Annotated in this window: 43 protein-coding genes, 1 tRNA gene and 2 pseudogenes (2 of these 46 running past the window's edge); 16 read left to right on the top strand and 30 right to left on the bottom strand. The window is 55.3% G+C overall.

Annotated elements, in window-relative coordinates; translation table 11 throughout:
* From B9Z50_RS12560 to B9Z50_RS12540, 5 genes are all read right to left on the bottom strand, one after another.
* Positions 1 to 1601 carry the 5' end (the start) of an SNF2-related protein gene (locus B9Z50_RS12560; RefSeq protein ID WP_108364851.1) on the bottom strand. It extends 2275 nt beyond the left edge of the window, so the window shows 1601 of its 3876 coding nt (coding positions 1-1601); its start codon is at positions 1599 to 1601; its stop codon lies off the left edge, out of view.
* Positions 1601 to 3340, bottom strand: a complete 1740-nt coding sequence (locus B9Z50_RS12555; protein WP_108364849.1) for an EH signature domain-containing protein — start codon at positions 3338 to 3340, stop codon at positions 1601 to 1603. The genes B9Z50_RS12560 and B9Z50_RS12555 overlap by 1 nt, the downstream gene beginning before the upstream one ends.
* A complete protein-coding gene (locus B9Z50_RS12550; RefSeq protein ID WP_108364847.1) occupies positions 3334 to 4041 on the bottom strand; it encodes an OmpA family protein in 708 nt (235 codons plus the stop codon). Before B9Z50_RS12550 ends, B9Z50_RS12555 begins: the two co-directional genes overlap by 7 nt.
* Position 4042: 1 nt before the next feature.
* Positions 4043 to 6046, bottom strand: coding sequence for an anti-phage ZorAB system protein ZorA (gene zorA / locus B9Z50_RS12545; RefSeq protein ID WP_108364845.1), 2004 nt, complete (start codon positions 6044 to 6046; stop codon positions 4043 to 4045).
* Positions 6047 to 6153: 107 nt separating this feature from the next.
* Positions 6154 to 7548 (bottom strand): DUF2130 domain-containing protein, encoded by a 1395-nt coding sequence (locus tag B9Z50_RS12540; RefSeq protein WP_108364843.1) that lies wholly within the window; start codon positions 7546 to 7548, stop codon positions 6154 to 6156.
* A gap of 237 nt (positions 7549 to 7785) precedes the next feature.
* Between B9Z50_RS12540 and B9Z50_RS12535 the strand changes: the two genes are divergently transcribed.
* Positions 7786 to 8004 (top strand): hypothetical protein, encoded by a 219-nt coding sequence (locus B9Z50_RS12535; RefSeq protein ID WP_108364841.1) that lies wholly within the window; start codon positions 7786 to 7788, stop codon positions 8002 to 8004.
* A 47-nt stretch (positions 8005 to 8051) separates the two neighbouring features.
* A complete protein-coding gene (locus B9Z50_RS12530; protein WP_108364839.1) occupies positions 8052 to 9014 on the top strand; it encodes a YafY family protein in 963 nt (320 codons plus the stop codon).
* A gap of 1 nt (position 9015) precedes the next feature.
* On the opposite strand, the gene B9Z50_RS12525 is transcribed toward B9Z50_RS12530, so the two are convergent.
* Together B9Z50_RS12525 and B9Z50_RS12520 are read right to left on the bottom strand one after the other, a co-directional pair.
* Positions 9016 to 9264, bottom strand: a complete 249-nt coding sequence (locus B9Z50_RS12525) for a hypothetical protein (RefSeq protein ID WP_146183210.1) — start codon at positions 9262 to 9264, stop codon at positions 9016 to 9018.
* An 11-nt stretch (positions 9265 to 9275) separates the two neighbouring features.
* Positions 9276 to 9800: a macro domain-containing protein gene (locus B9Z50_RS12520; RefSeq protein WP_108364835.1), complete on the bottom strand. Its 525-nt coding sequence runs from the start codon at positions 9798 to 9800 to the stop codon at positions 9276 to 9278.
* Positions 9801 to 9849: 49 nt separating this feature from the next.
* Between B9Z50_RS12520 and B9Z50_RS12515 the strand changes: the two genes are divergently transcribed.
* On the top strand, positions 9850 to 11538 hold the full coding sequence (locus tag B9Z50_RS12515) for an NERD domain-containing protein/DEAD/DEAH box helicase (protein WP_108364833.1): 1689 nt from the start codon (positions 9850 to 9852) through the stop codon (positions 11536 to 11538).
* A gap of 59 nt (positions 11539 to 11597) precedes the next feature.
* On the opposite strand, the gene B9Z50_RS17480 is transcribed toward B9Z50_RS12515, so the two are convergent.
* The 9 genes and pseudogenes from B9Z50_RS17480 to B9Z50_RS12475 all read right to left on the bottom strand — a co-directional run bounded on the left by B9Z50_RS17480 (position 11598) and on the right by B9Z50_RS12475 (position 22929).
* Complete coding sequence (locus B9Z50_RS17480; protein WP_146183209.1) at positions 11598 to 11960, bottom strand: hypothetical protein; 363 nt, start codon at positions 11958 to 11960, stop codon at positions 11598 to 11600.
* Between the two features lie 90 nt (positions 11961 to 12050).
* Positions 12051 to 13106, bottom strand: a complete 1056-nt coding sequence (locus tag B9Z50_RS12510; protein ID WP_146183208.1) for a DUF2779 domain-containing protein — start codon at positions 13104 to 13106, stop codon at positions 12051 to 12053.
* Between the two features lie 32 nt (positions 13107 to 13138).
* Positions 13139 to 13879 (bottom strand): annotated as a pseudogene (locus B9Z50_RS12505) (IS256 family transposase); the annotation flags it as partial.
* Positions 13880 to 14004: 125 nt separating this feature from the next.
* On the bottom strand, positions 14005 to 17115 hold the full coding sequence (locus B9Z50_RS12500) for a type I restriction endonuclease subunit R (protein WP_108364829.1): 3111 nt from the start codon (positions 17113 to 17115) through the stop codon (positions 14005 to 14007).
* Entirely contained in the window at positions 17112 to 18413 is a 1302-nt protein-coding gene (locus B9Z50_RS12495; protein ID WP_108364827.1) for a restriction endonuclease subunit S, read from the bottom strand. The genes B9Z50_RS12500 and B9Z50_RS12495 overlap by 4 nt, the downstream gene beginning before the upstream one ends.
* Positions 18403 to 19974, bottom strand: a complete 1572-nt coding sequence (locus B9Z50_RS12490) for a class I SAM-dependent DNA methyltransferase (RefSeq protein WP_108364825.1) — start codon at positions 19972 to 19974, stop codon at positions 18403 to 18405. Before B9Z50_RS12490 ends, B9Z50_RS12495 begins: the two co-directional genes overlap by 11 nt.
* Positions 19975 to 20011: 37 nt before the next feature.
* Positions 20012 to 21805 (bottom strand): N-6 DNA methylase, encoded by a 1794-nt coding sequence (locus B9Z50_RS12485; protein WP_108364823.1) that lies wholly within the window; start codon positions 21803 to 21805, stop codon positions 20012 to 20014.
* 8 nt (positions 21806 to 21813) lie between these two features.
* A complete protein-coding gene (locus tag B9Z50_RS17475) occupies positions 21814 to 22125 on the bottom strand; it encodes a hypothetical protein (RefSeq protein WP_146183207.1) in 312 nt (103 codons plus the stop codon).
* 219 nt (positions 22126 to 22344) lie between these two features.
* A complete protein-coding gene (locus B9Z50_RS12475) occupies positions 22345 to 22929 on the bottom strand; it encodes a SprT-like domain-containing protein (RefSeq protein ID WP_108364819.1) in 585 nt (194 codons plus the stop codon).
* A gap of 294 nt (positions 22930 to 23223) precedes the next feature.
* On the opposite strand from B9Z50_RS12475, the gene B9Z50_RS17470 reads away from it, so the two are divergent.
* The 3 genes from B9Z50_RS17470 to B9Z50_RS12465 all read left to right on the top strand — a co-directional run bounded on the left by B9Z50_RS17470 (position 23224) and on the right by B9Z50_RS12465 (position 34158).
* A complete protein-coding gene (locus tag B9Z50_RS17470) occupies positions 23224 to 23838 on the top strand; it encodes a hypothetical protein (RefSeq protein WP_146183206.1) in 615 nt (204 codons plus the stop codon).
* Between the two features lie 124 nt (positions 23839 to 23962).
* Positions 23963 to 31519, top strand: a complete 7557-nt coding sequence (locus B9Z50_RS12470; protein ID WP_108364817.1) for a sacsin N-terminal ATP-binding-like domain-containing protein — start codon at positions 23963 to 23965, stop codon at positions 31517 to 31519.
* Positions 31516 to 34158 (top strand): DEAD/DEAH box helicase, encoded by a 2643-nt coding sequence (locus tag B9Z50_RS12465; protein ID WP_199221734.1) that lies wholly within the window; start codon positions 31516 to 31518, stop codon positions 34156 to 34158. Before B9Z50_RS12470 ends, B9Z50_RS12465 begins: the two co-directional genes overlap by 4 nt.
* Before the next feature lie 109 nt (positions 34159 to 34267).
* Here B9Z50_RS12465 and B9Z50_RS12460 read toward each other — a convergent pair whose 3' ends face one another.
* Entirely contained in the window at positions 34268 to 34882 is a 615-nt protein-coding gene (locus B9Z50_RS12460; RefSeq protein WP_158270681.1) for a VRR-NUC domain-containing protein, read from the bottom strand.
* Positions 34883 to 34890: 8 nt separating this feature from the next.
* Positions 34891 to 36201 carry an ADP-ribosylglycohydrolase family protein gene (locus tag B9Z50_RS12455; protein WP_158270680.1) on the bottom strand — a complete coding sequence of 437 codons (1311 nt, stop codon included), beginning with the start codon at positions 36199 to 36201 and terminating at the stop codon, positions 34891 to 34893.
* 581 nt (positions 36202 to 36782) lie between these two features.
* On the opposite strand from B9Z50_RS12455, the gene B9Z50_RS12450 reads away from it, so the two are divergent.
* On the top strand, positions 36783 to 38102 hold the full coding sequence (locus tag B9Z50_RS12450) for a VWA domain-containing protein (RefSeq protein ID WP_108364809.1): 1320 nt from the start codon (positions 36783 to 36785) through the stop codon (positions 38100 to 38102).
* A gap of 39 nt (positions 38103 to 38141) precedes the next feature.
* Here B9Z50_RS12450 and B9Z50_RS12445 read toward each other — a convergent pair whose 3' ends face one another.
* Positions 38142 to 38633, bottom strand: coding sequence for a thermonuclease family protein (locus tag B9Z50_RS12445; RefSeq protein WP_108364807.1), 492 nt, complete (start codon positions 38631 to 38633; stop codon positions 38142 to 38144).
* Between the two features lie 296 nt (positions 38634 to 38929).
* Between B9Z50_RS12445 and B9Z50_RS12440 the strand changes: the two genes are divergently transcribed.
* The 7 genes and pseudogenes from B9Z50_RS12440 to B9Z50_RS18170 form a co-directional block, all read left to right on the top strand.
* Positions 38930 to 40210 carry a S1C family serine protease gene (locus B9Z50_RS12440; protein ID WP_158270679.1) on the top strand — a complete coding sequence of 427 codons (1281 nt, stop codon included), beginning with the start codon at positions 38930 to 38932 and terminating at the stop codon, positions 40208 to 40210.
* Positions 40207 to 40815: a hypothetical protein gene (locus B9Z50_RS12435; protein WP_108364803.1), complete on the top strand. Its 609-nt coding sequence runs from the start codon at positions 40207 to 40209 to the stop codon at positions 40813 to 40815. The genes B9Z50_RS12440 and B9Z50_RS12435 overlap by 4 nt, the downstream gene beginning before the upstream one ends.
* 260 nt (positions 40816 to 41075) lie before the next feature.
* On the top strand, positions 41076 to 41894 hold the full coding sequence (locus B9Z50_RS12430) for a metallophosphoesterase (protein WP_108364801.1): 819 nt from the start codon (positions 41076 to 41078) through the stop codon (positions 41892 to 41894).
* A 43-nt stretch (positions 41895 to 41937) separates the two neighbouring features.
* Entirely contained in the window at positions 41938 to 42729 is a 792-nt protein-coding gene (locus B9Z50_RS12425) for an ADP-ribosylglycohydrolase family protein (protein ID WP_108364799.1), read from the top strand.
* Positions 42726 to 43142: a DUF3293 domain-containing protein gene (locus B9Z50_RS12420; protein WP_158270678.1), complete on the top strand. Its 417-nt coding sequence runs from the start codon at positions 42726 to 42728 to the stop codon at positions 43140 to 43142. Before B9Z50_RS12425 ends, B9Z50_RS12420 begins: the two co-directional genes overlap by 4 nt.
* Positions 43143 to 43375: 233 nt before the next feature.
* On the top strand, positions 43376 to 43774 hold the full coding sequence (locus B9Z50_RS12415) for a helix-turn-helix domain-containing protein (protein WP_158270677.1): 399 nt from the start codon (positions 43376 to 43378) through the stop codon (positions 43772 to 43774).
* Positions 43761 to 45008: pseudogene (locus B9Z50_RS18170) on the top strand (VIT domain-containing protein); the annotation flags it as partial. The gene B9Z50_RS12415 and the pseudogene B9Z50_RS18170, both read left to right, overlap by 14 nt.
* A 1933-nt stretch (positions 45009 to 46941) precedes the next feature.
* Here the strand turns inward: B9Z50_RS18170 and B9Z50_RS12405 are convergent.
* The 11 genes from B9Z50_RS12405 to uvrB form a co-directional block, all read right to left on the bottom strand.
* A tRNA-Val gene (locus tag B9Z50_RS12405) sits at positions 46942 to 47016 on the bottom strand.
* 109 nt (positions 47017 to 47125) lie between these two features.
* Complete coding sequence (gene dnaQ, locus B9Z50_RS12400) at positions 47126 to 47836, bottom strand: DNA polymerase III subunit epsilon (RefSeq protein ID WP_108364791.1); 711 nt, start codon at positions 47834 to 47836, stop codon at positions 47126 to 47128.
* Between the two features lie 16 nt (positions 47837 to 47852).
* Complete coding sequence (gene fdx, locus B9Z50_RS12395) at positions 47853 to 48191, bottom strand: ISC system 2Fe-2S type ferredoxin (RefSeq protein WP_108364789.1); 339 nt, start codon at positions 48189 to 48191, stop codon at positions 47853 to 47855.
* Between the two features lie 30 nt (positions 48192 to 48221).
* The gene (gene hscA / locus B9Z50_RS12390) at positions 48222 to 50087 is read right to left on the bottom strand and encodes a Fe-S protein assembly chaperone HscA (RefSeq protein WP_108364787.1); all 1866 of its coding nucleotides are present in this window, start codon (positions 50085 to 50087) and stop codon (positions 48222 to 48224) included.
* 16 nt (positions 50088 to 50103) lie between these two features.
* The gene (gene hscB / locus B9Z50_RS12385; protein WP_199221740.1) at positions 50104 to 50619 is read right to left on the bottom strand and encodes a Fe-S protein assembly co-chaperone HscB; all 516 of its coding nucleotides are present in this window, start codon (positions 50617 to 50619) and stop codon (positions 50104 to 50106) included.
* Complete coding sequence (locus B9Z50_RS12380; RefSeq protein WP_108364783.1) at positions 50619 to 51125, bottom strand: hypothetical protein; 507 nt, start codon at positions 51123 to 51125, stop codon at positions 50619 to 50621. Before B9Z50_RS12380 ends, hscB begins: the two co-directional genes overlap by 1 nt.
* Positions 51088 to 51411 (bottom strand): iron-sulfur cluster assembly protein IscA, encoded by a 324-nt coding sequence (gene iscA / locus B9Z50_RS12375; RefSeq protein ID WP_019425275.1) that lies wholly within the window; start codon positions 51409 to 51411, stop codon positions 51088 to 51090. Before iscA ends, B9Z50_RS12380 begins: the two co-directional genes overlap by 38 nt.
* A gap of 1 nt (position 51412) precedes the next feature.
* Positions 51413 to 51799, bottom strand: a complete 387-nt coding sequence (gene iscU, locus B9Z50_RS12370) for a Fe-S cluster assembly scaffold IscU (RefSeq protein ID WP_062405706.1) — start codon at positions 51797 to 51799, stop codon at positions 51413 to 51415.
* Positions 51800 to 51831: 32 nt separating this feature from the next.
* Entirely contained in the window at positions 51832 to 53049 is a 1218-nt protein-coding gene (locus B9Z50_RS12365; protein ID WP_108364781.1) for an IscS subfamily cysteine desulfurase, read from the bottom strand.
* 19 nt (positions 53050 to 53068) lie between these two features.
* Positions 53069 to 53605, bottom strand: coding sequence for a Fe-S cluster assembly transcriptional regulator IscR (gene iscR / locus B9Z50_RS12360; RefSeq protein ID WP_108364779.1), 537 nt, complete (start codon positions 53603 to 53605; stop codon positions 53069 to 53071).
* Positions 53606 to 53744: 139 nt separating this feature from the next.
* Positions 53745 to 55871 (bottom strand): excinuclease ABC subunit UvrB, encoded by a 2127-nt coding sequence (gene uvrB, locus B9Z50_RS12355; RefSeq protein WP_233249851.1) that lies wholly within the window; start codon positions 55869 to 55871, stop codon positions 53745 to 53747.
* Positions 55872 to 55991: 120 nt separating this feature from the next.
* Between uvrB and B9Z50_RS12350 the strand changes: the two genes are divergently transcribed.
* Together B9Z50_RS12350 and B9Z50_RS12345 are read left to right on the top strand one after the other, a co-directional pair.
* The gene (locus tag B9Z50_RS12350) at positions 55992 to 57188 is read left to right on the top strand and encodes an amino acid aminotransferase (RefSeq protein ID WP_108364777.1); all 1197 of its coding nucleotides are present in this window, start codon (positions 55992 to 55994) and stop codon (positions 57186 to 57188) included.
* Positions 57189 to 57346: 158 nt separating this feature from the next.
* Positions 57347 to 57671 carry the 5' portion of a polyhydroxyalkanoate depolymerase gene (locus tag B9Z50_RS12345; RefSeq protein ID WP_108364775.1) on the top strand. 1349 nt of this gene lie beyond the right edge of the window, so 325 of the gene's 1674 nt are visible here — the first part of the coding sequence; the start codon lies at positions 57347 to 57349; the stop codon falls past the right edge of the window.

Below are 57671 nucleotides of genomic sequence, written 5' to 3'. Positions count from 1 at the left end.
CCTGTCGAAACGGGAGTGGGCAAAGTAATGTTTACAACTTCTGGCTGGTTAGCAGCCTCAGCCTCTTGCACTTGCTTTTCGAAGTCCATCACCCATTGTTTGGTAAGTGGGATTAAGACCTGTTCTTCAACGCCTTGAAGGGTAACGCGAACCATCGGAGTGAGATCATCGGGTATCCACCCTTTGTCTTCCTGTCCTTCTGGTGGCGAAGGCTTCTGGAAGACTGGCACATAGATCGCCTTGGCCATGCCGATTCCCTCAATCCGATCGCTGTATCCAGACATCTCATAAACTTCTTCAAGAGAAATTCGCTCTGCGGGTTGCACTCGCCAAACGTGCAGAAACTGTCTCGCCTGCTCAAGTTGCAGTGAGGATTCAGCATCTATAGTCAGGTCGAACTCCTCCCAACCAAACCACTCCCTGTCCTCAAGTAACGCGTTTTCAAGCTTCCCAATAAATTGATCAAATGCGTCGGGAGTCTGAAAATTCTGGACAGTTGTCCTTGCTGTACCTTCACCAAAATGCTCTGTTACACAAAGTTCCACCAAATTGATATGGCCATTGATGATTCTGGGATTGATACTGAAATAAGCTGCTGTAGCGCCAGCTTCCGAACGGTCAGCGGCAAACTCCTTCTCGCTTATCACTTCATGAGCTGACTCGCCCAAAAATGACCAAGGATTGCGCAATAACTTTTCCGCACGAGAACCTGCCACCTTACGACCGGGCATCTCGCGCTTGATAACTTCAAGGACCTTCCTAACGGGCTCTGAAATCACAACTCGAACCCTCCCTCCACCGCGGGTCATGTCGTAGTGTGGTTGCACTGAATTGAACCCATCAAAAGCTGTGAGCCACTCAGCTGGAGCTCTGTCAAATGTGGGAGTCACGGTTATGACACGACCAAATGTTGTGTCCTCCTTCACAGTTGGCAAACGCAAAGTACTTGGAGTCAAAACCAAAGTAGTTTCAAGGTACGGAGTCGTATACAACGCTCCAGCTTTGTCTGCTACTTCCCTTATAACGCCCCAGGCCAATTCGTTTTCATGCTGTCTACGCAGCGCATCTGGTCGATTTTTGAATTGAGAAATACGATGCACAGTTTCCCATGAAGCTGGTGACAGCAGCACTGACAACCCGCCTACAACGGCAAGACCGCCCACTTGATTTGAAACAGCTATTTGCCGAGTTCCATCGATCCAACCATCTAGATGCAATTCGAAATCAGGATCAGAAAGCGCACCAGTGCAACTTATTATTGGGCGTATCCCTGATAGTGGCGGCAAGTTCCACATTTGAAGGGCACCACTGTGATCAGGGTCTTCAAGAAGCGCGTAAACAGCATCCCATTGGACAACGAAACCTCGAGAATTGAAATGACTTATGCCCTCTTGCTCAAGTTGAACTAGGTATGCGGCCAAAACACAATCCGATGGGCTGATATTTTTGCTATGAACCTCATCAAGAAAGTCAGAACTACTGATAACGTCAGCACTTTCGGAAAGGTCAAACCGTAGACCCTCAACGTTGAAGGAACGTGTTATCTGAGAAACATTAGCTTCACCGCCAGTTGAACGCCGAAAAAGTTCAAAAAATGACATTAATCGCCTCTGTAATACCAAGCATCTTTGGTTATGGACCACCAAAAGCCGAGCTTTGCTAGTTCTCCAGAAAGAAATTGACTCTGGTTTGCATCTTCTACCCAAAGGCGACCGCCTACCCGACCTCGCTCATCCCTGATTTTTGCTCCTTTGAAACCTTCAACGAGATGATGGAGCTTGGCCATTGAGAACTTAGTTGTGTCTCCCACCTTTTGGTTCAAAGTTGGTGCCCGGTGATTTTCAACTGGAGTTTCGCGGTTCGATAAATTAGCTTTAGTAGCAGATGTGGCCCCGCTACCTAAGGTGGATCTACCCGTTGACTTAACGTCAGGATAAATCCCTAATTGCTTCAGTTGATAGGTGGCTGTTTCCTCCCATCCTGGTGGATGCAAGATTCGAACTCCCTCTCCTGATGAAAAACCGTATTTCAAATCATCCGTTCCACCGTTGTAGTATTTTGAATTTCGGTCGAATTTCAATTTTTTGATTTGGTAAACGTATGCAGCGTTCGAGGTAACGCTGAACTCAACGGCTATGAAATCACCAATTTGCATCATGAAGGCATCTGATTTTTTGTTCGCTAGCAGCTCAGCATAGTCGCCGCGCTCCCGAGCGATAAGCTCCTTCACTGCCTTGTTTGAGTACTGCAATGCCATCGTCTCAGAGCCAAAAACAAGGCGCGTCCATGTAATCTGTTGCAAGTATTTCGACCAAAACGCAAGGCGACCGGCGTCAGAGCTGTTCCTGGCTGCCAAGATGTCAAAGAAGTCCTTAAGAGCTCGCTCGGTCACCCAAGTCATAACCATTTTCCATACCCCGTCAGGCACCCGATTCCAAGCAGGTGCCATTCCCAAAGTTTTCAGTTTGGGGTTACGCCAGATTTCTTTGTGAACAACGAACTCCCTAAGCTCTTCATGTGGCTTGGTGTTAACGCAATCGTGATAACGAATAAGCACTGCCTCAATGGCCTCATCTCTGAAAGCTGGTTTTTCCCGAATGAGTTCAATCAAACGAGGAATTGAACTTTGAAACTCCAAGTCACCGAGCTTAGTAGCACTGCGAACTGCGCTGAGGACCAACTGGTGCCAAAACCAACTGGATTGAGGAATGCCTAGATCTGTCTTAAGTCTATCTACCTGCGATGTATCGCCATTCAAATATTGAGAAGCGTATTTATCTACCGGATTTTTAGTGAGAATCTCGGGATCTCCTCTCAAGACAGTCATCCAATCTGGGATGACCCCATCACCAGACTGATGACTCATTTGAAGCCAAGTTCGTTCTAGAAATCCCCTTAGCTGAGCCCACCCGTTAGTGGCACTTGTATTAGCCTCTAACGGATCGAATGAAAAATACGAGGTGAGCAATCCATGCCAAGTTAACCGCCATAGGTCACCGGTTTTAACTTCAGCCTCATACTTTTCTAAAAGACTTTTAAACTTTGAACTGGCAAGCACAAGTTCATTTGCCGCACCTGTAATAGGTTCGGCCAGAACAGACGCTATCAAGTCTCGCTTCCAATCGTCTAACTCAACTCCCCTCAAGAACTCGCGAGCAGCAGCATAAGCATCATCTCTGTTTGGCTTGGCCTTTGCGTAGCCCTGAAATGTACGCTCGGCCTCTTTTGCTGACTTTTCGACTACAGCAGGTTGTCCAAGAAAATCCGAATGCAATCCAAACGAATCAATGCAGGCATTTAGTTCATTTTGAAGCCTATTCAGACGGGCCTTTGTCAACATGCCCCATACTCCTTACGAGTCCCATTCGACAAGTTTTCGGGCTTTTTGTCATCAAGTCCCCAAAAATCAATTTTCAATTCCACTCGCCTACTTGCCGCTTTATCCTGGCGAACAGAATTGAATGAGTAGCCGCCCACCAAGAAAAGGTCTTGAATCTGGTCAAGCTGAGCATTTGAAAGCGGACGCTCATCAGCAGCGGGCTTTGCAAACAACGCACAAACCACGCTTTGGCTTCGGTCAAGGCTCAATCCCAAGTTGTAGAGGTATGTGCCGTCTTGATCCGTAAAACCTTCAACGACAACCCGCCTCATCCACTTTTCCCCTTCAGGGGTCGCCTTGGCGTTAAGCAGAACAGGAATGTAGTCACGTAAGAACTTTGCTGCGTCGGGTTGTATTTCGTACTTCCCACTCTCAAAACGGACAATTTCACCTAGGTTGATCTGATAAGTGGATTCATTGACTTCAACTTTTTTTTCCGAAGATGCTTTCTTAATTTTTTCCATCACATTTCTGATGGCACCTTCCCTGAGTATCTTGGCCTCTTCTTCGGCTGTAACGTTTTTGGTCACAGCCACCAACGTCACCGCCATAACGACCAGAAACAATGTCATAAGAGCTGACATAAGGTCTGAAAAGGAAATCCAGAACGGGCTCTCACCATCAAGCTTTCCTTTTCTCTTCAAAATAATGCGTGCAAGCATTTCAAACCTTTTTCATGCGGTGCACAGCACTTGCAAATTCCTGCACTACACCGTTGAGGTGGCCGGTACCAGCCGAAAGATGCCTATCAGTCTCTGTAATCGTCTTCTTAAGCACTTGCACAAGCTCATCGCCAAACCTCTTGAAAGCCACTGCCAAGGCTTCGTTCACTGAATCCAAATGCTGTCGACTTTCAGCTTCTGCCTTCAAGAGTGAATCAGCACTAGCCCTTATGTTGGCAATGAGCTCAGTTGATACCCCAGCCTCCTTCTTTGCAGACTCTATCAATCCCATTAGCGCCGCAACTTGCTGGTCAACAGTTCGGCGAGTGGAGTCGTATTGATCAAATCCTTTTTGCACAGCCGAAGCAGCAGCTTGTAGGCTGTTTGCAGAGGTATTGAGCTTGTCCGCAACTCCTGTTGAAGCTTTAAAAACTTCTGTAACTGAATTTCCAGCGGTTTCAAACCTTTTTGCAGCGGCTCCCATGGTCAGTGCGCCTTGATTCATCCCATCTATGGCGCGAGTAGAAACCTGGCTGAAAGCATCTATGTTCTGCTGGGTTTTGTTAACTTGTTCGGAAATAGAGGTAAGCAAGTTGTCAACCTGCGTAGTGAGACCGCCTACAAGCTTTCCGGTCTCATCCGACAATTTTTCGTTGCGTCCAGATTCTTCCGCAGCTGCATCTTTGCGCAACTTCTCCAAGTTCTGCATACCAAGCGAGACGTCTCCCAGCACTTTCATGATGGCGTCGTCCATTGTCTGCTTAGACTTGTTTTGTTCTTCAGTAATGAGCTTTCGGAAGTCTTGAACAAACTGACGCATTTGGTCAGTTAGCAACTGCTGATTCTCGGCGGCCTGCTTCATAGCATCTTCCAACTTGCCACTAAATTGATTAGATGCATGCTCGTTGGTTGCCTTAATGTCAGTTAGAAGTGACTGCAGCGATGTTTGCACCGATGTCATAACGTCCATTGATCGCTGCATTTGCTCATTTATTCCGCGCATCTGCCCACCAAATGTGTCCTCAAGCTTCGCCATGAAACCTGTCAATAATGTTTCAAGCATCCCCTCAACTTGCTGGCCGTTACCTTTTGCATTGGCTTCCATTGCATCGCCAAACTTCTTCATTGGCTCTGCAATTCCAGTGGCAATACCCTGTCCGATACGGTCCCCGAGCGCCACCGTCGCCGCTTCGTGAGCGGCAATTTGCCGGTCCACGAGGTTTGTCATCATCTTATTGAGGTCTTCAACAAGGGCATCTTTTAACTGCGAGGTATTTGCCTCATTTCGCTCTGAGGCCTTGACCAACCTAGAGAGGTACTCTTCACCGGCACCGGTAGCGTAAAGGCTATCGATTATTTGTGTCAGTGTCTCTACCATGCTGTAGAAATAAGCCAAGGTGAGCCTACTGATGAACACTACGGCCATCGCACAACCAATTGCAACACCAGATGCAACGAAGGCGTGCTTCACGCCCTCCATCAGTGGCCCCAGACCAGAAACAGCTGTTGCCGCTGTTGCTGGGTTGAAGCTTCCAAGCCCCTCGAGCAAGCCAGCGAAAGTGCCAATAATTCCCAAACCCGTCAACACCCCTGGCAAATGACGAGTAAATTCATCCAAGAGACGGCCATCCACCAGTACTTCCCTTGTGAACATCGTCTCAGCAGGCACTGTTGCGCGAAGCTCACGGAGCTCAACCCCACCTGAAGAAGCTTTTTTAAGTTCGTGCAACGTGTCGGAATACTCTTCCCAGAGGTGCTTTATAGGATCACCAAGGAATACTGAGCCAGCTTCATCTTTGCTAACTGGCTGGCCAGAAGCTTTGATTCGCTTCAAGCCGTTTATAGCTCCGTTCAACTGTTTCCAAACCTTGATACCTTGGATGACATATCCCAAAATGAACAAGGCACTTAATACGAATACCGTAAGAAAAACAGCAAGAGTAAATCCGTGAAGATTTCCTAGTGAGGGGTTAATTGCCCCTAGTACCTGACCAATCCAATTCATGCGGGTATTCCCTATGTTTATCTGGCTTTTAGCCCATTAATGGTATTCGAATTGTGATGAGAACGGCTTCTACCAGTCGGTCGACAAAAGGGCAAGTTGTACAGCGCTCACTCACCTGTATTGAGTTCAGCAAACTTTTGCGCCATTGTGGGGTTGCCTCGAGTCAATTTCTTGATGGTCACGTCCTGAGCCTTGTCGTTGGCCAGCCGCAAATTCTTGTCGGTACCGATCAAGGCTTCCTTGGTCTTTTGCAAATGGTCAATCGACTTGTCGATCTCATCAATGGCCGTCTGAAATTTCTTGGAAGCCAGTTCGTAGTTTTTACCGAAGGCGGCCTTGAAGGTGTCCAGCTCGTTTTCGAAATTGGTGATGTCGATGTTCTGGCTCTTGACCAGGGCCAATTCAGACTTGTACTGCAAGGAGTTCATGGCCGCGTTGCGCAGCAATGAAATGATGGGCAAGAAAAACTGGGGGCGCACCACGTACATCTTAGGGTAGCGATGGAAGACGTCCACGATGCCTGTGTTGTAGAGCTCGCTGTCTGGCTCCAAGAGCGTCACCAGAACGGCGTACTCGCATCCCTTTTCGTTGCGGTCTTTGTCCAGCTCTTTGAGAAAGTCCTCGTTCTTGGTCTTGGTCGCCGTCGTGTCGCTCTCGTTTTTCATCTCGAACATGATCGAGACAATTTCAGTGCCGGCGCTGTCGGATTCCCGAAAAATGTAATCGCCCTTGCTGCCTGAGCGCGCGTCGTTATCTTTCTCGAAATGCGCTCGTGGGAACGCCATGGCACGCACGCGGTTGAATTCCGTTTCGCAGTGCTGCTCCAAGGTCTCACCAATCATCTTTGTGGACAAGCGGGCCTTGAGGTCACGCAGGCGCTCGATCGTGTCCTCGCGGTCCTTGATCTGGGTCTCGTACTTGTCTTTGAGGGCTTTTTTGGCAAGTTCCATCTCCAATTCGGCACGCTCAAGCCCCCCTTTGAACTGGTCACGCTCTTTTTCGACAGCACTGACCGCTTCTGTGATGGCAAGCCTTTTGGCGGTCTCAATGGCATCGAGTTGGGCTTTCAGGGCTTGGATCTCGGTGTCCTTGGCGCCAGCTGCTTTTTGCAGCTCATTGAGCGACTTGGCCTTGGCCAGTTGAACGGCCGCCTCTTGGTCATGCTTGGCTTGCTCCAGTTGGTTGGCCAAAGTGTCGCGCTCTTTTTGAACTTGGCTCAAGGCCTCATTGACCGCCAGCTGCTTGGCGATCGCACCAGCATCCAGTTTAGCTTTGAGCTCTTGAATTTCAGCGTCTTTGGCTGCCGCCTTTTTTTGCGATTCGCTGGAAGCTTTGGCCGTGGCCAGTTCAACAGCAGATTGCTTGTCTTTTTCGGCCAAAGCGAGTCGGTCATGCAGGGCCTGGTCAAACTCACTGTCCCGAACCTGTTTGAGGATGTCCGCATACCCGGACTCGTCAATCTTGAAAGCTTTGCCGCAATGTGGGCAATTGATTTCCTGCATTTTTTAACTCCAATACATCGGATCGCGCTCAACAATTTGGCAAATCCATCTTGAACCGATGGATGCTCAAACAGTTGCTCATGGTTCACTATAAACCGCGCTGGATCGGCCCTGATTCAAACAAGACGGACATTGCAACAAGGAGGAAAAGCCCGAAACGAGTTTGCACCTTTGATCAGGCTCATCAGGTGAGCCTGATATCTGCTGAGGCTTTGTACAGTATCAAGAGCTCCCACCATGAGCCAGTGGCTCATCATCATTGGGCTCATGCACCTGATTCTCATTGCTTGCCTCCTGACCCCACCCATCGATCTGAAAATGCCGAGCCTTTCAGCGCGGCAGCTGGATGCCGCCGTCTTGGTCATGCGCAGCGACTATGGACTGGCCCTTGTAATACACAAAAGAAACCGCTTCGAAAAGCTCGCCATGGCGATCGCAAGGGCGCAAAACAACTGATGCGCATGTTCCCCGTTATCCTTTCAACAATCTATCAAGGTTGATCCATGTCTGAAATCGATCGTCTTTACCGGTACAAAAACTTGCTCAGCAGTCGGCGCGCCATGGGACGGGCTGAACTGCTGCATGAATTGGAGGTGTCTCCCGCCACCTTCAAACGCGATCTGGCCAAGCTGCGTGATCGGCTCAACACACCCATCGTCTTCGACCGAGATCTGGGGGGTTACCGACTGGAAAAGTCAGATTCGACCGAGCTGCCAGGTATTTGGTTCACGCAAGACGAAATCCTGGCGCTGATGACCATCCAAAGCATGATCGAGCAACTGGAGCCCAGCATTTTGGGTCCCAAGCTCAAACCTGTTCGCAAACGTCTTGACGACATGCTCAACTCACAAGGGCTCGATACAAATCAACTTACTCAGAGGGTTCGGGCCGTGCATGCTGGCAAACGCAACCTCGCCCTCGCATCGTTCGAAACCGTTGCCAAAGCCACTTTTGAGCGCAAGCAAGTTCGCGTCCAGCACCACAACCGCCAATCAGGGCAGTCGGTTGATCGGGAAATTTCACCCCAGCAACTGATCCACTACCGAGACAACTGGTACGTGGATGCTTGGTGTCACTTGCGCGGAGGGTTGCGGAGTTTTTCTATCGATGCCATTACCCAGGCAACGCTGTTGCCCAAGGCGGCCAAAGAGGTCGATCTCATCACCATGCGAATGGAACTCGATGGCGGCTACGGCATCTTTGGTGGCAGGCCCAAAAACTGGGCTGTGCTGGAGTTTTCCCCCGGCAGAGCACAGTGGGTTAAACATGAGTCCTGGCATCCGCAGCAAGTCGGTACCTTGCATGCGGATGGACGGTACACACTCAAAGTGCCTTACTCTGATGAACGAGAGCTGCTGGGTGACATTTTGCGTTTTGGCGCTGAAGTGACCGTACTGGCCCCTTCATCCTTACAACAACAGCTCAGCAGCGAATTGGCCAAAGCGTTGAAGCTTTACCAGGTTTGACTCACCATTCATCATCCAAGCTAGAACGAGAACCCGCGAAAGTGGTCACGGCCATACAAGCATGACCGCTACTGGCATGAGGGTCCGCATCCAAAAGGGTCATCACCGAACCGTCTGAGCCCGTGATCAGCTGACCCTCTAGCCTGTAAACAGTACCATCAGACCGAAGGAATGTTGAATCGTCGATCTTGTTGATGTCTTCGCCCCTGTCTGTGGTGGCCAGCGAATCGAAAATATTCCAGAATTTCATAGCCGCCCCCATCATTGAACTGTGCTGGTCTGAACTTCAGCATTCGCGGACTCGAACAGCTGGACCATGTCTACATCGGTCAGGCAAATACGCGCTGTTTGCAGAAATGGTGCCAACTCGTCTGCACGACGGAGAGCTTGGCAAATGATTCGAGCCGCCAGCAAAGGAGGGAACTTGAACATACCCGTACCGATGGCAGGCAATGCCAAACTACGGATGTCGTTGTCATTGGCCAAGCGGAGCATCGACTCCAAAGCCATCTGCAGGTATTTTTCTGGCTCATCGTTGTTGACGTAGTGGGCCGAACGCACATGGATGATCCATGGGTTGGCCAATTTGAATCCCGGCGTCATCAGTCCAGCCCCCAAGGCCAAGGGCGCAAAGGGCTTGCAATACTCCTCCAGCTTAGGGCCAGCGGCCATATGAATGGCACCTGCCACGCCCGAGCCCAAACGCAAGTTGGCATTGGCGCTGTTGACCACCGCCTCCATGTCGGGTTGCTTGACGATGTTGCCGACGACGATTTCGATCTTCATGGGTGACTCCTTTGGATGAGTGAATCTTGAACTGAGAGAGGCTCAAGGCATGAGCCATGTTGGCAAGGTGTTATTGGCACACTTTGGCGTGCCAAAATCCCTCATGGCCCGCATTCACCCCAGCTTCCCACTGCACGCCCCAGCCACCCTGGGTGCTTACCGCGAACGCGACATCCTCAGGCTGTTAGAGCAGGGTCTGGACAACCGCTTTGATGTTTTCCACAACCTGCCCTGGTCAAGCATGCAAGGCGAGCAGCAAAGCTTTGGCGAATACGACTTTGTGATCGTCTCGCCGGGCGGACAACTTCTGATTTTGGAAATCAAGTCAGGAGACGTGACCGAAAGCGACGATGGCCTGACCAAGCAATATGGGCGCCAGGGGCCCAAGGACATTGGTCACCAAATGCGCCGCATGCATTCGAGCTTGTTGCAACGCATCGACAACGGCGAACTGCCCCAAGTCCATGTGGGCGCCATGTTGGTTTTGCCAGATTACAAAACCCATGGCGCAGGCGTGGGCTACCCGCCAGAGCGCATGGTCGATGCCAGCCAGATAGACCAACTATGCCAACGGATCAGCGCCAGCTTTCCTGCCCATTCCCTGCCAGAAGACCAACGCCAGCGAGTGCTGGACTTTTTGGCCAATCGCTTTGAAGTGCAGCCCGACGTGGCGACCCATATTGGGCAAGTGCAGCAAGCCACCACGCAACTGGCCAGCGGCTTGGCCACTTGGGTGCCTCGCATCACTCACGCAGAGCAGCTTTATCAAATCGAAGCCACTGCCGGTTCTGGAAAAACGCAACTGGCCTTGGCATTGCTCGCTCAAGCAGCCGCTCAAGGCCGCAAAGCCCGCTATGTGTGCTTTAACCGCCCGCTGGCTGATCACTTGGCCCGTTTGGCACCGACCCGCTGCGAAGTCACGACATTCCACCAACTTTGCCGCGACCACGCCGAAAACCAAGGTCTCAGTTTGGACTTTGCAGACGCAAAGGTGTTCGAGCGCATCACCCAAAAATACCTGGAAGATGCCATCACCCTTCCTGCCCGCCTGGACCTGCTGATCCTGGACGAATCACAAGACCTGAACCCGGCCTGGGTTGATGCCCTCTCGCAAGCCTTGCTGCCAGACGGTCAGCTGTATGTGATGGGCGACAGTCAACAACAACTTTACGAGCGCGAACCCTTTTCATTGAGCAGCGCTGTGCAGGTGCGCTGCATGGACAACTTCCGCAGCCCTCAGCGTGTGGTGCACATGATCAACAAACTCGGGCTGACACCGGAGCCCGTGCTGGCCCGCAGTGCACACGCTGGCGAAGTGCCGCATTTTCATATTTGGGAAGCTGGGCAAAGCAGCGCACAGGGCAAACTCAACGAATGCTTAGCCAAGTTATGGCAAAGCGGCTACACACCAGAACAAGTCGCCGTCATCAGCTACCGAGGTGTGCAGCAGTCTGAAGTTCTTCGCCAAGACCGATTGGGCGGGCAGGCCACTCGGCGCTTCACGGGCCAATATGACAGCGCAGGCAATTCGCAGTGGAGCGAAGGCCCGGTGCTGGCCGAAAGCCTTTACCGCTTCAAAGGCCAAAGCGCCCCTGCCGTGGTGCTGTGCGAAGTCGATTTTGAAACCCTGACCGAGCGTGACAAACGCAAACTCTTCGTCGGCCTCACGCGTGCGCAAATGCGGGTGGATGTAGTGCTCAGCGAACGAGCGGCAAGGGCCTTGATTACCCTAATTTGAAACCCATCAAAAAATTTTCGAGTCCTCGATCAAACGCTTTAAACAAAGTAATTGCGAATTTATTTCTTAGCCACTCTTTTTCTTACGCGTGGTGTTGAGGGAGAAATAAACCCAGCAAAGTGTTTTTCATAGTTTCTTAATGCATGGATCACGCTATCCAAAAAGTCTACTGTGGAATCCCCAGATACTTTGACAGATTCTTGTGGGCCTATGAGTGAGCCAGAATAGCCTTTGGTATTATTTTTGGCACCTGCTATCTCAGAGCCTTGATTTTTATCGTAAACAATTACTTGACTAAATTCTTCGTAGCCCTTGTAGGGAAATTCAGAACTTATTTCAAACATCCAAAACCTTTTACCTTTATAGAGAACTTTATGACCTTTGAGGTCAGGGTAAATGTATGTCGATTTTGAAGTTTTCATAGTGAGTCAAAGATTTGGGTATGGCCATTTTTATTCAAACAGTTGATCGTAAGGGCTAAAAAAACAGCTTGCAAAGCACGCCTTCACAACTCATTGCCGGATCTCCTCCTGCCACCCCTGCACCACCATCACCATCGCTAGGGTGTCCAACTCAAAGTAGCGCAGCAGGGCTTGCTTGATTTTTTCCCTTTGCACGTCCTGAAGGTCTTCGAACTGGAGCCGTGAATAGGCCGTTGCTGCGGCACCACCTTCTGCGATGACCAGTTCATCTGGGTCTTGGCCAACTGACAGAGATTCACCCAGCATCTCTGCGCCCAAGTCCCGCAGGATTTCATAGGGGTCATCGACGCTTTTGCCGTGTTCGTCGGTGGGCAGCCATGAGAAATTTTTGTAATTCAAGCTGGGCATTCCACCCTCTGCGCCGTAAATCGGCTGGGCATAGTGCTGCCGCAGCCAGGCATTGCTGGCGAGCATGGCGGGCAGGACCTTCTTGATGGAGACATTGCCCTTGGTGGCCACATGGAAGTAAGCGGCCTTAGCCAACTCGCACAGGTCCACCATGGCGCGCTCGCCCGACTTGGTCAGCGACGCCAAAAACAAGCGTAGATGGTCCGCATCGGCTGGTGGATTCAAGCTTTCATCAAGCTGCACCATGATCCGGTTCAGGATGGTGTTTTCATGGTGGCTCCACATGAACACCGTGCCAGTGTCCCCCTCAAACTCGGCCTTGAGGGCACGGGAAAATTCGAAATTTGGAAACACCCCAGGTTCGGCCAGCAAGAATTGGCCCTTGTGCTCAACGCGCCCGTCTTCGTGCATCACATGGTGGGAATACTGAAAGGCCACCTGCTCATAAGGGCGCATGCCTTGATGAAACGGAATGGCCACCGCACTGGTCTCGAAGTCGATGAAATGGTACGGAAAGCGCCAAGACGCCATTTCTCTGCGCATGTGCGCCTCGGCCAGCCAGTACCCTCCCCGATCTTCTTCTGAGGGTATACCTTTGACTTGCATCCATTGACGCTCACTGACTGACAAGGTTTCTCCCCCGTCTTTGACGTTGATGTCCCCTGACTGCACAGCAGACAGTCGTATCCGCCCTTGAGAGATCAGGTCGTCTTTCTTCCGGAAATTCCAAAGATCCAACACCGTGCCTTGGGCGAAATCCTGGGCAGTTACACCACCTCAATCGCCTCAGGAAACCCCTTCAAGCCATCCACGCAGGCGATGAAGATATCGGCCACGCCCCGGTTCTTGAGCTCCGTGACCACCTGCAGCCAGAACTTGGCCCCTTCGGTTTGGGCGATCCACAGGCCCAGGATTTCCTTCTCGCCCGCCATGTTGATGCCCAGTGCCAGATAGACAGCCTTGGCTCGCACCACCCCCGAATCCCGTGTTTTGACATGGATGCAGTCCAGATAAACGATCGGGTACAGCGCCTCCAGTGGCCTGCCCTGCCAGGCCTTGGCCTCGTCCATCACAGCATCGGTGACCGAGGAGATCAGGCTGGGGGAGACCTCTGTGCCGTACATCTCCTGCAGGTGCCCTTGAATCTCCCGAACCGTCATACCCCGGGCGTACAGGGACAGGATCTTGTCGTCAAAGCCAGTCCAGCGAGTCTGGTGCTTGGGCACGATCTGGGGCTCAAAGCTGGCATGGCGGTCACGTGGGACGTCGATGGGCAGCTCGCCAAAGTCGCCTTTGAGAGTCTTTTTGCTTTTGCCGTTGCGGGCATTGCCAGAGGCGTTGGCCACGCTGGCGTTCTTGGTGTGGCCCAGGTGCTCGGTCATCTCGGCCTCCAAGGCACGCTCGACCAGGCGCTTGGTCAACTGCTTGAGCAGGCCGTTCTCTCCGATGAGGTCTTCAGGCTTTTTGTAGCCAGCGAGCAGCTGGTCGATCAATTCGTTGCTTACGGTCATGGTTCATCTTTCTGGATGTTCGGCAGTTTCCTGCCATTTGACCGTTTACACAAAATTTAGGACATCCTCCTTTTGCTAGGTTGATTTTTTCGAATGTTGTGTATGTGTTCATGTCATGATCCTTTTCACTGAGTCCAGTCCTCACCCAAACTCTGCGCCTGCTCCAAGACCAACTGCACGGCGGCGTCTTCCAAATCGGGTGGGTATTTGTATTTGCGCAAAATCCGCTTGACCATCAAACGCAGCTGCGCCCGCACGCTTTCGCGTTCTGACCAATCGGTTTTGAGGTTGGCCCGCAAACTGGTGGTCAGTTCCTGGGCGATCTTTTTCAGGATTTCGTCCTGCAGCAACCGCACGGCCGACTCGTTGTTGGCCAGCGCGTCGTAAAACTTCACCTCGTCGTCGTGCAGGCCCAGCTGCTCGCCCCGGTTGGCGGCTTCGCGGAACTTCTTGGCCATGGCGATCAGCTCTTCCATGACCTGCGCGGTTTCGATGCTGCGGTTTTGGTAGCGGAGGATCACGTCGGCCAGCATGTCGCTGAACTTGCGGTCTTGCACCACGTTGCTGGCAAAGCGGCTCTTGATCTCGCCCTGCAGCAGCCGCTCCAAAAGCTCCACCGCCAGGTTCTTCTCGGGCAGGTTTTGCACCTGCGCCAAAAACGCCTCGTCCAGCAAACCTATGTTGGGCTTGTCCAGGCCCACCGACTGAAAGATGTCCACCACCTCGCCCGACACCACGGCCGAATTGATGATCTGGCGAATGGCCAGGTCACGCTCTTCGTTGCTCTTTCGCTGCGCACTGGCGTCGCGCTTGGTCAGGATCACCTTGACCGCCTGCATGAAGGCGACTTCGTCGCGGTGCGCCTTGGCCTCGGGCAAGGTACAACACAGGCTGAACGCGTGGCTCATGGCCAGCGCGTGGTCGGCAAAACGTTTCTTGCCGTCGCGCTCTTTGTCTGACTTGATGCCCAGCACATGGTTGGCCGCACCTGCCAGCACCCGGTGCCCGCCCGTCAAAAAGTCCGAATAGTCGAAGCCGTGCAGCATGGACTGCAGCACGTCGAGCTTTTCCAGCATCACGGCCAGCGCCTCGCGGGCATCCACCGTGGGCTTGCCTCGGCCCTTGCTGGCGGTGTACTCCTTCATGGCGGCTTTGAGGTCTTCGCCAATGCCGATGTAGTCGACCACCAAGCCGCCTTGTTTGTCTTTGAAAACGCGGTTAACCCGTGCAATGGCCTGCATCAGGTTATGGCCCTTCATGGGCTTGTCCACATACAGGGTGTGCACGCACGGCGCATCAAAACCCGTGAGCCACATGTCGCGCACGATCACCAGCTTGAGCGGGTCTTGCGGGTCTTTGAAACGCTTTTCCAAACGCTTTTTGACCAGGCCGCTGTGGATGTGTGGGCGCAGCAAAGGCTTGTCACTCGCACTGCCTGTCATCACGATCTTGATCGCGCCCTGCTCCGGGTCGTCGTGGTGCCAGTCGGGGCGAAGCTTGACGATCTCGTTGTAGAGGTGCGCACAAATTTCGCGGCTCATGGCCACCACCATGGCTTTGCCGTCTTGCGCGTTGTTGCGCTCTTCAAAGTGCGCTATCAGGTCGGCCGCCACGCTGGCAATCCGCGGCTCGGCCCCTACGACTTTTTCCAAAGCGGCCCACTGGCTCTTGAGCTTGGCCTGTGTGCCCTCTTCCTCGTCCTCGGCCAGCTCGTCCACCTCGGCGTCCAGGTGCGTGATGTCGGCCTCGTTCAGGCTCAGCTTGGCCAGGCGGCTCTCGTAATAAATGGCCACAGTCGCGCCGTCTTCTTGCGCCTGCTGCATGTCGTAGACATGGATGTAGTCGCCAAACACGGCCCGCGTGTCGCGGTCGGTGCTGCTCACGGGCGTGCCGGTGAAGGCCACAAAGGTGGCATTAGGCAGCGCATCGCGCAGGTGTTGGGCGTAGCCGACTTGGTACGTTTCGTGGCCCGGTTTGCCTTTGAGCTTGGCCTCAAACCCATACTGCGTGCGGTGCGCCTCGTCGACGATCACGACAATGTTGCGCCGTTGGCTGAGCATCGGAAATATGTCTTCATCCTCGCCCGGCATGAACTTCTGAATGGTGGCGAAGATGATGCCGCCCGAAGGCCGGTTGGCCAGTAGCTCGCGCAGCTCCTGGCGCGTGCGGGCTTGCTGGGGTTGCTCGCGCAGCAAATCCTGGCTCAGGCTGAACACTCCCATCAGCTGGCCGTCCAGGTCGTTACGGTCGGTGATGACCACGATGGTCGGGTTTTCCAGCCGAGGCTCTTGCATCACGCGGGCGGCAAAGCAGGTCATGGTGATGCTCTTGCCGCTGCCCTGCGTGTGCCACACCACGCCGCCTTTGCCGCGCCAGATGTCGTCGAGCGTGCTGGCCGCGTGCACCACTTGTTCTACCGCTGCACGTACGGCATGAAACTGGTGATAGCCCGCCACCTTTTTGACCAGCTTGCCGTCGTCCTCGAACAGCACAAAAAAGCGCAGGTAGTCCAGCAAAAACGCAGGGGCCATAACGCCGCGTACCATGGTTTCCAATTCTTGGAACTTGCCCAGCGGGTCCAGCGCCACACCATCAATCGTGCGCCACTGCATGAAGCGCTCGGCCGTGGCTGACAGCGAACCCATGCGGGCCTCGGTGCCATCGGCAATCACCAACAATCCGTTGTAGGTGAAGACATCAGCTATCTGCTCTTTGTAGGTCTGAATCTGGTCAAACGCCTTCCAGATATCGGCATTCAGATCGGCCGGGTTCTTCAGCTCAATGAGCACAAGCGGCAAACCGTTGATGAACAAAATGATGTCGGGCCTGCGTGTGTGGCGTGGCCCCTTGATGGTGAACTGCTGCACCGCTAGCCACTCGTTGCGGGCAGTGTCTTGCCAATCGACCAGGCGCACAAAGTCACCCCGCGTCTCCCCATCCTTTTGGTACTGCACGGGCACACCCGTGACCAAGACCCGGTGAAACGCCCGGTTGCCCGACAACAAAGCAGGCTGCCCCATGTCGAGCACTTGCCGAAAAGCGTCCTCGCGGGCGGCGGCAGGCACGGCAGGGTTGAGCCGGTCAATGGCTGCACGCAAACAGGGCACCAAAACCACATCGCGGCTGCTGACCCGCACCAGGCGCGGGTCCAGATCCGGTTCGCGGGCGTTGAGCGTTGTGTAACCGACCGAGGTCAGCCAGCCGAGGGCTTCTTGTTCGAGTTGGTCTTCGGTCATGAAAGCGCCTCTTCGGCTTCTGAGATGCTGAGCTGGCCTGAGATTAGGCGGGGGAGTAAGTTGTCTCGAATCTCCACTAGTGCCCTAATTTTCTGCTCGTTAATTTCGATACTTCCATCAAGTGCTTTTGAAATTTCATCGAATGCAATCAATGCACCTTGACTGGGAACAACAACAGGTAATGACTCAAAGTCTTTTTTGTTGATTGAACCAAATACAGTGCCCTCTGAATCAAAATTCTTGAAATGGGTGCCTAAGTTTTTCATCGCATAGAAGGTGTAACCAATGCAACCACTTAGATGCCGAACAGCAGCAACACCACGCCCGATGCTGCAGCGCTCAATCGCCATATTGACATCCCCAACTGGTGCCCGAACGCTAACCAATGCATCGCCTACCTCTGCCAATCTAGTGGGGGCATTGCAATAAATTCTTTTCATTGGGAAGCGGAAACCAAAGTCAGTTCTTCCCTGGTAAAAAGGTAATCCGTCTTCACTTTGGTTGTAAGTATCTCCAGGTGGGGACTGCCCCATGATTAACTCGAACGACTTACCCAGATTTGAAAATCGCCATCCCTTCGGCACAGCCCCCAACTCCGACTCTTCAAAGCTGTCTGGGAACAGGGCTGCGGTGGCTTCGTCCATGCCCTCGGGGGCGAGGCCTTGCATCTTGGCTTGGACGGGGTCGAAGTCCACGAACCAGGACTTGAACAGGGCTTGGGCGATGGCCTCGAGGGTGGTGTTGGTTTCGCGCAGGAGGGTGATGCGATCATCCATGCTACCCAGCATCGCTGCGATTTCATGCTGAACAGATATAGGCGGCAGATTAATCGGGACCGCTGAAAGAATTCCTGTATTCAGATTGGGCATCGTTGCACCCACAGCGTGCCGTACTAACCAGTCCTTGGTATCAGGCAAGCGCAAGAAGTGTGAAATGAATTTCGCGTTTGCAATGCGCTCAGTTCCCAAGCGTACCTTCAAGCAACCAGTGCCACAAAACCATCCAACCTCATGCTCACGAATCAAAGCATTTTTCGTCACGTCGCCACGACGGCTAAACACAATATCGTTCAGCATTAGTTTGTGCTGTGAGAGTCGATCAACGTCTGATTGGTCAATTCGCGCGATGCCATCCTCAGAGATGCCACCATCACCAATGTTTGTTGGCATTACAACTGGAATGCCTATTTCTTTGTAGTCGGATGTATGCAGCTGACTACCGAAAGGGCCTGTTTGAATTGCGCCGCCTTGCTCAGTGCAAATTTCACCAAGGGTTGTGAGCTGCCACTCAGAATTCATACCCCAGCCCCCCCAGCTTCTTCCGAATCAGCGCGTCCAGCTCTGCGCCTTTGGCCATTTGCTCGCCCAGCTTGGCGGTGAGCGTTTGCATCTTGTCGGCAAAGGCTTCGTCGTCGTCTTCCACCTCTTCGGCCCCCACGTAGCGGCCGGGGGTGAGCACATGGCCGTGTTGGGCGATTTCGGCCAGGGGCACGCTGCGGCAAAAGCCTGCAATGTCTTGGTAAACGGGGAGTGGATTGCTTCGTTCCTCGCAATGACTGGATTCACGCCACGCGGCCACGGTTTGGCTGATGCGCTCGATCACTTCGTCGGTCAGCTCGCTTTGCACACGGCTGATCATGGTGGCTTGTTTGCGGGCGTCGATGAACAGCACTTCGCCCTTGCGCTTTTTCTGTTTGGCCAAGAACCACAAGCACGCAGGGATTTGCGTGTTGAAGAACAGTTGTCCGGGCAAGGCCACCATCACTTCCACCACGTCGGCATCGACCATGGCAGCGCGGATTTGGCCTTCGCTGTTTTGGCTGCTGCTCATGCTGCCGTTGGCCAGCACAATGCCCGCCCTGCCCGTGGGCTTGAGGTGGTGCAGGATGTGTTGCAACCAGGCGTAGTTAGCGTTGCCTTGCGGGGGCGTGCCGTATTCCCAGCGGGCGTCACCGTCCAGGCTGGCGTGCCACCAGTCGCTGATGTTGAAAGGCGGGTTGGCCAGCACATAGTCGGCCCGCAGGTCGGGGTGTTGGTTGCGGGTGAAGGTGTCGGCGGGTTCTTTGCCTAGGTTGTAGTCCATGCCCCGAATGACGAGGTTCATGGCCGCCAAGCGCCAGGTGGTGGGGTTGGCCTCTTGGCCGTAGATGGACACATCACCCAGCTTGCCGCCGTGGTCTTCGATGAACTTTTCTGACTGAACGAACATGCCGCTCGATCCGCAGCAGGGGTCGTAAATCTGGCCCTTGCTGGGCGAGAGCACGGCCACCAGTGTTTTGACGATGCTGGCCGGCGTGTAGAACTGCCCTCCCCGCTTGCCCTCGGCGCTGGCAAACATGCCCAAGAAGTATTCGTACACCTGACCCAAGATGTCGCGGGCCTTCGACGGGTCGTCACCAAAGCCGATGGTGGAGATCAGGTTGACCAACTCACCCAGCTTGCCGTCGGGCAATTGGGCGCGGGCAAATCGTTTGTCGAGGATACCTTTGAGCTTGGGGTTGTCGGCTTCGATCAGGCTCAGCGCATCGTCGATGCGTTTGCCAATGTCAGGCTGGGGCGCGGCAGCGCGTAGGGCTTCCCAGCGGGCACCTTCGGGCACCCAAAACACGTTTTCGCTGGTGTAGTAGTCGCGGTCTTCCAGCTCGGCGGCGATGTCCTCGTCGGCGGCATCGCCATAAAACAGCTCGTCGGCAGGGTCGCGCAAGCGCAGTTTCAGTTCAGCCTGGCGGGCCACGAAGGCGTCGGAAATGTATTTGACGAAGATGAGGCCGAGCACCAAGTGCTTGTATTCTGCGGCGTCCATGTTGGCGCGCAGTTTGTCGGCCGATGCCCAGAGGGTCTTTTTGATGTCGTCGATCATTTTTATGGGTTGTTGCTTTGTATTTTTTGATTCGGCTTCATGCCATTTTGACAAACCAGCGGGACTCTGAAATTGACCCCATATCTTGAGCGAGACTTTCGATTTGAGCCTCAAGTGAACAGAGCTTTTCAAAATCTCCATGAACAGAAGCAATTTCGTCCGCTGTAGGAATGGGTATCCGAACTGAGTTCAGCAGACTCTGAACGCTGATGTGAGGCATTGCGGCACCCACTTGAAGAGACTTGATCTGTTCCTGGCCTTCAGCTGAGCGGAGGTACATCAACAGATAGTGGGGCGTCATACTTGTCGATTGACTGCTTCGGTCAAAGCGAAGCGCAATGCAACTGCTTGAGACAACAGCACGAATCGCCTTAACGCCGTATGAAGAAGACACCAAGCGCGCATAACCCAAACTGCCTTTTACAGACACGAGGATGTCATCAAGGCGAAGGAAAACATCGTTTTTTTCACCTGGCTTGACGTTGATCGTTTTAGGCTCATGTGGATAGGCGTCACCGATCGCCGACCACTTCGCATCACGCAGTTGCGGGATTCCCAGTTCCAGAACACGGAGAGGGTCCGAACCTTTATAGGGAGTTGTTGGGCGCACTGCTGTACAGATATCACCCAGCAGGATGGTGTTCCCACCGTTAAACATGGCCCTACCCAACAACCGCTGAGGGAGAAGGACGTACTCAGCATCCCTGATTTCTTCAACACTGATCATGCGGCTGATTTTGTTTTCGCCGTCGAAGCCGATGGTCATCTTGCGGCCGATATCGACGAGATCCAAGAGACTCAAATTCCGCTCGTCCCCTTCCTTTGCGAGGTTGGTCATTCGAATAGCTGCGCCTTGCTTAGAGGCATCAAAACACGCGATAGCCGTGGCTATATTTGAGAATGAAAAAACACCACCAGGCAGCGTTGTAATTGACTCAAGAGAAGGCGAGACGCTATTGATCAGCTCCTGGCGGAGACGCTTTTCCTGCCCTGCTGAGAAAAGCCATGTGTGGGATGTCAGGACGATCAGGCGACGACGGGCACGTTGTAAAAGCTCCGATACAGCCCACGCCTCAGAACGGTCGTATGAACCCGTATCCGTTGATTGCCACTGCTGCCAACTGGGTGAGCTTGAGTGACCGCCAGTTGGCGGAACAGCCAATACAAAGTCAGCTGAAACGGTAGGACGCCCGTTTCCATCGCGCGGTACTTCTGACGTGATGCGCTCATCACTGACACCAGCTGTTTCGATGCAGAACAAAAGTTCAGCGGTCAGGCTTGTGTTGCCAGTAATTGAGGCGGTGTTGACATGAAAGCCGCGTCGATAAGCCGAAATGGCAATTTGACCACCCGCATCAAATGGAACCCAAACCGAGCCCTGTTCACCCCGAAGCATGTCCAACATAAGTTCGACGACAGGCTGCGCCATGAAAAATTCCCCGGAATGGGATGTCTTTCGGTCGGCTGCGCTGATGTAAGGCAAAACATCCCACGCGCTGTTTGGTGCATCCCTTAATTCGAGTGAAAGTTTCTCTATCGTTTCGAAGGCTTTGACGGCTGCTTCTGATGCCATCCTGTTGGAAGTGCTGAATAAGTTCGTCAGCAACTTGATGGCGCTTGAAGGCAAGCCGGAATTTTTAGCCGCCGACCAGTCAGACTGCTTGAGGAGATCGTCCAATGCGATTCCCAGACGCTGATTCGAGGCGAGTTTCGCGAGTGCGATGCACGCTAGTAACTGCTCAGACCCGTAAGGCGAATAAGCCGCACTCTGTCGCAGTACATCGTCCAGACGATGCATGGCCTGGTACATCGGTGAGTATTTGAGAAGCATGAAGATCCTTATTGGTAGCGATGGCCCACGGTGATTACCGTGTCGTCAGTGGTACTTACAACGGCATACATGCCAGCGAGGGCTGCAATTTGTGCCGACTGACCGACTGTTGCGCAAAGCCGCTCCATCGCACTACAGGTCATGAGGTGACGAACCGCCCCCATGCCATCGTGTTCTTTCACGCCGAAGGCAAGAATCAAAGAAATGCAGTCGCTGGAGATGCCTCGTTGCTGGATTCGTTTTGCGGCATGTTGAGAGGCCTTACTTTTCAGGATGCGTGAATGACGAGCCGATTGGAATGTGCAGTTGGTGTGTGCCATTGATCACTTTCTGTGTGTTGATGCGTCAATCATACACGGAAATTTAAAAGTAGCAACAAGATTTTTAAAATATAAGAAAGTTTTTTACTGAAGATGCAAGGCATAAAAGTGAATGTATTTGTCCTATTTTTTTACACTCCTAACATCAAAGAGGATTTTTAAAATGAGATGCTAGCCGAGGCGAAAACACACAGCGTTCCAAATTGCCCTGAATGAAAGTCAATCCTCCCAAGGGCCAACCTGCTCCATCACTGTTTTGTGCTGAGGGCACAACGGCGGCCCAAAGGTCAGGAACTTTTTGTACATGGGCACCTCAAAGCCACAGCTTTTGCAACGTGCACGGGGACGTGGGGCGGAGATCTTTCGGACATGGTGGACCTTCAATTGCCCATGCGGATAGGAACCCAATGCGTCAGCAATTTTGATCAATTGCTCCTTGAGTGCCTTGCCTGCACTGGCACTGCGCATTGCCCCCTCTAGGCCCACACTCAGCGCGATTTTTTTGAACTCTTTGCCATGTTTGTGCTCGCAATTGTCCACAGCATGGACCAGCTCGTGAACCAGTGTGTCCAGAACCTGGACAGGGTCACCAAGGGCTGGGGAAATGAAGATTTGATTTCTTTCATTGGTGCTGCTGCCGCGGGACCAGCACTGCCCGATGTGGTGACTGCGTGTTCCGGTGCTGGCAAATCCGCAAGAGACTTGGACGTCGTCCGGAACAAGGTAGCGTTTTGCTGCAAAGATTGGTTTGAGCAGTTGAACAGCTGCAAGCAGCCACGCCTCGCGGTTTGTGTAGGCAGACATGGTGGTCCTCAAAGTTATCAACCCACCATGGTGAAACCCTAAAGGCTCACGCTAAGAGCCTCCAAAACTGTTCAAAAAACCAGGGGCGTGGACTTTTTCTATTCCTCCAGCCTTTAAACCCTAGGCCCGTCCAAATGCCTGCATTGTCCTGGTTGCACAACTTTGGCTAATGCCAACCGACTGGTCTCAGAAGGCTCATACGGTGAGCTTGTCATACATGACAATACAAGAATGACTGGACCACCCACCGCGCGGTCCCTCCACATGAATCGAGTGAAGACACGAAGGCGGCAAATGGCGAAAATCAAGGGCGTAATGTTGCCACCACTCCATGCTCATAGCTACTGTCGCCACATGGCGAACCACACTTTCCTTGCCAAGGTGAATTCGGGAGCCAAGACAGCGGACCCTAGACTTGAACTCACACAACTTGTCGAAGGTAGGATTCGCCAGGAGTTGAATCTACTCTTATCGCCAACGCATTTACGAGTCCTACGGTGGGAAGCGATAGATCAGCGTAATCGTTTAGTTGTTCGATTTAGAGAGCTTGATGGCGTTTTTGAGACCGCCAACGGAATCACGGTACTTCTAGAAGTTAAAGCGAGCGCAAGTAAAGGAAGCTTGAAGACCGGTTTAGAGCAACTTCAATCCTCTTTGAAAACAGCTACCCATGCTCATCCGAACACTATTGGGCTTCTCGTCGTGGCTGATCTAGGCGAGAAGTATGACATGTTTGGCCAAGCTGCATCACAACCATTGGCAGAATACTTTTCGGGAATGGGAATCTACTTATTGGACTGGCCACCTTGTTTACCTGCCGGCAAGACTTCGGGCATATGCGTCTCGTTAATCCCTGGCTCGCTCCTGGGCGAATGGCTCCCTTCGAAATCAGAGGGAGATTTCGAATGAGGACACCAACACCTAACTTTGCTGCGGCTGGCGTGTCTCGCTTGTCAAAATCGGACATAGTCATTTTTTCGTCCGTTTGGAATGGAACTATTCGAAATCAAGGGCTTATCGAAGGAATTAAAAAGTGACAGGATTCACTACCGACTACGTCAATCAGATAGCAATCAATTTACGTGATCGCTACAAGAGCGGATTCCCGATCCTGAAGGAACTGGTGCAGAACGCCGATGACGCTGGCGCAAAGTCCCTTGCGTTTGGCTTTCACGCTGGCCATGCCGAGACTGCTCAACACATGCTGCTCAAGGGCCCTGCTCTTTGGGTGCTCAATGATGGAAGGTTCAAGGAAAGCGATCGCCGCGCAATTCGCTCGTTTGGACTGAACGCCAAGGCGGGTGACTCAGGAGCGATCGGAAAGTTCGGTCTCGGCATGAAGAGCGTCTTCCACCTCTGTGAGAGCTTCTTCTACCTGGCAAGTCATGGGGGTGAACTCAGTCATGATTTTCTGAACCCTTGGCGTGCTGAAGACTATGACTGCGCTGAGATGCATCAGCAGTGGGAGACCGTAACAGACCAAGATTTAGGCTGCTTAGAGGCGGTTGCTCGAGCACAGCCCGAGGCATCCAGCGGTCAAGATTGGTTCCTGTTGTGGGTTCCTCTGCGTCAGCAGTCGCATGTTCCTCGCTCAGACGAACGACCCATGGCTGCAATCATCGAACGCTATCCTGGTGATAACCCCGCAGAAGACCTTGACTTCTTCTCAGACCCCCGCACCGATCAACGCATCGGGGGACTATTGCCCCTTCTGAGAAATCTGAAAAAAGTAAGGTTTGCCGGGGCTGACATGCGTGAACCGTTCACGGTAAAGCTGGAATCGCATCCTTCGGATCAACGGCTGGATCACGAGACTGACGACGTTCAGATATCTGGCACTGTCAGGGATGATCGCCCGCGCTCTGAGCACATGCACTTTCTGGTTCGTCAACGCGTTCCAGGTGCGGCTCAGCCTTTCGGGACGCTGCGTGCGGCTAAGAGCTGGCCGACGTCAATGGTCATCACGGAAGCTGGGACACGCGAGCCGAGACCCGACAAGGCGGTCGCCGAAGCAGCCGTGATGTTTTCTCATGCAGACAAACGTGCTGGTCGACTGTCCCTGCAGTGGGCCGTTTTCCTTCCGGCCGAGGAGCAGCGCTTCAGCTACGAAGCCTGGATACAAGGATCTTCCCGGGAGTATCGAATCGTTCTGCACGGTCAATTCTTCGTTGATGCCGGTCGTCGTGGTATCGCCGACATGGACGCTTTGGACAATCGGTGTGAAGTCTTGCCAGAAAGCCCATCTCAGCACGTAGTGTTGAAGCAATGGAACCAGTCATTAGCGCAGCAGGCCGTGCTGCCAGAGTTCCTCCCGGCACTCTCGGAATACGTCAAGTCAGCTGGACTGAAAGATGACGACATAGCTGCGTTGACCCGCGCCATAGTGGAGTGCGCTGCGGCGGGCGATGCGGGATCACGCATCGCATTTTATCCGTCGTTTCAGCAATTCATATGCAAGCGCTTTGCATGGATTCGGCGGCTGACGAAGTCAGGGTCGCGATGGGAGCTCGTGGAGCCGGCCATTGAACCGGTTTTGCCATTACCGACTCCTCCACTACACGATCCAGAGAGGCCGTGGCGAGTGATGCCAAGCTTGGCAATTTTGAATGGATATGCGTTTGCAGATGTCGCGGCCCCTAGTCTCACGATCGGCCACAGTACCTGGGAGCCGAGTCTTCTGATTCATGCATTTCAGGGCATTGATACGCAATTACTGAAAAGTGGGACAGACCTAGAATATCTAGCGAATTTTTTGGAGATGGAGGCTGCGCGTTACATCCGTACTGGCGAAATCCAAGATGCATTGGTCGCACTCTTGAGAAGGTGCCTACAGGCGGTCCGTTTAGTCGACGTCCGCCAGCACAGGAAAATTTTCAAACGCATCGTTCAACTGTTATCGCCAGACCGAATATTTACATTTGGTCCACAGGATCATGCAGCCAAAGGGGCGTTGCCTGAGGCACTCTATCGGACCCTCTTGAGCGCTTCGACCAGCGCGCTGCCAGTACCTGGCGATCTGGGTCCAGAAGGCGTGACAACAATCACAAGCGATGCAGACCTCGGTGCCTGGTTGGAGGCCATAACGCGGCACGACTTGAGTGAATCCCACTCAGGTGGCGTTACCAAGGCTCAGCTACTTGATGTTTCAGAGCGCGTCATTCGAGCAGCTGGAGACGAGACTAGGCAGATATCGCTGCTGCGCCAGTGCAGCCGCCACAAGGTGCTTCGTGCCTACAAAGGTGCGGATGGCGATATCGAGGTCGTATCACTGGCCGAATTGACCGAGTCCCATGGCCGAGGGCGGGTCTTCAAGGTTTCAGATCCCAATCGGCCTTTGGGATTCGTCCAGAAGCTGGCTCGCGCCCTCCCCGAGTTCCGAGTGTTCGTGGTTCGCCCGTTCGTCGCGTCTTATGTGGATGGGGTGCGGGAGGATGGCCTTGGCAGGATACCCAGCTCTGAAGATCCCGAGGCAGTGTTGCGTGCAGCGGGTGCACAGGCGACGCCGCCGCTGCTTGGCGACAACTTGCAGCGTGCCGACCTCCTCACGATGGTCGCAACCGCGAAACTCGACGATCCAATCGTCGTCCGAGGCGTTCGATACCTGCTGCACGGATCGCCGGACCACTATCTTGGTAGCGATGTGCTGTGGAAGGATCCGGTTGGTCAGAAGTCACCTTGGGTCAGGCTATGGCGAATGGTCGATGAGGCGCCGTGGCGAGTGCTGGCCGATAACCTGTGTAGTTCCATACCGGATAAGTGTGCACAGCCACTCAACGTCAAAGCTGTTGATGAGACCTCCGTGCTGAATCGTCTTCGCGTGTGCAACGATTTCAGCCGGGTCGACGCGGCTGAATTCACTTCCGAGGAGATCGATCTGCTGCTCGGCCGGGTGGTGGAGGAGCACGCTTGGATGCGCCTGCCGCTTCACAGGGACTTCAGCGGTCACCGCGGTGCCGTGCAGTTTGAATGTTTCTTAGGCCGAGACCCTGAGCTCCCTGATGGCCTGAGTATTGGCGTTCGGTTCGTAGAACCATCCGACGATGATGACCATAAGCGGCAGCAGAAGCGATTCCTGCGGACCTGGGACGCGACGACCGCCGCGTCAGCCGTCTTGAGAGCAGCGAGCCCTGTTCAGTATTGGCGCTACCTGATGGACCTGTTGGGCGCAAATCGAACTCTTGCTGATCGACTGCCGCAGGCCTGGAGTGAAACGGCATGGTTGCCGCTGGAAACCGGTGAAGCAATTGCATTGAACAGTGTCATCCGTATCAGCAATCTCGACGCTGAAATCAGAGGCCTTGCACGCCGATGTGACTATGCATACGCCGGCCCGGACGACCTGTCCGCCGAGCTCCGGGCTCACCCCGCCTTCCCGGCACTGCTAACTCAAGTAAGCAGCGGGGAAGAAGCGTTACCGGTTCTGGGGCAGTTGATGTCTGAGGCCGGCCTTTCGATAGGTCGGGCAGCACGTACCGGCTATCGTGATTTGCAGCAATACATGTCCACCTTGGTCTCCATCGACCTGCTGCCCGCATGGAGAATTCTTGAGCGGGCGACGGTCGCAACCTCGATCGATTCGGTCGAGAAGCATCTGGTTCCCGAGGTCGCAAAACAGCTGTCTGCAGATATATGCCGGCGAACTTTGACCCAAATTCCCGAGCTGGGACTGAGTGCGCCCGTGCGCGAGGTCTTCGGCATTTACTTGAGCGAGTGGCGCGCCAGCGCTTCCGAGCCAGAGCTCCGCAAGTCGCTTTCGGAACTCCGGTTGCTAAGCAAGGCCGGAACATGGGTGTCCGCCGCAGACCTCGTGGCTGGCGTGCATGGCGTGATGCCTGAGCTTGTCGTGAACGACAAACAGTTCGAATCCTTGGACGGAATCGCTGTTGACAACCGTTCGACGCCAACGCTCGAGCCGGCTGACTTGCCGGGTGAAGTGGGCGGCGCTGCTCAGGAACAACTGCAGCAGTCGCTAGAGGAGTACTTCGAGCCTTTGGTGTCCAGCAGTGTCAAGCCTGCTGCGGGTGCCGTCATAGGTCTTTTCGGAGAGCGGGTCGCCTCTCTCGCGAAGAGTTGGCTCGACCCAATCGCATACGAGGACTATCTCGCCAAACTTGGTTGGCGAGACCCGGGCCAAGAGGATGGCTTTGACCGGCGGGTCAAGTGGATGGGTAACAAGACGCTGGCGCAGGCGCTCAGTACGCTGACCATTCGTATTGCCGTTTTGAGCGGCAACCACGTGAGCGCGAAGTCATTGACTGGCGCCGCAGTTCAGGTTCGGATAGCACCTGTAGATGAGCTCCAGACCTTGTTCGTCATGACGGACCGCTGGCAGGGTTTCACCTGCCGGGTGCATTTGCGCCCTGCGACCACGCTCATGGACAAAGATCCCCAGCAGCAGCGAGACATCCTGATGCGGACGGGAGAATCACTGCTCAAGGATCTCTACAACCAGCAGCACGCCAACCTCTCCGAGCTTTTTGCCCTTGCCGACGAGGCGGACCAGGTTACGCTTGACGTGGCTCGCGGCCTGATACTGGAAGGGCTTCCCCAGTCCTTGCGTTCATTGCCCGGTATCGGAAAGAACAAGACGCTGGCGAAGGCGTTGGCGAGCCTGGACGAAGCCAGACGCGGTGCGGCCAGCGCCAAGCGGGCGGGCCGGAGCAGTGCTGGCGCAGCAGCAAGTCTGGAAAGTGCCCTCGCAGACCTTGCCGCGCTGGTCGAATCCGATGAGGAAGTGCAGGGCGCTGTGCTGGCTGGCATCAAGGCTCGGGTCACGCACAACCAGTACGAAGTAGCCAGCATCCCGTTCGAGGTCTTTCAGAATGCCGATGACGCCGTCATCGAGATGCAGCATCTGCAGAAGGCCGACGGCCGCCTAGAGTTCGACGCGGAGGCCATAGGCCGCTTCGTCATGCAGTCGTCGGACCGGATGATCCGCTTCGCCCACTGGGGTCGCCCTATCAATTACGCTGGTCGTTTGGCCAGCTACAAGGCAGAGTTCGCGAACGATCTCGAACGCATGTTGATGCTGGGAGCGTCGGCGAAGGACGAAGACGAGGGAGTCACCGGAAAGTTCGGACTTGGATTCAAGAGCGTGCTGCTCGCATCGAGTACACCTCGTGTCTGGAGCGGTGATCTGTGCTTTGACGTGGTGGCAGGATGCCTTCCGCGCAAATGGAAGGCGAGTCCAGCAACTAAACAGTTCCAGCAAGCGGTGCAGACACCCAGTCAGCGCGCGCTGCGTGGAACGCTGATCGAATTGCCGCTCGATGCTCGGGGTGCTGCTTCTGAGGTGACGGAGCGTTTCGCCGGACTTGCTGGGCTTCTGCCGGTCTTCGCTCGGAAGCTTCGTTGTGTCGTGGTGGGTGAGGAGCCTCACACCTGGCAACCCCGAATCGTTCGGCTGGGCAGCGGCAGGCAGATCGAGACCGGATCTGTGGCGCTTCCCGTCGACGGCGGGCGCGTCCACTCCGGGATCCTTGTATTCAGAGCCCCTTCGGGCAGTGTCGTTCTTCGTATTGGACCAGGCGGCATCGAGGAATTCGACCGCAAAGCCCAACCTGCTGTTCCAGCCACCTGGGTGACAGCGCCGACCCGCGGAACAGCCGCCCGTGGCGTTCTGTTGAACGCGGCCTTTCAGATCGACACAGGACGCGCGACGCTGGCGCTGGGAAAGTCTGCCACACTCATCAACACGACCCTGACGAAGACACTCGCGGACGAAGTCTCGCCGGTCCTGATTGACTTGCAAACCGAGTCGGAATCGAGCTGGCCTGTCCTGGCCTCCGCGATGAGATGCTCCCAGTCGGTGTCGCCGGCCAGCTTTTGGTACGGTCTGTGGGAGAAGCTTCTTGGAGAGCCACCAGAGCAAGATTCAGCGATGGACGTGCGGCTGCTCGACACCTTCGCCTGCAGCGTTGTCCGCAACGTCGTGGAACGGACGGGTCGGATTCCAAACGGACTGAAAGGGGACGATGCGGCCTTGGCCGATGTCAAAAGTCTGTGCTTGTCGGTCAATCTAACTTACCTGGCGAACGTCGCCCCTGAGTTGCTCCGGTGGGAGCTATTCGTCGACAAGTTCCCCGTTGAAGGATGGTGCGCCGAACAGGTTCGTGGGTGGCTGCAGCGCAGCGGTTTGGCAGAGGAAGAGCGCATTCCTGCTCTCGGTTTGGCTCAGGTCGTGGGGGCTTTAGATTGCGGTCAATTGCCACCGGCAGAGGTAGCCAACCTAGCCGAGGTCATTCGTGTCTGGCCGAGCAATCTTGGCGAGCCCTACAGGTGGCGCGCAGAGATGGCTTCGCTTTCGCTGCGCTCCCGTGCCGGCACATGGGTTGCCGCAAAGTCGTTGATTCGAGGGCATGGTCCAGAGGACCAACTTCTGAGCAGATTTGCGCCGGACAAGGCTGTTCTGCACCGCGACTACGTGGCTGATTGCCCGGCATTTCGTTTCGTCGAGCAATACCTGCCCGTGTGGAGCGATGACCCATCCATGCTCGCGGGCTGGTGTATATCCGCCACTGGAGACGACCCGCAATGCGCGGCCGCCACATGGCTGGCTCGCAATATTTACGGGCCAGTCATTCAACTCCTGCGAGCGCGTAGTCACCTGGGCGGATGGCTGTTCGCGTTGAAAGAGGATTCACTTGCCTTGGGTGGGTTGTCGACAGAGGAGCGCCGACTGCTGCTGACCAAACTCGGGCTGGCGGCAACCGACGAAGAGGACTTTCCGGACCTGTCGCCGAGTCTCGACCTAACCTCGATTCATGGCTGGTGGTCTGATAACAGCAAAAAGTGGCTGGCCGAGTTCGACCGCAAATTTTGGCCAGCGAGCGTCGATCGAAGCGCACTCAAAGAGGCAGAGCCTTACGATAGAACCGCTTGGATGACGCTGTTCAGCATGGGCTTGTTCCGCCGCTACGGTCGCGTTACGGATCAACAGCATCGTGGCTTCATCGATTTTCTGGGCAGCAAGGGCTGGTGGCAGACGATCTGCGAAGTGCATCCCGACGTCGGCGCTGAGGCTTGGATGGATATTCTTCGGGCCTACGGCGAGGGTCAGCAGACCGACACCCTCTTCGAGCTGTGGATGGACAGCTTTCCGAGGCTGTATCGGATCGCCCGATGGCTCGATACCTACGTTCATCTGTTTCAGACGCTGGATCGCCGCGACTCGAAGTTAGCCAAATTTTTGCTTTCGCCAGCGTCGGACCCCAGCCTAAGTGGCTCAGGTATCGAGGCGCCCACCTTGAGCGGCATGCTTCGGCTGGGTCAGCACCTGGTCATTCGTGAATTGCTTCGTCTCGAAATCCTGTCCTCGGATGTTGCGCGCGAGCTTGCCTTTGCTCCAAGAAGTGCGGTGCTCGAGCTGATGGCTCGACTTGGGCACACCGATCTCAGGTCCAGCGGCGACATCTACCGTGTCCTGGTGTCCGAGCTAGGCGAGGAGGCGGCATGTTTCTCGGGGGCGTATGACATTCCGCTTCAACTCATAACGACCAACGAGGCGGCGCGCCGAGAAGCTGAGCGATGGGCAGAGCACGGATCGTTCATGGAGTCCGACGAAACGTTAGAGCAGAAGGAGCAACTGTGACGACCAACGGCAAGACCTACCAGGCGAATGCCTTGGTGCTTCACGCTCGGCACGGACAAGGCACCGTGCTTCTCACGGATGGAGACACGACCGTCGTACGATTTGCTCACGGCATCGAGCAGGTCTTCACGAAAGAGCTGACGCCTGTCGCCTCTGTATCCGAGGCGCTGAAAAAAGGGCAGCTGGCGCCTTCGCTTGAAGTAGCTGCGCGAGTGCAGGCCGAGGTGATCACATCGGTAAATGCGGCTTGGGGCGTGTTCACGAGGTCGCGTATTTCGCTGCTTCCACATCAGCTTTGGGTTTGCCACCGTGCACTACGTTCCTGGCCGATGCGTCTGCTAATCGCTGACGATGTCGGCATGGGAAAGACAATCGAAGCCGGTCTGCTGCTCTGGCCCTTGCTTGCCAGCAGGAAGGTCCAGCGGGTGTTGATCTTTTGCCCGGCCAAGCTGGTTGGGCAGTGGCAGATGCGACTGAAGCGGATGTTCGACATCCGGGCGGCGACGTATCACACGGATCTGGACACAGATCGAACCGACTTCTGGGGCATTCACCAGATCGTCGTAGCTTCAATGCCGACCCTGCGCGCGGACCGAAACGGCCGGCACGACCGCTTGCTTGATGCGCCTGTTTGGGACATGGTGGTCATCGATGAGGCCCATCACCTCAACGCTGACGAGGAAACCGGAAAGACACTCGGCTTCGAGCTGGTTGAAAAGCTGAACAGGGCTGGCAAGGTGACCTCCTGCGTGCTTTTCACGGGCACGCCTCATCGAGGGAAAAACTTTGGGTTCTGGTCGCTGATGAGTCTGCTCGATGCCGACGTATTCGGCCCCAAGAAGAACGAAGGCGGCATGCTCCAGGCCCTTCCGAGATTCCTTATCCGAAACGCCAAACAGAAGGCAACTGACATGAAGGGTCAGCGGCTGTTCAAGCCAGTGGTCCAGCACCCCGAGACATTCACCTACTCGCCACCAGAAGAGACCTTTTATGAGCTGATGTCCGAGTTCATCCTAGCTGGCAAGGCATACGCGACGTCCCTCAGTCGAACTGAGGGAGGGCAAGTGATGCTTGTGCTCATTGCGCTTCAGAAGCTCGCTTCGAGTTCCATTGCGGCGGTTGTCGCCGCGCTGCAGACGCGGATCAAACGTCTCGGGACGGAGGCCGCAAAGTCGAAGTCGGAACTTGCAGCCATTGATGAAGGTGACGGGGACGAGGCCCAACAGGCCTTGCAGCGCTGGCTGCGGGATGAAAAGCAGGCTCGACTTCGCCTGATGGAAGATGAGGGTCGATACCTTTCAGACCTCATTGCCGCTGCGGATCAGGTGACTTCAGAGACACGCATCGTCCGAATCATCGAGGTCATCAAGCAACGGTTTGGCAATGAGCCCGTGTTGCTCTTCACCGAGTACAAGCGGACCCAGGCGCTTGTCATCAGTGCCTTGATGGCGGAGTTTGGCCAGGGCGCGGTGGGATTCATGAATGGGGACGACCGCCTAGAGGGCATCAGGCTGCCAGACGGTCGCCTAACCCAGTTGGCGGGACGCCGTGAAGACATGTGCGATGCCTTCAATGCCGGTCGCATTCGATTCCTTGTATCGACGGAGGCTGGCGGCGAGGGCATCGACTTGCAGGAGCGGTGCAGTGCATTGATCCACGTCGACTTGCCCTGGAACCCCATGCGACTGCACCAACGTGTCGGCCGACTCAACCGCTACGGGCAGCAGCGCCCAGTTCAAGTGGTGTCCCTCAGGAACCCGGACACGGTCGAGGCCATGATCTGGCAGAAGCTTGAGCAAAAGCTCAACAGCATCATGCGTGCGCTCGGGTCTGCGATGGACGAGCCTGAGGATCTGATGCAGCTCGTTTTGGGTATGAGTGGCGAAGGCTTGTTCGACGACCTCTTCTCCGGTGCGATCAGCGTCAAGCGTGAGAAGCTGGACGCATGGTTTGACAACACTACTGGAACGCTTGGTGGCGAATCGGCTATACAGACCGTTCGCGACCTCATAGGCCATGCGGAGAGCTTCGACCTATCGGATCTGAAGGACGTACCACCAGTTGATCTGCCAGACCTCATGCCGTTCTTCCAGAATGTTCTGACCCTGAACCGCCGCCGGCCGAAGGTGGAAGGTGCCGCGCTGTCATTCAGAACTCCGGAGGACTGGCTCACCAGCCACGCCATTCGCAAGTCCTACGACAACCTGGTCTTCGATCGGAAGGCACCTAGTCAGGCGGACTTGATGGGCATAGGGCATCCGCTACTTGAGAAGGCATTGAATCAGGCTAAGCGTTTCGCTGGGACAGTTTGTGCCGTCGATGGCCTTGACGATCCGATAATGGTGGTCGACGTGTCGAGCAGAGTGACCGATGTGGCGACACAGTCGCGGCGAGCAATCGTTGGAATCACCGGCGCTGAAGGCGTTCACAGATTACTTCGTGATTGGGAGGTGCTTCTATCGCTGAGCCTCTGCAATCTGAAAGCAGACCCCCCGGATGGAACATTTGATGCTGAAGTAATCGCTAACTGGAGAGACTCAGCAATGTCAGCGCTTGGTAACTTACTGGATACCGTTGATCTAGAAATCGAAACTAGGGTATTGAAAGAGTCAGCCTTGTTCTGGCCAACAGCCAAATGAATATCTTTATGTTCCATACAACGGGCTTTGGGAATGCCTACCAATATGGTGAAACCTCAGAACCTCACGACAAAAGATACCCAAAATGCTCAAAAAGCCAGGGGGTAGGTTATTCCCTTTCCACCAACCTCAACACCCGCGCATGCAGCCCCAATTGATTGAGGAATGCAATTTCTGCCATCTGAACAGCAGAGACAGCCTCCTCAGGCTTTTTGACTTCCACAAATCGGGCAATGGTCGGCAGACCCGTGCTGTGGCTTGTCGCGTACAAGAACAGATCCGGAATGCCTGATTTGCCCTTGTGCTCGTCGGACAGGTGTTTGTCCAGAATGGCTTGTAAGCGCTCTGGTCCGCAAACTGCAAACAAGGCATGCAGGGTTTGGGGGCTGGCCAGTTTCAAGTAGCCGTCCCCTTTCAGCAACTCACGACTCTTATCTGCAGTGGCGGCAATCTGGTCAAGGGATAGCTTGGAAATTGCTTTAGCCTTGGTCCCAAAAGCTTTTGCTACTGCACGCCACAGCGTAGAACTTAACCGTTCACCAGAAAAGGTGTGGCCTGGAAACTGCCGTTTTCTCCACCGCTTGAGGACAACAGATTCTGGGACTGCTCGCTCATCACCTGCCCCTTTTGGATCGACCAAGTATGAGACCCGATTTCCTGATGCTTGCCGCCCATAAACAATGTGACTGATTCTCAGGGCGGGCTTGGCTTCTGTTTCTTTCATGTGTTCTTTCATTCACCCAGGGAATGTTGCGACAACTTTTTCAGGTGCCCTAGGACGGGCTCAATGGTGTAAATCGAAGGTCTTTGTTGGCCATGTCGTGTGTCACAAGCAAGAACCTTGTCCAGCGCGCTCTTTGGGATTTTGTCCATGCCATGCAGAGCCCCCAACAGGCCGCCCACAATGCAGGCGTTGGTGTCCGTGTCTCCACCCCTGACCAGTGTTTCGAGGATGGCCTTTTGAAAAGGCGTGGCTCTGTACAGGTAATAAAACGCATAGGTGAAACCGTAACGGACAAACCCGGCCATGGGGTGCGCGGGTGGCAGATTGCCTTCTTGGGCATCTTGCAGCCACTGGCTGACTTCTTCGCTGGTACTTTGAGCGTGGCTCAGTGCAGCTGCAAATGCTCCCTTGTGATCCCCTGGTTTCTGTATCAAATGGCGGATGGCCAGCACATAGGCTGCCGTGGACACCTGGCAAGAAGGATTTGGATGGGTCAAGCGTGCATCTGCACAGGCCATAGCAACGGTTTGCTCTAGCGTCATGTTGGCTGCTGCTATCCCTAATGGTGTTGCACGCATCAAGCTGCCATTGGCTTTGGATTCGCTGTTGTAGTCCAGCGCTTGCTCTGCGATCAAGTCAGCCGCCCTCACCCCATTACGCTCCGACTTGGGAATGCGCAGGGCGCTGGAAGTGGCGTTGCCAATGTCAAATGGGTGAGATGCCTCCCAATCGCCGTAGGCTTTGGCCACTGTCAGCGGTTCGTATTGGCCCTGACCGAGCACCAATGCCCGGAGCAAACTGACAGTCATCTCGCCGTCGTCGGTGAACTGCCCCGGAGCTAAGTCAAACACCCCACCACCAGGCATGTCAAAAGCCTGCTCACACTCTTTGGGCGTGGGTTGATGGCCAAGGAATTCAAGGACTCCACCAGCAGCATCCCCCGTCAAGGCTCCTAAAACGGCACCGTATGCACTTTGCTCTGAGCGGCTGAGTTCTTTGTTTGTGTTCATTTTGACTGTAGATCTTCCGAGATTTTGCATGATGGCCTGGACATGGTTTTTGAGGGCCGGTGATGGCATGTGGGTGCAGTGGCCCTGAGCGTCATCGATCAAGTCATTGACACTGACCGTTGCTTGCAGCAAGCCGAGCAATTGGCTATACGCCGAGTCGCCCAGGAGCTTCTTCCAGCTCTCGGTGTAGGGGCTTTGCGAGACTGCCGATTCGATGGCCTGCACACCTTGCCATGTCAGCTCAGCGTTTTGGGCTTTGCGCAAATCACTCCATTTCCGAACCATCCACCCGGGGTATTCTGGGTTCAAGCGCCCAATCTCGGTGTAAAAAAATGATCTGCACTCCTCCAGCGGAGCCTCTTCATCCCAGCCTCTTGGAATCATCCGGAATGTGACCGTTGGACATCGTGGATCCACTTTCTCGCAAAAACCTTCATGGTAGCCTGTGGGACCACCCCTGAGGCTGAACTTGTAGCGAACGCCTTCAATGGCCCAAAGCGGACCCGACCAACCGCCGTAGCTTGCCATAGGATTGACGCACATGGCCAATCGACCTTCCATCACACGCAGCTGTCCGACATGGGGCGCTTGATCTGACCGTCGTCTGTATCTGTTTGAATCTTGCATGACTTGCCTGTTTCTGATCCGACCCCGGTGGCCGAATTCCTTTTTCAGCAAATCACGAAAATCCACAAACTGTCAAATGAGGCGGTATGAGCGAGAAGTACCTACGGTAAGGTTTCCGACTGTTTTGGTGGGGTAATGCTTCATCCCGCAAAACCCAAGATCGCGGGCTCACAAGTACTGGTTAATTCAACAGCTCCATAGGCTCTCAGCCTGAGCCTCGCCCACGGCACCATCATGGCCCTGACCAACCCAAGGAGCCTGTGATGACACAACCGACGATTGTTTTTTCTCCGCTGCAAGCGGGTGTGCCTGCTGAAGGCGGTGCGCTGGAGGTGCTGGTGCGGGTGCAGGCGCCTGACCGCCCTGCCGATCTGGCTGTAACCCATTTGCCCAAACGCTTGGCCTTGGTGGTGGACCGTTCGGGCAGCATGGACGGCCAACCGCTCCAAGAGGCTTTGCGCTGCGTAACGCACATTGCCAGCCACCTGACACCGCAAGACGCTATGGCGCTGGTGGTGTACGACGACAAGGTGGACACGCTGCTGCCTTTGCAGCCCATGCGTACGGCCGATGCTGTGGTCAGGGCGATAGCGGGTGTGCAAGCGGGTGGTATGACCGACCTGCATGGCGGCTGGTTGGCTGGTGCCCACCAGTTGGAGGGGGGCACAGAGAAGACGGTTTCGCGTGTGATTTTGTTGTCCGATGGGCAAGCCAACCATGGCGAGACCGATTTATCGACCATCGAGGCACAGTGCCGCGAGTGGCTGGGCCGGGGCGTGAGTACCACCACGGTGGGTTTGGGACGCGGCTTCAATGAAGATTTGATGATCGGCATGGCCCGGGCGGGCGGCGGGCAAAACTATTACGGCGAGACAGCCGCCGACCTTTACGACAGTTTTGACGAAGAGCTGGCGTTGCTGCAGGCCATGTACTTGCGGCAAGTCGGGCTCAAGCTGTTGCCCGCGCCAGGGGTGATTGTGGAGATGATCAGCCCTGCCCAGCATCTGGCCGATGGCAGCTGGCGCATGACCGACTTGGCTTGGGGGGCCGAGGCGTGGGTGGCAGTGCGCCTGCACCTGAGCCCTGGCACGGTGGGCCAAACCCGTGACTTGTTGGCCGCTAGCATGTGTGGCAACGCCCTGGATGGCACCCAACTGCAGGCCCACGCCCCTGTGCTGCAACTGCCGGTGCTGGACGCAGCCGCCTTGCAGGCCTTGCCCCGCAACGAGACGGCTTACACCAGACTGGAAGAGCTGGCCTTTGCCAAAGCGTCCGAGCACTTGCGCCAATTGGCCAAAGACGGCGACCGCCAAACCACGCAGCGGGCGTTGGATGTGCTGGAAAAGCGCTTTGGACACCACCCTTGGCTCAAGGCCAAGATCGAGCAACTGCGTCAACTGGCTGACCAAGACTCTGAAATGATGGCCAAGGAGGTGCGCTACTCCATGATGCGCATGTCACGTCGCTTGGTCTCCAAAGAGGAGATGGCCTACGACGGTGATGAGACCCACGTCAGCGAGTCGGTCATGCCGTCATTCCTGCGCAAAAAACTCAGTGAGGGCAAGGGGAAAAAGCAGGGCTGAGCAGGGTCAGGGTCTGGAGCCTGTGCCGATGAATTCTGGCTACTTCTGCCGCCTGAATGCCGATGGCTCCTGCGCCGCTGCGTCTTGCCAAAGACCCAGGCGTTGGCTGCGAGCCTGTATTTCAGCGCGGTCATACAGAACTCTGTCCTCTGCCGATTGCTCCGCTTGGTAGTCTTTGTAATGCCAGGCCATGCCGCGCTTGACTTGCTCTAGGCAAGCGTCCAAGCCACCGACTATGACTTGTCCCACGGTTCTGCCGTAACGGTCTTTCTTGGCCCATATCACCTGAACGTTTTTCTTGTAGACCAATGCCGACAGGGACTCTTTGGACTTTTGACCATAGGCCTGGGCCTTTTCCGGAGCGTCAATGCCTTGGAGTCTGATCTTGTGCTGGTGTTTGCCTGCGTCCAGCACGGTGATGGTGTCACCGTCTGACACACCAACGACCAAGGCCTGCAAAACTTGGGTGGCGTGAGCGCTGGATACATGCAGACCCAACAACAGCAATATCAGTGAGCAAAACCTCTTCATGCCGTGAGTTTGTCACAAGCACCGTTACTTTTATTGATTTTGGTTGTTTGATCTACGGACTTTGACAGGCTCATCGCATGAGCCTGCCCTGTCAGATCATGGTCTGGGTCATGCAAATGTTGGCAACAGGGTCGACAACCCCCTGTTCAAGGGCTCAAAGCGTAATTACCAGCTTGCTTACACTGCTAAGTCAATTGACGTTTTTTACAGATTTAAAGAATTCGATGTTCAACCCCTTATTTGCCGCGTCACGTTATCTCCAGCAAAGGTTGAACGTAAGGTTCAAGCTCTTCAAATTGAGTATTGCGCTTTTGGGCTTTTTGGGAGCCAATTTGGCGTCGGCGCAGGCCAACAACGCCGAGACACTCTTCAAACGCATTCGACCATCGGTGGTGGTGGTCAGAACCGAGGTCAGCGGCAATCTGGGCGTGACTTCAAGCGCCAGTGGCTTTTTGGCCCATCGCAAAGATTGGGTTGTGACCAACTACCACGCTGTGACTGAAGCCATCTACGACGCCAAAGCACACAACCTGACCGTGCAAGCGGCCAATGAACTCAAGAAAACCGCTCGGGTGATTGCGGTCGATGTACTCAATGATTTGGCCATTTTGCAGTTGAACTCTGCCGTCGATGCCCCCTTGCTGGAATTGCGGGAGACTCTGCCCGCCAAGGGTGAGAACGGGTTTTCAGTGGGCAAGCCCGGATCGTTTGAGTACAGCATCGTCAACGGCTCATTCAACGGGATGCACGATGAGCCGTCATCACCGCTGATCGTGTTCAGCGGTGCCATCAACAGCGGCATGAGTGGCGGGCCCACCATAGACGCACGCGGTCAAGTCATTGGTGTCAATGTGGCCACCAGCACCGAGCATCAGTTGATTGGTTTGGTCATACCCTCTTCCGCTGTCGGCGCGTTGCTCAAGCAAACAGCCCAGCAAAACACCCCAGACAACGCCCAACTGAGGGCAGATATTTCCAAGCAATTTGCCAAGTTTGGTCGTCAACAGTTGCACCGCCTGGACAGTGGTTTGAACAATGTGCGCAGACTGGGGCCGTTTAACGTGCGCGCTGATTTGACCAACCAATACGTTTGCTCCACCGAAAGACAGGCCAAAACCCAGTGGCGCTACAGCGTGGTGCAACAGACTTGTGAATCGGCCAATGGCTTGTACGTGATGGACGAAAAGCAAGCCGGGCGCATTGTTTCGGGATCGTTTTTGTTGCAAGGCCCTGACTTGAACGACTTACAAATGGCCAATTTGGTGGAACGCAGGCTCTACAGCCTGTCGGGTGCCAGCAAGGTGCCCGATGACTCAACCCTCTGGCAATGCAGTGAACAACGCGTGAAGGTACCCTGGGGCCTGACAGTTCAATTGCACGCTTGTCGCAGGGCCATGACCAAGTTGCCCAATCTGAACGAATACCGTTTTCGCTACACGCCGTTGGTGCGCGGGCCCAACGCGCTGGTGGTGGCCATGGGGCTGGACGGGTTCGACGATGAGACCGCCAAAGCTATTTTGAGAAAGTCCTTGTCCAGCTTGGCCTTTGATGCCGATTTCGAGAAGGCCAAGCCATGAACACGCGTCTTGTTCCAGCCTTGTCTTCGGCACTGTTTGCAGCCTTCTTGGGGGTGAGTTTTTGGTACTACCAGACCTACAGCCTGGAAATCACAGACCCGGCATTCTTTGCTAAAACTTTTGCACAGCGCTTGGCCTGGTTGAGTGCGTGGGTGACTTTCTGGTCATGGTTCAGCTACTCCATCAACGGGCATGCGCAAACCAGCCAGAACATCGCCCTCACTGCCGCTGCTTGCTTGGTGGATGTGACCATTGTCCTTTTGGCAGTGCCTTGGCTGTTTTTTGCCATGGGCTGGACTTGGCCAAACGACTTCCATGAAATCATGCGCACTGTGCTCGTGATCTTGGTCGCTTTGGTCCAGTTGCGGTTGGTTTGGGGGTTTCTCAACAAAAGGCTTGTGCTTCTTTGGGCCTTGGCAAGCAGCGTTGCGCTGGGCGTCATTGGGCTACAAAACTGGGCCGAACAAAACGACACCGCCTCTTTAAAAATCCTGCCCTATGAAGGCAACATTTACCCGGCCTACTGGGTGATGCCAGCTGAGCCTAGCTTGGACAAGGGATTGGATGAGCTTTGGAATAAGGCGGGATGGGGCCATGTCAAGTAACCACCACTGATCATGATTAAAACTGCCCCAGTGCGGCAAGCAATGGTCTGTGCACTTGCGATCTGATCAATTGAGGGGCGATCACTCTTAACTCGTGTTGACACCGATGACGATTTGATCAGTACCGCAGATTTCATTTTGAGCAATGCGCACTCCATGAACGGTCTGGTCACATCACGATCGTCACGACCCTCCCAATCTCTGCAAATCGAGTTCGGCTACAACCCCGGCCCACATGGCAGTGAAATAGACTTTGCACCATGAACCAAAAGAAAAAACCTCGGCGCGGCTTTTGGATTTTGGCCATCGTTCTCGCGGTCAGCCTATTGCTGGTTTATGGATTCGTCCTCGAGCCTCGCTGGGTGGTGGTAACTCGGTTGCACAAGCAAGTGGACTTAAAGGGTGCGACATTCAAAATTGCACAACTATCAGACCTGCACCTCTCAGGGATGGGTGCGACGCAAGAGGCCACATTGCGTCACCTCAAGGCTCTGCAACCCGATTTGATCTTGCTGACCGGCGACGTGATCGATGACCGTCACGCGCTGCCTGAACTCGATGCGTTTTTGAAAAGCATGCCTGACGCCATCAAAGTGGCCATCTTGGGAAATTGGGAGCATTGGTCAGGCACTGACATGAAGCAGTTGTCTGCCATCTACAAACGCCACAAAGTCAGGCTTTTGGTCAACGAGTGCTTAGCGCTGCTGGTCAACGGTGTGCACCTGAGTTTGGCGGGGCTGGATGACTACACGGCAGGCCAGCCCGATCTGGTGCAAACACTTCAGCAATGCAAAAAGGGCACGCCAATCATCATGGCCCAACACTCACCCGGCATGTTTGACGAGGCACCATCGCCCGAGTTGGGCCAGATTGCGTACAGCCTGGCAGGACACACCCACGGCGGACAAGTGGCCATCGGCAAACATGCGCTTTTTACGCCCAAAGGCAGTGGCCAATATGTAACCGGCAGCTACCAAACAGCTTGGGGTGATTTGTACGTGTCACGCGGCATCGGCACCTCAGTGATTCCCCTGCGCATTGGCGCAAGACCCGAGTTTGTGTTGCTGGAATTGAGGTGATAAAAAGTTGAAAAACCTTCGCGTACTTGTTTAAAACCTTCACATCAAAAAAACAAATGCTGGGCACTCTCATTGCGACATCATCGGCTCGGTCTACGAGTTCAGCCACTTCAAAGGCAAAGACTTTGCCCCGCTGTTTCACCCCAAAGCACGTTTCACCGATGACACGGTTTGCACTGTGGCCGTGGCCGATGCACTGATTCGTGGCACCGATCCACAAGTCACCCTGATCGAATGGTGCAAGCGTTACGCAGAAAACGGCGGCTGGAGAAAACGGTTTGCCGAATGGTTCACGGACGACACTCCAAAGCCATACAGTAGTTGGGGTAACGGCGCAGCCATGCGCATTGCGCCAGTGGGTTTACTCGCCAGCAACGAAGACGAAGTGATCGGTTGGTCTGACACCGTGACCTCCATCACCCACAACCATCCAGATGCCATGCACACAGCGCAGGCGGTGGCATTGGCCATCCACTGGGCACGGAGAAAAGTAGCCGCAGCCGAAATTGGTCGACGCCTTACCGAACGGTTTGGATACCCGCTACACCTGACACCTAACGACATCCGCCCCACTTACAAGCGTACAGAAAAGGCAATCGACTCGGTGCCGCAAGCCATCAGTTGCGCCCTACACAGCAATAGCTTTGAAGACGCTATTCGCAGCGCGGTTTCGCTAGGAGGAGACAGCGACACTATCGCGGCTATTGCGGGCGGCATTTCTGAAGCTCTGCACGGCATACCCAACGACATCGCGGTGCAGGCATGGACCTACTTGCCCAAAGACATGCAATCCGTAATGAATGCCTTTTACCAAGAAGCGAACGCCAACACATGATCACCCTGTCCCCTGAATTACTGCAAGCCTTTGCCGAAACCCACTACATCGTTCTCCAAGAATCCCCGTTCACGATGCAAATCGGCCAGTCCTGTTCGGAACTGAACGCACTCATGGCTAGGCACAACGCCCTGACCGCGGCCTTCATTACAGCCTATAACCCGTTCAGTCAAAACCTACCCCTCGATGAAAACCAAGCCCGCCAGAACGAACTGAAAGCCAACCTCAAAGGGCGCGGACTGATCTGCATCGACGGCATCGGCAAGCACCCGAGCAACAACTGGCCAGGCGAGGTCAGCGTGTTGGTGCTAGGTTTGGATCTGGAAGCGGCCAAGTCAGTGGCCCGGCATTACGAGCAGCATGCGTTTGTGTGGGCTGCGGGCGTCGGTGTGCCCGAATTGGTGCAGCCTTAAATCGATCAAATTCAACGCATAGCATCAGCCTTTGAGCCACCGATCCAGCAAGGGGCTAGGTATTGCTTGCCCAGGTTGTGCTCGGCCTGCGCCAACACTGTGTCTGGCATCCCTGAAACCCGACCAAATCTCTCGGCATTGGCCTGCAACGGTCAATGCCCTGATTTGGCCTAGTGATGGTGCGCCTTTTAATTGACAGCTTTAAAATGACAGTTAAACTGTATAATAAAAACATGAATACGACTTTTACCCTTGATCAACTCAGCGCCCTGACCGACTTGTCGTTGCGCACGATCCGTTACTACATCCAGCTTGGCCTGGTTGACCGCCATGAAGGCGACCGAAAACATGCCCGCTACACCCAAAAGCACTTGGATCAAGTGCTGCAGGTTCGGGCTATGGCAGACCAAGGCACTTCGCTCGAGCGCATCAAGCAACTGATCCACGGCATCACCACGCCCCCGCCCCCGCCTAAAGCGGCAGGTGACATCTCTGTCATCAGCAAGGTGTTCATTTCCCTAGGCGTTGAGCTTCACCTCGAGCCGCAAGCCGCGGGTCTGTCGCCAGAAAAACTCCGTCTATTTGTCCGCTCCGTCCTCTCTACTTGGGAAGAAATCAATGCAAACCAATAACAAGCAAACCGGTCTGCACGCCCAAGATACGGAAGCCAACATCGGCCTGGTCTCGGCCCATGTGACTGGACGCCTCATTGGCTTGGTGGCCCAAATCAAGGTTCGCCAGGTCTACAAGAACTGGTCAGATGACAACGTTGAGTGCGTTTACACCTTCCCGCTCGGCTGGCAGAGCGTGCTTTTGGGCATGCGTGTGGAGCTCAACGGTAAAAGCATGACCGGTACCGTCAAGCCCAAGAAAGTGGCCGAAGCGCAATATGAAGAGGCCATCAGCAGCGGTGACTTGCCTGTCATGCTGGAGAGGTCAGGAAAAGACTTGTACACAGCCAACATCGGCAACATCCAAACCGGGGATGAAGTGGTGATTGAGCTCGAATACGCTCAAATCCTAAAAGCCGAGGATGGTTCGATCCGATTCAGCCTGCCCACGACCATTGCGCCGCGATATGGCGATCCTTCAGCAGCGGGTTTGAGCCCACACCAACAAGCACAAGCGAATCCACAAGCCGAGCAACGGCTGTTCCTGAACCTTGAGTTGTCTGAAAACTTGAGCCAAGCCACGGTTTACAGCCCCAGCCATGAAATCCAGCTGAGTCGTCAGGACGATCAATGTGCCTTGAGGTTAGAAGGGGCAGCATGGCTGGATCGGGACTTTGTACTGATCGTTGACCAGCTGGACGATATGAACTTTGCGGTCGCAGCGCATGACTTGGCTCGCCCAGGACAAGCAACTGTCCTGACGGGTGGTGTGTACCGTCCAACTGGCTTTAAAAAGCAGCACCCCGTCTCCATCAAGGTCCTTGTCGACTGCTCGGGCTCCATGCAGGGTGACAGCATCGAACAGGCCAAAGACTGCCTCAGTTGGCTATTTGGACAGTTGAACAGTACGGACCAAGTCTCTTTCACGCGGTTTGGCAGCACTGTTCAGCACGACCACCCGGAGCTAAAGCCTTGCACACTCATTTACCGACAACTTTTGAAAGCCACGTCCCGTCGATTGAATGCGGATTTGGGTGGTACCGAGATTGATGACGCTTTGAAAGAGGTTATCGCCATAAATAGTGGCTCATCAGAAGAGTCCAAAAATTCGGTGGTTTTGTTGATCACTGACGGGGAGGTCTGGAACATTGAGGAGATCATCGCCACTGTTCGCGCCTCTGGGCAACGCATTTATGCCGTAGGCGTCGGTTCAGCGCCATCCGAAAGTCTGCTCAAAGACATGGCAGATGTGACAAGCGGCGCTTGTGAAATGGTCACACCCCGTGAAAACATGCAACAAGCGGTCGAGCGCCTGCTGATCCAGATTCGGCAAACGCAGGCGTTCGACCAAGAGGTCTCATGTGCAGCGCCTATCGTCTGGCAATCCAAATCTGCGGGGCATGCCGCAGCTGGTAGCTCCTTGATGTCATGGACGCAAATCAATATACAAGGTACAGCGCTGGATGAACTCAACGTAGTTCAGACTATTCACCCCAACGGCCAACCTATACCCTGCCCGGTCATCTGGGATGAAAGCCTTGAACTGTCTCGGATTGCAGCCGCCTTCCGCTTGAACGATATGTCGCAAGCCAAAGAACGAGAGCGCCTCGCAGTCGAATATCAATTGGTCACCAGCGAAACCAATTTAATTCTTGTCCACGAACGAGTAGAAAGCGAGAAAGCAGAAGATTTGCCAGGGTTGCACCAAGTCAGGCCCATGTTGGCCTCAGGTTGGGGCGGAAACGGAACGGTTGCATATTCACGCAGTAATGTGTCGCTTAGAGTAATGCGGACCGGTAGTGACAATGTGCCCTTCATGGCTGAATCTCGCATCAACATGAGCCATTCTGTTCCGTCTGTATGGCGATCGTCTCGGACTCATTCTGCTGCCCGAGTTGATGGCATGTCGAATGCAGGCATGGATGACATTGAGATCCCGGCTTTTCTCAGGAAACAAGAGTCATCCACTGATTCAAAGCCCGTCAAAACAATCGTCCAGAAATTCCAGGACATCGTCAGTACGCCCAATAAACCACAGCGAAGCACGCACACGGTCAAAAAACCTCACGGCACATCAGATGAACTGAAGGCCATCCTGGCAAATAAAGCTAACTTGAATAGCCTAATTCATGAATTACTGATCAGCTTCAATCAGACAGCTCAGACGCACACGAGATTCAGGTCTGCGCTTGCCGCGTGTCTTCGAACAAACCAAAGCAACTACATGGAGTGGCTGATCATCAAGCACATGAAGGCTGCTGGCTCTGGTGCACCCATCTGGGCTATTTTCATCAGCTGGGCAGCGGAAAACCTATCCGTCGAACTCAATCGGCATGCAGAAAGAATATTAAGAGACTTCCTGTCATCGATTGACAGCGATCTACAAAAGGCTATCAATGCAGATCTGTCCGAATTAAAGCAAGAGGCTGCGCTCTGATTCGCATGAAACCAGACCGAAATCCGGTTCAAAATATCAAGTTACTGCTCCAGCGTGTGGCCTACCCTGCCAAGGTTATTGAACTCAAATCGACCCTAACCAAGCCCTGCAACACCCCTCATGCCCGCCTTGGGTCCGTGTCGATACTAGAATATTCACGGTTCTGTGGATAACTTTTTCCAACCAACCAAAACGTTTTGGTTGCTTCGTTGTTTTTGGCATCATTTCCATTTTAAGTTACACCACAAGTTCCTATTTATTTTTCCGTCAGAGCTGCCTATTTTTTAAGCAATATACCCCCCCGGGGGTGCACTTTCAGGAAGGTGACGGGGGGTCTTTCTGTGGAGAGGGGGTGGGGTCTGAACTGGGATGGGATTGTTCGTGGGGAATAGTATGTATATGTGCTAGGGACTCCGCTTCTGGCGCAAGGGGTGTCGGGGACGGGTAGGGTCTGACTAGGCTGGAAATTCGGAAGGCCCAGGTTAAGCATCCAAGTCAACAATCGCTGAAGCTAACCTTTGCCTCTCAAGTAGAGAGTCAGCCCGTTAGAAGACCACAGCACTCAATCTTCAAAATCTCTGAAGAGCCCCAAAACAGTTGGAGGCAAGCAACTTCTAAACTGGCGTGTTCACCACAGTAAAAGTGGAACCTCTTGGGATTCCGGAAAGAGGAGTTTAGGACACTTTTAGGACATCACAAAGAAAAAAGCACCGAACATTTCTGCTAAGTGCTTGATTTCATTGGGAATTTTTGGTGGGCGATGCAAGTTTCGAACTTGCGACCCCTGCAGTGTGAATGCAGTGCTCTACCCCTGAGCTAATCGCCCTACGCTGTGTAGCGAAGACCGCAATTATGGCATAAAAATTGGGCCAATCTGAGCCCAACTTGGCAAAAAATGTTCGCCTTCACAGCAAGCGCCTCCCGCCCCAATCGGCTCAGGCGGCCTGCACCTGACGCCACACGGTTTTGCCGCCACTGGACTTGTCGAGTTGGGCCAACAGATCTTCGTGGGCTGCCAGCTCCTGTGCGTTGGCTGTCAGCACCGGCAGCACGTATTGGCTCAGATTCACCTGCACCATCACAGCTTGGGTGTCGCTGGGTGCATCGCCAGCGTCGATCAGCAAGGCCTCTTGCCCACGGGTCATGTTGATGTAGACATCGGCCAGCAACTCGGCGTCGAGCAAAGCGCCGTGCAAGGTACGCCCCGAGTTGTCGACTTCGAGGCGATCACACAGCGAGTCCAGGCTGTTGCGCTTGCCTGGGAACATTTCCTTGGCCATGGCCAAGGTGTCGATCACACCGCTGACATAGGCCTTCAAAGGTTTTTTGCCAACGCTTTCGAGTTCCTTGTTCAGAAAACCGATGTCAAAAGCCGCGTTGTGGATGATCAGTTCTGCATCCGCCAGGTAATCCAGGATTTCATCAGCCAGCTGTGCAAACTTGGGCTTGTCGCGCAAAAACTCGTTGCTGATGCCGTGCACCTTGAGCGCGTCTTCGTGGCTGTCGCGCTCGGGGTTGAAATAGAAATGCAGGTTGTTGCCCGTGAGCTTGCGGGCGTACAGCTCCACACAACCGAGCTCGATGATGCGATCGCCGCCTTCGGCTGAGAGGCCTGTGGTTTCGGTGTCCAGAACGATTTGACGCATGGCTTGCAGCTCCGGCTCAGTGCAATTCTTTGGCGTGGTTGATGGTGTAGCGAGGGATCTCGATGACCAGATCGCTCTTGGCCACAAAGGCCTGGCAGCTCAGGCGCGAATTGGGCTCCAGGCCCCAGGCGCGGTCGAGCAGGTCCTCCTCAGTTTCTTCCATCTCATTGAGCGACTTGAAGCCTTCGCGCACCACCACATGGCAGGTGGTGCAGGCGGCGCTCATGTCGCAGGCGTGCTCGATGTTGATCTGGTTGTCGAGCAGGGCTTCGCAGATGCTGGTGCCTGAAGGCGCAGTGATCTCGGCGCCTTGGGGGCAGTACTCGGGGTGGGGCAGGATTTTGATGACGGGCATAGGTGTCTTCTTTCGGGGCCAATCGGGCTTTTACAAGGACTGGATGTTTTGACCGGCCAGGGCTTTCTGGATGCTGTGGTTCATGCGCTCGGCCGCGAAGGCTTCGGTGCCCTTGGCCAGCGCCTGGGTGCAGTCTTCCAATGCCTTGGCGTCTTGTTCGGTCTGAATAGCCGCTTGCAAAGTGGCCATCAAGGCGTCAATGCTGGCACGCTCGTTGGCTTGCAGCAAGTCGCCGTCAGCTGCCAAGGCGCTGCGGGTGGCCAGGAGCATGCGGTCGGCATCGACCCGCGCCTCGACCAAGGCACGCGCCTTCATGTCGGCTTGCGCAGTGGTGAAGCTCTCTTGCAGCATGGTGGCGATTTGATCGTCGCTCAAGCCATAGGAAGGCTTGACGTCGATGCGCGCTTCCACGCCACTGATTTGTTCTTTGGCGCCCACGTTCAGCAGGCCATCTGCATCGACCGTGAAAGTCACGCGGATGCGGGCTGTGCCTGCGGCCATCGGCGGAATGCCACGCAACTCAAAGCGAGCCAAGCTGCGGCAGTCTTGCACCAAGTCGCGCTCGCCCTGCACCACATGCAGCGCCAACGCGGTTTGGCCGTCCTGATAGGTGGTGAAGTCCTGCGCCATGGCGGTGGGGATGGTCTGGTTGCGCGGGATGATGCGCTCAACCAAACCGCCCATGGTCTCGATGCCCAGCGACAGCGGGATCACATCGAGCAACAGCAACTCGCCGGCGGCATTGTTGCCCGCCAACTGGTTGGCCTGGATGGCCGCACCCAAGGCGACGACTTCGTCGGGGTTGAGGTTGTTGAGCGGGGCTTGACCAAAAAAGTCGGCCACAGCCTGCTGGATTTGCGGCATGCGGGTGGAGCCACCCACCATGACCACGCCTTGTACATCGTCCTTGGACAGCTGGGCATCGCGCAGCGCTTTGCGCACGGCGGTGACGCAGCGGGCCGTGAGGGCCTGGGTGGCTTGCTCGAAATCGGCGCGGCTGATCTGCACCGACAAAGCGCCAGTGGACAGCGCCACATCCAGGCTGGCCGTGTCTGCGCTGGTCAACGCCTCTTTGGCCGCGCGGGCAGCAGCCTTGAGCCGTGTTTTGTCTTCGGCCGTGGCAGCTTTCAAGCTGGGCTGTTGGGCCATGGCAAAGTCGGCCAAGGCTTGGTCATAGTCGTCGCCCCCCAAGGCGGAGTCACCACCTGTGGACAGCACTTCAAACACGCCTTGCGTGAGGCGCAGGATAGAAATATCGAAGGTACCGCCACCCAAATCGAACACGGCATAAACGCCTTCACTGGCGTTGTCGAGGCCATAAGCAATGGCCGCTGCGGTGGGTTCATTGATCAGGCGCAGCACATTCAGGCCGGCCAGTTGAGCAGCGTCTTTGGTGGCTTGGCGCTGGGCGTCGTCAAAGTAGGCCGGCACGGTGATCACGGCGCCGTACAGGTCGTCGTTGAAGGTGTCTTCGGCGCGGTAACGCAAGGTGGCCAAAATTTCGGCGCTCACCTCCACGGGCGACTTGGGGCCTTGCACCGTCTGGATGCTGAGCATGCCGTGTTCGCTGGCGGTGAACTCATACGGCAGCTTGCTGCGGTCGGCAATGTCGTTCAAGCCGCGCCCCATGAAGCGCTTGACCGAGGCGATGGTGTTGACCGGGTCGCTGGCGGCGGATTGCACGGCATCGAATCCGATCTGGCGACCTTGACCGGGCATAAAACGCACGACAGAGGGCAGGATCACCCGGCCATCGTCATCGGGCAAACACTCGGCCACGCCGCTGCGCACCGAAGCCACCAGCGAATGCGTGGTGCCCAGGTCAATGCCCACCGCGATGCGGCGTTGGTGCGGGTCGGGCGACTGGCCCGGTTCGGAAATCTGCAGTAAGGCCATGGTCAATCGGGAGAATTCAGGTCAATCGGTCGAGTTTAGCGTTCACTTCTTGCGTGAAGCGCTCGATGAACATCAGCGCCCTCACCTGCCCCACGGCCTGAGCGGGGTCTTGGGCTTCGTCGAGCAAGCGGGCCAGTTCTTGCTGCACGCGACGCTGCTCGGCAGACACTTCAACCGCCAGTGCTTCCAAGCCTTCTGCGGATTCGGTGTCGTCGAGGTTTTCACGCCACGCCATCTGCTGCATGAGGAACGCTGCAGGCATGGCGGTGTTGTTTTCGGCCTGCACTGGCGCACCGCGCAGCTCGCACAAATAGGCCGCACGTTTGAGCGGGTCTTTGAGGCGCTGGTAGGCCTCGTTGATGCGCACCGACCACTGCATGGCCACGCGCTGGGCGGCAGCACCTTCGGCGGCAAAACGGTCTGGGTGAGCTTCGCGTTGCAGGGCTTTCCAACGGGCGTCGAGCTGTGCGCGGTCCTGCGCGAAGCGCGCTGGCACGTCAAACAGCTCGAAGTCGTTGGTTTGCAAGTTGATCATGAAGTCACTGCCATGGATCGCCACGTCGCTGCGCTTTTCGCGATGACGCCATATTTGTCATTGCGAGCGTAGCGTGGCAATCCATGGATCGCTTCGTGCCTCGCGATGACGCCATGTTTGTCATTGCGAGCGTAGCGCGGCCATCCATGGATCGATTCGTGCCTCGCGATGACGCCATATTTGTCATTGCGAGCGCAGCGTGGCCATCCATGGATCGCTTCGTGCCTCGCGATGACGCCATATTTGTCATTGCGAGCGCAACGTGGCAATCCATGGATCGCTGCGCTCCTCGCGATGACGCCATATTTGTCATTGCGAGCGTAGCGCGGCAATCCATGGATCGATTCGTGCCTCGCGATGACGCCATATTTGTCATTGCGAGCGTAGCGTGGCAATCCATGGATCGCCTCGTGCCTCGCGATGACGTCAAACTCTTTCACTGCGCTTTTCACAATGAGGACGAACTCAAACGCGAAACGACTCACCGCAACCGCAGCGGTCACGCTCGTTGGGGTTGTTGAAGCGAAAGCCCTCGTTCAGGCCTTCGCGGACGAAGTCGAGCTCGGTGCCGTCGATGTAGGCCAAGCTTTTCGGGTCCACCAGTACCTTGACGCCGTGGCCTTCAAAGACCACGTCTTCTGGCGCGATCTCGTCCACGTACTCGAGCTTGTAGGCCAGGCCTGAGCAGCCCGTGGTCTTGACCCCCAGGCGCACACCGACACCCGAGCCGCGTTTGGCCAAGTAGCGGGTTACATGCCGAGCTGCGGCAGCAGACAGTGAGATGGCCATGTCAGTTCAGGTGTTTCTTTTTGTAATCGTCGACTGCGGCCTTGATGGCGTCTTCGGCCAAGATGGAGCAGTGGATTTTGACGGGCGGCAGCGCCAGCTCTTCGGCAATCTGGCTGTTCTTCAGGGCCGCTGCTTCGTCGAGCGTTTTGCCCTTGACCCACTCCGTCACCAACGAGCTGGAGGCGATGGCCGAGCCACAACCGTAGGTCTTGAAACGTGCGTCTTCGATCACGCCGGTTGTCGGGTTGACCTTGATTTGCAGCTTCATCACGTCGCCACAAGCCGGTGCACCGACCATGCCAGTGCCCACGCTGTCGTCGCCCTTGTCAAAAGAGCCGACGTTGCGGGGGTTTTCGTAGTGGTCAACCACTTTTTCAGAGTAAGCCATGGTGTTTTCTCCGTATTCAGGTCAGTGTGAACTCAGTGGGCGGCCCACTGGATGGTGCTCAGATCAATGCCATCCTTGTGCATTTCCCAAAGGGGGCTGAGGTCGCGCAGCTTGGCCACGTTCTCGCGGATGGTCTGGATCGCGTAGTCGATGTCTTCTTCGGTGGTCCAGCGGCCAATGGTCATGCGCAAGCTGCTGTGGGCCAACTCGTCGCTGCGGCCCAAAGCGCGCAACACATAGCTGGGCTCCAAGCTGGCCGAGGTGCATGCCGAGCCTGACGACACAGCCAAGCCTTTGATGCCCATGATGAGTGATTCGCCTTCGACAAAGTTGAAGCTCATGTTGATGTTGTGCGGCACGCGCTGGGTGGCGTGGCCGTTCAAAAACACCTGCTCCATGTCGCTCAGGCCATTGATCAGGCGGTCGTGCAAAGCACGGGCCTTGGCGTTGTCTTGCGCCATCTCCAGCTTGGCAATGCGAAACGCCTCGCCCATGCCCACGCACTGGTGAGTGGGCAAAGTGCCCGAACGCATACCGCGCTCGTGGCCACCGCCGTGCATTTGCGCTTCGAGGCGAATGCGGGGCTTGCGGCGCACATACAAAGCACCAATGCCTTTGGGGCCATAGGTTTTGTGCGAGGCCAGGCTCATCAAATCGATGGGCAGCTGGGTCATGTCGATCTCGACCTTGCCGGTGGCCTGGGCCGCATCGACGTGGAAGACGATGCCTTTTTCGCGGCACAGGTTGCCAATGGCGGTCACGTCCTGGATCACACCGATTTCGTTGTTCACGAACATCACGCTGATCAGGATGGTGTCAGGGCGAATCGCGGCTTTGAGCGCATCCATGCTGAGCAAGCCATCGGCCTGCACATCGAGGTAAGTGACTTCAAAACCTTGACGCTCGAGCTCACGCATGGTGTCCAGCACGGCTTTGTGCTCGGTCTTGACGGTGATCAGGTGCTTGCCGCGTGACTTGTAGAAGTTCGCTGCGCCCTTGATGGCCAAGTTGTTGGACTCGGTGGCACCGCTGGTCCAGACGATTTCGCGGGGGTCAGCACCGATCAGGTCGGCCACTTGCTCGCGGGCGGTTTCAACCGCGGCTTCGGCTTCCCAGCCCCAGGCGTGACTGCGGGATGCGGGGTTGCCAAAGTGCTCGCGCAACCAAGGAATGATGGCGTCCACCACACGTGGGTCACAAGGATTGGTTGCGCCGTAATCAAGGTAGATGGGGAAATGGGGTGTGGTCATGGTCTGGTCTTCTAGAAAATCAGGGTTTGGCGAACATGTTGCCCAGGTCAAACACCGAGTTGGGCACATTCACTCGGATGGGCTGGCTGATGGGCATGGGCGCAATCGCACGCTTGATGCTGGGCTTGTTTTCAACCACCAAGCCTTTGGCCAATTGGTCGTCCACCAGCTTTTGCAGGGACACCGAGTCAAGAAACTCGACCATTTTGGAATTCAACGAAGCCCACAGGTCATGTGTCATGCAGCGGCCATCGCCGCCGTTGCAGTTTTCTTTGCCGCCGCAGTGGGTGGCATCGATGGGTTCGTCCACGGACAAGATGATGTCGGCCACGGTGATGTCGGTGGATTTGCGGCCCAGGGTATAGCCGCCACCGGGGCCACGGGTGGACTCGACCAAGTTGTGGCGGCGCAGCTTGCCAAACAACTGCTCCAAATAAGACAGTGAAATCTGTTGGCGCTGACTGATGGCGGCCAAAGTCACGGGGCCGGCGTCTTGGCGCAAGGCCAAGTCGATCATGGCGGTGACGGCGAAACGGCCTTTGGTGGTTAAACGCATGGCAGACTCCTGAAGTGGGTGGTGGCTTGGTCGTTGCCCCGCCAAAGCGGGTTCCCGACTAAACGAGTCAAGTATAAACTAATCCCGATCAAATCACTCGGGTTATAGGGTTATTCGGCCAAGCACTTGGAAGCGCGCTTCAAGCCCGTACCAACGGCACGATGTTGTCGCCCCCTGTGGCACCAAAGGCCTGCTCTTTCAGGATGCTCAACTGGTCCCTCACCTGGGCAGCTTTTTCGAACTCCAGGTTGCGGGCGTGTTCCATCATCTGCTTTTCCAACTGTTTGATGGCGCGGGCGATGTCTTTCTCGCTCATGTCCTCGATCTTGGCTTTTTGCATGGCCGCTTGTTCCAGGCGTTCAGCTTCCTTGCCCGATTTTTCGCTGTACACGCCATCGATCAGGTCCTTGACCTTCTTGACGATGCTCTTGGGTGTAATGCCCATGGTCTCGTTGTGGGCGAGCTGCTTGATGCGCCTGCGCTCTGTCTCGCCCATGGCTTTTTTCATGGACTCGGTGATGCGGTCGGCGTACAAAATCGCCCGGCCATTGAGGTTGCGCGCTGCGCGGCCAATGGTCTGAATCAAGCTGCGCTCGGCCCGCAAAAAGCCTTCCTTGTCCGCGTCCAGAATAGCCACAAGCGACACCTCGGGAATGTCCAGGCCTTCGCGCAGCAGGTTAATGCCCACGAGCACATCGAAAGCGCCCAGGCGCAGGTCTCGCAAAATCTCGACCCGCTCCACCGTGTCCACATCGCTGTGCAGGTAGCGCACCTTTACACCGTTGTCGCTCAGGTAATCGGTCAGCTGCTCGGCCATGCGCTTGGTCAGCGTGGTGATCAGCACGCGCTCGTGCTTGTCCACGCGGATGCGGATTTCTTGCAGCACATCGTCCACCTGGTGCGTGGCGGGGCGCACCTCGACCTGCGGGTCCACCAAGCCCGTGGGGCGCACGACTTGCTCGACCACTTTGCCCGAATGCGTCTTTTCATAATCAGCGGGTGTGGCCGAGACGAAAATGCATTGGCGCATGCGTTTTTCAAACTCTTCGAACTTGAGCGGGCGGTTGTCCAATGCACTGGGCAATCGAAAGCCATATTCCACCAGCGTGGTTTTGCGCGCCTTATCGCCGTTGTACATGGCATTGAGTTGGCCAATCATCTGGTGGCTCTCGTCCAAAAACATGATGGCGTCGGGCGGCATGTAATCGGTGAGCGTGCTGGGCGGGTCGCCGGGCGCGGCGCCCGACAAATGACGGGTGTAGTTCTCGATGCCCTTGCAGTGCCCCACTTCAGACAGCATTTCCAGATCAAACCGTGTGCGCTGCTCCAGCCGCTGCGCCTCGACCAGCTTGCCCATGCCCACCAGCTCTTTCAGGCGTTGGGCCAGCTCCAGCTTGATGGTCTCCACCGCCGCCAGCACCTTGTCACGGGGCGTCACATAGTGGCTCGAAGGGTAGACCGTGAATCGAGGGATCTTCTGGCGTATGCGGCCGGTGAGCGGGTCAAAGAGCTGCAGGCTTTCGATCTCGTCGTCAAACAGCTCGATGCGGATGGCCAGCTCGGAGTGTTCTGCCGGGAACACGTCGATGGTGTCGCCCCGAACCCGGAACTTGCCCCGTGAAAACTCCATGTCGTTGCGCTGGTATTGCATGCGGATCAGCTGCGCGATCACATCGCGCTGGCCCAGCTTGTCGCCCGTGCGCAGCGTCATGATCATGCGGTGGTAGCTCTCGGGCTCGCCAATGCCGTAGATGGCCGACACCGTGGCCACGATCACCACATCGCGCCGCTCCATGATGCTTTTGGTGCACGACAGTCGCATTTGCTCGATGTGTTCATTGATGGCCGAGTCTTTCTCGATGAACAGATCGCGCTGGGGCACATAGGCCTCGGGCTGGTAGTAGTCGTAGTAGCTGACGAAGTACTCCACCGCGTTCTTGGGGAAAAACTCCCGGAATTCGCTGTACAACTGCGCGGCCAATGTTTTGTTGGGCGCAAACACGATGGCAGGACGCCCCAGTTGGGCGATCACATTGGCCATGGTGAAAGTCTTGCCCGAGCCGGTCACGCCCAGCAGTGTCTGGAACACCTCGCCGTCGTGCACGCCCTCGACCAACTGCTCAATGGCCACGGGCTGGTCGCCAGCGGGCGGGTACGGCTGATAGAGCTCAAAAGGTGAGCCCGGGTAGCTGATGAACTGACCCTCAGCGTACTTGTCCGCATCAGACACAACTTCAACAACAGGGGCTTCGGGCACGGTGGGCATCTTTTGTAATGGGCAACTGGCCAATCTTGGCAACAGGGGCCGTTAAAATCAGGGACAACCCGAAAGCCTAACCGAGGAACGGGTTTTCTGCCACCACTGAACACAATCCAAGGACTTTCCATGTCTCTGTTTTCCGCCGTCGAAATGGCCCCCCGCGACCCGATCCTGGGTCTGAACGAGCAATACAACGCCGACACCAACCCCAACAAAGTGAACTTGGGCGTGGGCGTGTACTTCGACGACAACGGCAAACTGCCCCTGCTGCAATGCGTGCAAGCAGCTGAGAAAACCATGATGGCCACCCCCACAGCCCGTGGTTACCTGCCCATTGACGGCATCGTGGCCTATGACAATGCCGTTAAGGCGCTGGTGTTTGGTGCTGAATCTGATGTAGTCAAGTCTGGCCGCGTGTCCACTGTGCAGGCCATTGGCGGCACAGGCGGCCTGAAGATTGGCGCCGACTTTTTGAAGAAAGTCAGCCCCAAGGCCAAAGTCATGATCTCCGACCCCAGCTGGGAAAACCACCGCGCCATCTTCATCAACGCGGGTTTTGAAGTCGAAAGTTACACCTACTACGACGCAGCCAAGCGCGGCGTGAACTTCGAAGGCATGCTGGCCAGCTTGAACGCGGCCGAGGCCGGCACCATCGTCGTGCTGCACGCCTGCTGCCACAACCCCACGGGTTATGACATCACCGACGCGCAGTGGGACCAGGTCATTGCGGTGGTCAAGGCCAATAGCCTGACCGCCTTCCTCGACATGGCTTACCAAGGATTTGGCCATGGCATTGCCGAAGACGGCGCGGTGATCGGCAAGTTTGTGGCTGCGGGCCTCAACATCTTTGTGTCCACTTCTTTTTCCAAGAGCTTCAGCCTGTATGGCGAGCGCGTGGGTGCCCTGTCGGTGGTGGCCTCTGACAAAGAAGAAGCTTCACGCGTTTTGAGCCAACTCAAAATCGCGATCCGCACCAACTACTCCAACCCACCGATCCACGGCGGTGCGGTGGTTGCGGCTGTGCTGAACAACCCCGAGCTGCGCGCTCAGTGGGAGAGCGAGTTGGCCGAAATGCGCGTTCGCATCAAGGCCATGCGTCAAAAGCTGGTCGACGGCCTCAAAGCCGCTGGTGTCAAGCAAGACATGGGCTTCATCACCAGCCAGATCGGCATGTTCAGCTACTCGGGCCTCACCAAAGACCAGATGGTCCGTCTGCGCAGCGAATTTGGTGTCTATGGCACCGACACCGGCCGCATGTGCGTGGCCGCGCTCAACAGCAAAAACATCGACTACGTGTGCGCTGCGATCGCCAAAGTCGTCTGAATTGACTGACATCAAGCTTGCAACCGCCCCTGACGGGGCGGTTTCTTTTTGGGCGGTCCGGAAGGTGACTGTCAATTAGGGGGCAAACTCAAAAAATACCGCCTGGTCTCCTGTAGTATTGCTGCAGCGCACCATTTTGTTGCAAGGGAAACTGCCACATGCTTTATCAGATTTTTGAAACCCAACGCTCGATCATGGAGCCTTTTTCCGATCTGGCCCAAGCAGCAGCCAAGCTCTACAGCAACCCCCTGAACCCCATGGCGCAAACGCCTTTGGCACAACGAGTGTCGGCAGGCTACGCCCTGATGCACCGCTTGGGCAAAGACTATGTCAAGCCTGAGTTCGGCATCCGCACCGTCAAGGTCAACAAGACCGATGTGGCCATCCACGAGCGTGTTGAGATCGACAAGCCCTTTTGCGAGCTGCGCCGTTTCAAGCGTTTCTCGGACGACCCAGCGACATTGACCATGCTCAAGGCCCAGC

The organism is Limnohabitans sp. Bal53 (genome assembly GCF_003063355.1).
Lineage (GTDB): Bacteria > Pseudomonadota > Gammaproteobacteria > Burkholderiales > Burkholderiaceae_C > Limnohabitans_A.
This window is presented reverse-complemented; position numbering and strand designations above follow the sequence as displayed.

Coding starts and splice junctions, on each gene's coding strand:
- iscU (WP_062405706.1), bottom strand. CDS start 51,799: ATGGCTTACTCTGAAAAAGTGGTTGACCACTACGAAAACCCCCGCAAC.
- B9Z50_RS12415 (WP_158270677.1), top strand. CDS start 43,376: ATGAATACGACTTTTACCCTTGATCAACTCAGCGCCCTGACCGACTTG.
- B9Z50_RS12485 (WP_108364823.1), bottom strand. CDS start 21,805: ATGCTTCTCAAATACTCACCGATGTACCAGGCCATGCATCGTCTGGAC.
- B9Z50_RS12475 (WP_108364819.1), bottom strand. CDS start 22,929: ATGTCTGCCTACACAAACCGCGAGGCGTGGCTGCTTGCAGCTGTTCAA.
- uvrB (WP_233249851.1), bottom strand. CDS start 55,871: ATGCCCACCGTGCCCGAAGCCCCTGTTGTTGAAGTTGTGTCTGATGCG.
- B9Z50_RS12450 (WP_108364809.1), top strand. CDS start 36,783: ATGACACAACCGACGATTGTTTTTTCTCCGCTGCAAGCGGGTGTGCCT.
- B9Z50_RS12445 (WP_108364807.1), bottom strand. CDS start 38,633: ATGAAGAGGTTTTGCTCACTGATATTGCTGTTGTTGGGTCTGCATGTA.
- fdx (WP_108364789.1), bottom strand. CDS start 48,191: ATGCCCGTCATCAAAATCCTGCCCCACCCCGAGTACTGCCCCCAAGGC.
- B9Z50_RS12500 (WP_108364829.1), bottom strand. CDS start 17,115: ATGACCGAAGACCAACTCGAACAAGAAGCCCTCGGCTGGCTGACCTCG.
- B9Z50_RS12540 (WP_108364843.1), bottom strand. CDS start 7,548: ATGCAGGAAATCAATTGCCCACATTGCGGCAAAGCTTTCAAGATTGAC.
- dnaQ (WP_108364791.1), bottom strand. CDS start 47,836: ATGCGTCAAATCGTTCTGGACACCGAAACCACAGGCCTCTCAGCCGAA.
- B9Z50_RS12430 (WP_108364801.1), top strand. CDS start 41,076: ATGAACCAAAAGAAAAAACCTCGGCGCGGCTTTTGGATTTTGGCCATC.
- B9Z50_RS12535 (WP_108364841.1), top strand. CDS start 7,786: ATGAGCCAGTGGCTCATCATCATTGGGCTCATGCACCTGATTCTCATT.
- B9Z50_RS12495 (WP_108364827.1), bottom strand. CDS start 18,413: ATGAATTCTGAGTGGCAGCTCACAACCCTTGGTGAAATTTGCACTGAG.
- hscA (WP_108364787.1), bottom strand. CDS start 50,087: ATGGCCTTACTGCAGATTTCCGAACCGGGCCAGTCGCCCGACCCGCAC.
- B9Z50_RS12420 (WP_158270678.1), top strand. CDS start 42,726: ATGATCACCCTGTCCCCTGAATTACTGCAAGCCTTTGCCGAAACCCAC.
- B9Z50_RS12530 (WP_108364839.1), top strand. CDS start 8,052: ATGTCTGAAATCGATCGTCTTTACCGGTACAAAAACTTGCTCAGCAGT.
- B9Z50_RS12435 (WP_108364803.1), top strand. CDS start 40,207: ATGAACACGCGTCTTGTTCCAGCCTTGTCTTCGGCACTGTTTGCAGCC.
- B9Z50_RS12460 (WP_158270681.1), bottom strand. CDS start 34,882: ATGAAAGAAACAGAAGCCAAGCCCGCCCTGAGAATCAGTCACATTGTT.
- B9Z50_RS17475 (WP_146183207.1), bottom strand. CDS start 22,125: ATGGCACACACCAACTGCACATTCCAATCGGCTCGTCATTCACGCATC.
- B9Z50_RS17480 (WP_146183209.1), bottom strand. CDS start 11,960: ATGAAAACTTCAAAATCGACATACATTTACCCTGACCTCAAAGGTCAT.
- B9Z50_RS12350 (WP_108364777.1), top strand. CDS start 55,992: ATGTCTCTGTTTTCCGCCGTCGAAATGGCCCCCCGCGACCCGATCCTG.
- B9Z50_RS12525 (WP_146183210.1), bottom strand. CDS start 9,264: ATGAAATTCTGGAATATTTTCGATTCGCTGGCCACCACAGACAGGGGC.
- B9Z50_RS12490 (WP_108364825.1), bottom strand. CDS start 19,974: ATGATCGACGACATCAAAAAGACCCTCTGGGCATCGGCCGACAAACTG.
- iscR (WP_108364779.1), bottom strand. CDS start 53,605: ATGCGTTTAACCACCAAAGGCCGTTTCGCCGTCACCGCCATGATCGAC.
- B9Z50_RS12520 (WP_108364835.1), bottom strand. CDS start 9,800: ATGAAGATCGAAATCGTCGTCGGCAACATCGTCAAGCAACCCGACATG.
- zorA (WP_108364845.1), bottom strand. CDS start 6,046: ATGAATTGGATTGGTCAGGTACTAGGGGCAATTAACCCCTCACTAGGA.
- B9Z50_RS12365 (WP_108364781.1), bottom strand. CDS start 53,049: ATGACCACACCCCATTTCCCCATCTACCTTGATTACGGCGCAACCAAT.
- B9Z50_RS12555 (WP_108364849.1), bottom strand. CDS start 3,340: ATGTTGACAAAGGCCCGTCTGAATAGGCTTCAAAATGAACTAAATGCC.
- iscA (WP_019425275.1), bottom strand. CDS start 51,411: ATGGCCATCTCACTGTCTGCTGCCGCAGCTCGGCATGTAACCCGCTAC.
- B9Z50_RS12515 (WP_108364833.1), top strand. CDS start 9,850: ATGAGCCATGTTGGCAAGGTGTTATTGGCACACTTTGGCGTGCCAAAA.
- B9Z50_RS17470 (WP_146183206.1), top strand. CDS start 23,224: ATGGCGAAAATCAAGGGCGTAATGTTGCCACCACTCCATGCTCATAGC.
- B9Z50_RS12550 (WP_108364847.1), bottom strand. CDS start 4,041: ATGCTTGCACGCATTATTTTGAAGAGAAAAGGAAAGCTTGATGGTGAG.